The 57,671-nt window shown below is 68.9% G+C and carries 41 protein-coding genes, 1 tRNA gene and 1 pseudogene (1 of these 43 running past the window's edge); 25 read left to right on the forward strand and 18 right to left on the reverse strand.

Going from position 1 to position 57,671, the window contains the following annotated elements; all coding sequences use genetic code 11:
- Positions 1–248 precede the first annotated feature (248 nt).
- The gene (locus tag TN53_RS00005; RefSeq protein WP_046256158.1) at positions 249–785 is read left to right on the forward strand and encodes a beta-class carbonic anhydrase; all 537 of its coding nucleotides are present in this window, start codon (positions 249–251) and stop codon (positions 783–785) included.
- A 31-nt stretch (positions 786–816) separates the two neighbouring features.
- A complete protein-coding gene (locus TN53_RS00010) occupies positions 817–1,050 on the forward strand; it encodes a hypothetical protein (RefSeq protein ID WP_046256159.1) in 234 nt (77 codons plus the stop codon).
- 101 nt (positions 1,051–1,151) lie between these two features.
- Here TN53_RS00010 and TN53_RS00015 read toward each other — a convergent pair whose 3' ends face one another.
- Positions 1,152–1,844 (reverse strand): GntR family transcriptional regulator, encoded by a 693-nt coding sequence (locus TN53_RS00015; protein WP_095046208.1) that lies wholly within the window; start codon positions 1,842–1,844, stop codon positions 1,152–1,154.
- 218 nt (positions 1,845–2,062) lie between these two features.
- On the opposite strand from TN53_RS00015, the gene TN53_RS00020 reads away from it, so the two are divergent.
- Positions 2,063–2,851 carry an acyl-CoA dehydrogenase family protein gene (locus TN53_RS00020; protein ID WP_046256160.1) on the forward strand — a complete coding sequence of 263 codons (789 nt, stop codon included), beginning with the start codon at positions 2,063–2,065 and terminating at the stop codon, positions 2,849–2,851.
- A 42-nt stretch (positions 2,852–2,893) separates the two neighbouring features.
- Here the strand turns inward: TN53_RS00020 and TN53_RS00025 are convergent, their stop codons facing one another.
- The gene (locus tag TN53_RS00025; protein WP_095046209.1) at positions 2,894–3,583 is read right to left on the reverse strand and encodes a GntR family transcriptional regulator; all 690 of its coding nucleotides are present in this window, start codon (positions 3,581–3,583) and stop codon (positions 2,894–2,896) included.
- Positions 3,584–3,860: 277 nt separating this feature from the next.
- Here TN53_RS00025 and TN53_RS00030 point away from each other — a divergent pair, with 277 nt between their 5' ends.
- The 5 genes from TN53_RS00030 to TN53_RS00050 all read left to right on the forward strand — a co-directional run bounded on the left by TN53_RS00030 (position 3,861) and on the right by TN53_RS00050 (position 10,110).
- Positions 3,861–4,334, forward strand: a complete 474-nt coding sequence (locus TN53_RS00030; RefSeq protein WP_046256376.1) for an NAD(P)H-dependent oxidoreductase subunit E — start codon at positions 3,861–3,863, stop codon at positions 4,332–4,334.
- A gap of 2 nt (positions 4,335–4,336) precedes the next feature.
- Positions 4,337–5,980, forward strand: a complete 1,644-nt coding sequence (locus tag TN53_RS00035; RefSeq protein WP_046256162.1) for a formate dehydrogenase beta subunit — start codon at positions 4,337–4,339, stop codon at positions 5,978–5,980.
- A complete protein-coding gene (gene fdhF / locus TN53_RS00040; protein ID WP_046256163.1) occupies positions 5,977–8,793 on the forward strand; it encodes a formate dehydrogenase subunit alpha in 2,817 nt (938 codons plus the stop codon). The genes TN53_RS00035 and fdhF overlap by 4 nt, the downstream gene beginning before the upstream one ends.
- A 1-nt stretch (position 8,794) precedes the next feature.
- Complete coding sequence (locus tag TN53_RS00045) at positions 8,795–9,007, forward strand: formate dehydrogenase subunit delta (protein ID WP_046256164.1); 213 nt, start codon at positions 8,795–8,797, stop codon at positions 9,005–9,007.
- A gap of 170 nt (positions 9,008–9,177) precedes the next feature.
- On the forward strand, positions 9,178–10,110 hold the full coding sequence (locus TN53_RS00050) for a LysR family transcriptional regulator (protein ID WP_046256165.1): 933 nt from the start codon (positions 9,178–9,180) through the stop codon (positions 10,108–10,110).
- 21 nt (positions 10,111–10,131) lie between these two features.
- Here TN53_RS00050 and TN53_RS00055 read toward each other — a convergent pair whose 3' ends face one another.
- Positions 10,132–11,712 carry a FadD7 family fatty acid--CoA ligase gene (locus TN53_RS00055; protein WP_046256166.1) on the reverse strand — a complete coding sequence of 527 codons (1,581 nt, stop codon included), beginning with the start codon at positions 11,710–11,712 and terminating at the stop codon, positions 10,132–10,134.
- 257 nt (positions 11,713–11,969) lie between these two features.
- Here TN53_RS00055 and oxc point away from each other — a divergent pair, with 257 nt between their 5' ends.
- Both oxc and frc read left to right on the forward strand, forming a co-directional pair.
- The gene (gene oxc / locus TN53_RS00060) at positions 11,970–13,718 is read left to right on the forward strand and encodes an oxalyl-CoA decarboxylase (protein ID WP_046256167.1); all 1,749 of its coding nucleotides are present in this window, start codon (positions 11,970–11,972) and stop codon (positions 13,716–13,718) included.
- A 29-nt stretch (positions 13,719–13,747) separates the two neighbouring features.
- The gene (gene frc, locus TN53_RS00065) at positions 13,748–15,004 is read left to right on the forward strand and encodes a formyl-CoA transferase (RefSeq protein WP_046256168.1); all 1,257 of its coding nucleotides are present in this window, start codon (positions 13,748–13,750) and stop codon (positions 15,002–15,004) included.
- A gap of 72 nt (positions 15,005–15,076) precedes the next feature.
- Here frc and TN53_RS00070 read toward each other — a convergent pair whose 3' ends face one another.
- A complete protein-coding gene (locus tag TN53_RS00070; RefSeq protein ID WP_046256169.1) occupies positions 15,077–15,502 on the reverse strand; it encodes a PAS domain S-box protein in 426 nt (141 codons plus the stop codon).
- Positions 15,503–15,761: 259 nt separating this feature from the next.
- The gene (locus TN53_RS00075) at positions 15,762–16,733 is read right to left on the reverse strand and encodes a 2-dehydropantoate 2-reductase (protein ID WP_046256170.1); all 972 of its coding nucleotides are present in this window, start codon (positions 16,731–16,733) and stop codon (positions 15,762–15,764) included.
- Positions 16,734–17,036: 303 nt separating this feature from the next.
- Between TN53_RS00075 and TN53_RS00080 the strand changes: the two genes are divergently transcribed.
- Both TN53_RS00080 and TN53_RS00085 read left to right on the forward strand, forming a co-directional pair.
- The gene (locus tag TN53_RS00080) at positions 17,037–17,711 is read left to right on the forward strand and encodes a GntR family transcriptional regulator (protein ID WP_420719069.1); all 675 of its coding nucleotides are present in this window, start codon (positions 17,037–17,039) and stop codon (positions 17,709–17,711) included.
- Between the two features lie 664 nt (positions 17,712–18,375).
- Positions 18,376–18,463 (forward strand) — tRNA-Leu (locus TN53_RS00085).
- Positions 18,464–18,626: 163 nt separating this feature from the next.
- On the opposite strand, the pseudogene TN53_RS49425 reads toward TN53_RS00085, so the two are convergent.
- From TN53_RS49425 to TN53_RS47180, 4 genes and pseudogenes are all read right to left on the reverse strand, one after another.
- Positions 18,627–19,394, reverse strand: a pseudogene (locus tag TN53_RS49425) (EamA family transporter); the annotation flags it as partial.
- A complete protein-coding gene (locus TN53_RS48095; RefSeq protein WP_046256172.1) occupies positions 19,391–20,716 on the reverse strand; it encodes a hypothetical protein in 1,326 nt (441 codons plus the stop codon). The pseudogene TN53_RS49425 and the gene TN53_RS48095, both read right to left, overlap by 4 nt.
- A 4-nt stretch (positions 20,717–20,720) precedes the next feature.
- Positions 20,721–21,686, reverse strand: a complete 966-nt coding sequence (locus TN53_RS00100; RefSeq protein WP_046256173.1) for a radical SAM protein — start codon at positions 21,684–21,686, stop codon at positions 20,721–20,723.
- A 47-nt stretch (positions 21,687–21,733) separates the two neighbouring features.
- A complete protein-coding gene (locus TN53_RS47180) occupies positions 21,734–22,786 on the reverse strand; it encodes a zinc-dependent alcohol dehydrogenase (protein WP_046256174.1) in 1,053 nt (350 codons plus the stop codon).
- A gap of 388 nt (positions 22,787–23,174) precedes the next feature.
- Between TN53_RS47180 and mftG the strand changes: the two genes are divergently transcribed.
- The 7 genes from mftG (at position 23,175) to TN53_RS00140 (ending at position 32,889) form a co-directional block, all read left to right on the forward strand.
- Positions 23,175–24,740 (forward strand): mycofactocin system GMC family oxidoreductase MftG, encoded by a 1,566-nt coding sequence (gene mftG / locus TN53_RS00110; protein WP_046256175.1) that lies wholly within the window; start codon positions 23,175–23,177, stop codon positions 24,738–24,740.
- Positions 24,741–25,098: 358 nt separating this feature from the next.
- Entirely contained in the window at positions 25,099–27,156 is a 2,058-nt protein-coding gene (gene fusA, locus TN53_RS00115; RefSeq protein WP_046256176.1) for an elongation factor G, read from the forward strand.
- 194 nt (positions 27,157–27,350) lie between these two features.
- On the forward strand, positions 27,351–28,667 hold the full coding sequence (locus tag TN53_RS00120) for an ABC transporter substrate-binding protein (RefSeq protein ID WP_046256177.1): 1,317 nt from the start codon (positions 27,351–27,353) through the stop codon (positions 28,665–28,667).
- Positions 28,667–29,644 (forward strand): carbohydrate ABC transporter permease, encoded by a 978-nt coding sequence (locus TN53_RS00125; protein WP_046256178.1) that lies wholly within the window; start codon positions 28,667–28,669, stop codon positions 29,642–29,644. The genes TN53_RS00120 and TN53_RS00125 overlap by 1 nt, the downstream gene beginning before the upstream one ends.
- Before the next feature lie 7 nt (positions 29,645–29,651).
- Positions 29,652–30,491 (forward strand): carbohydrate ABC transporter permease, encoded by an 840-nt coding sequence (locus TN53_RS00130; RefSeq protein WP_046256179.1) that lies wholly within the window; start codon positions 29,652–29,654, stop codon positions 30,489–30,491.
- Between the two features lie 20 nt (positions 30,492–30,511).
- A complete protein-coding gene (locus tag TN53_RS00135) occupies positions 30,512–31,876 on the forward strand; it encodes a GH1 family beta-glucosidase (protein WP_046256378.1) in 1,365 nt (454 codons plus the stop codon).
- 158 nt (positions 31,877–32,034) lie between these two features.
- On the forward strand, positions 32,035–32,889 hold the full coding sequence (locus TN53_RS00140) for an alpha/beta fold hydrolase (protein ID WP_046256180.1): 855 nt from the start codon (positions 32,035–32,037) through the stop codon (positions 32,887–32,889).
- A 167-nt stretch (positions 32,890–33,056) separates the two neighbouring features.
- On the opposite strand, the gene TN53_RS00145 is transcribed toward TN53_RS00140, so the two are convergent.
- The 4 genes from TN53_RS00145 to TN53_RS00160 form a co-directional block, all read right to left on the reverse strand.
- Positions 33,057–35,195 carry a UvrD-helicase domain-containing protein gene (locus tag TN53_RS00145; RefSeq protein WP_046256181.1) on the reverse strand — a complete coding sequence of 713 codons (2,139 nt, stop codon included), beginning with the start codon at positions 35,193–35,195 and terminating at the stop codon, positions 33,057–33,059.
- A 96-nt stretch (positions 35,196–35,291) separates the two neighbouring features.
- Entirely contained in the window at positions 35,292–37,469 is a 2,178-nt protein-coding gene (locus tag TN53_RS00150; RefSeq protein WP_052745116.1) for an AIPR family protein, read from the reverse strand.
- Between the two features lie 99 nt (positions 37,470–37,568).
- Positions 37,569–39,098 (reverse strand): protein kinase domain-containing protein, encoded by a 1,530-nt coding sequence (locus TN53_RS00155; RefSeq protein ID WP_420719070.1) that lies wholly within the window; start codon positions 39,096–39,098, stop codon positions 37,569–37,571.
- 170 nt (positions 39,099–39,268) lie between these two features.
- Positions 39,269–39,769, reverse strand: coding sequence for an ATP-binding protein (locus TN53_RS00160; protein ID WP_046256183.1), 501 nt, complete (start codon positions 39,767–39,769; stop codon positions 39,269–39,271).
- Between the two features lie 115 nt (positions 39,770–39,884).
- Here TN53_RS00160 and TN53_RS00165 point away from each other — a divergent pair, with 115 nt between their 5' ends.
- Complete coding sequence (locus tag TN53_RS00165) at positions 39,885–40,721, forward strand: helix-turn-helix domain-containing protein (protein WP_046256184.1); 837 nt, start codon at positions 39,885–39,887, stop codon at positions 40,719–40,721.
- Positions 40,718–40,924 carry a DUF397 domain-containing protein gene (locus TN53_RS44550; protein ID WP_095046210.1) on the forward strand — a complete coding sequence of 69 codons (207 nt, stop codon included), beginning with the start codon at positions 40,718–40,720 and terminating at the stop codon, positions 40,922–40,924. The genes TN53_RS00165 and TN53_RS44550 overlap by 4 nt, the downstream gene beginning before the upstream one ends.
- 58 nt (positions 40,925–40,982) lie before the next feature.
- On the opposite strand, the gene TN53_RS00170 is transcribed toward TN53_RS44550, so the two are convergent.
- The 4 genes from TN53_RS00170 to TN53_RS00180 all read right to left on the reverse strand — a co-directional run bounded on the left by TN53_RS00170 (position 40,983) and on the right by TN53_RS00180 (position 49,669).
- Positions 40,983–44,162, reverse strand: a complete 3,180-nt coding sequence (locus TN53_RS00170; protein ID WP_046256185.1) for a type I restriction endonuclease subunit R — start codon at positions 44,160–44,162, stop codon at positions 40,983–40,985.
- The gene (locus TN53_RS44555; RefSeq protein ID WP_095046211.1) at positions 44,159–45,397 is read right to left on the reverse strand and encodes a restriction endonuclease subunit S; all 1,239 of its coding nucleotides are present in this window, start codon (positions 45,395–45,397) and stop codon (positions 44,159–44,161) included. The genes TN53_RS00170 and TN53_RS44555 overlap by 4 nt, the downstream gene beginning before the upstream one ends.
- A complete protein-coding gene (locus TN53_RS00175) occupies positions 45,394–47,409 on the reverse strand; it encodes a type I restriction-modification system subunit M (protein WP_046256186.1) in 2,016 nt (671 codons plus the stop codon). The genes TN53_RS44555 and TN53_RS00175 overlap by 4 nt, the downstream gene beginning before the upstream one ends.
- 94 nt (positions 47,410–47,503) lie before the next feature.
- Positions 47,504–49,669, reverse strand: a complete 2,166-nt coding sequence (locus TN53_RS00180) for an N-6 DNA methylase (protein WP_199924477.1) — start codon at positions 49,667–49,669, stop codon at positions 47,504–47,506.
- A gap of 193 nt (positions 49,670–49,862) precedes the next feature.
- Between TN53_RS00180 and TN53_RS00185 the strand changes: the two genes are divergently transcribed.
- The 3 genes from TN53_RS00185 (at position 49,863) to TN53_RS00195 (ending at position 52,311) form a co-directional block, all read left to right on the forward strand.
- Positions 49,863–51,095 (forward strand): DNA sulfur modification protein DndB, encoded by a 1,233-nt coding sequence (locus TN53_RS00185; protein ID WP_095046212.1) that lies wholly within the window; start codon positions 49,863–49,865, stop codon positions 51,093–51,095.
- A gap of 137 nt (positions 51,096–51,232) precedes the next feature.
- On the forward strand, positions 51,233–51,805 hold the full coding sequence (locus tag TN53_RS00190; RefSeq protein WP_234441482.1) for a hypothetical protein: 573 nt from the start codon (positions 51,233–51,235) through the stop codon (positions 51,803–51,805).
- A gap of 110 nt (positions 51,806–51,915) precedes the next feature.
- Positions 51,916–52,311, forward strand: coding sequence for a hypothetical protein (locus tag TN53_RS00195; protein WP_052745117.1), 396 nt, complete (start codon positions 51,916–51,918; stop codon positions 52,309–52,311).
- Between the two features lie 6 nt (positions 52,312–52,317).
- On the opposite strand, the gene TN53_RS00200 is transcribed toward TN53_RS00195, so the two are convergent.
- Positions 52,318–55,359 carry a type ISP restriction/modification enzyme gene (locus TN53_RS00200; RefSeq protein WP_234441483.1) on the reverse strand — a complete coding sequence of 1,014 codons (3,042 nt, stop codon included), beginning with the start codon at positions 55,357–55,359 and terminating at the stop codon, positions 52,318–52,320.
- Positions 55,360–55,970: 611 nt separating this feature from the next.
- Here TN53_RS00200 and TN53_RS43955 point away from each other — a divergent pair.
- Positions 55,971–57,671, forward strand: the 5' portion of a protein-coding gene (locus TN53_RS43955; RefSeq protein ID WP_159038091.1) for a DUF4132 domain-containing protein. Its footprint extends 630 nt past the window's final position; 1,701 of the gene's 2,331 nt are visible here — the first part of the coding sequence; its start codon is at positions 55,971–55,973; its stop codon lies off the right edge, out of view.

Raw genomic sequence — 57,671 nt, forward strand, 5'->3', positions numbered from 1 at the left:
GTCGGCAACCCCCTCAAACTCTCCGACTCCCCCACCCACATCACCACCCCACCCCTCCTGGGCCAGCACACCGAAGAAATCCTCATCGGCGAACTCGGCGTTCAGGAAGCGGAGTTGCCGCTCCTCAAGGCACAGGGCGTGATCTGACCGACGGCGGCCCGCGCCGCTTCCACTCCGTCCCGGGCGAGCCGCGACCGCTCCCCGGGACGGTTTCCGTGAGTACCCGAACCGGAGTGAGGTAGCCCAGCATGTCGACACACGCATCCCGTATCGCCCCGCCCGTCGGCGACTCCGTCATCGACCGGCTCGTGGAGTCCAACCGCGCCTACGCCGCAGGGTTCGTGGACCCGGGCATGGGTGCCCGTCCGGTCCTGCGCGTGGCCGTCGTGGCGTGCATGGACGCCCGTATCGATCTGCACGCCGCGCTCGGCCTGCAACTCGGCGACTGCCACACCGTCCGCAACGCCGGCGGTGTGGTCACCGACGACACCATCCGCTCCCTGACGATCAGTCAGCGAGCACTGGGCACCCGCAGTGTCGTCCTCATCCACCACACCGGCTGCGGTCTGCAGACGCTGACCGAGGAGTTCCGGCACGAGCTGGAGATGGAGGTGGGGCAGCGACCGGCGTGGGCGGTGGAGGCCTTCCGGGACGTCGACCAGGACGTACGGCAGTCCATACGGCGCGTGCGTACCTCGCCGTTCCTGCCGCACACCGACGACGTGCGCGGTTTCGTCTTCGACGTGACGTCGGGGCTGCTGCGGGAGATGGACGCGGGGTCCTGAGCCGATCCAGGGGTCGTGGGAGTATCCCGGCATGCGCCTGACAGCTGACGGGGCCACGCCGATCCCGCGGTCGGTATGGGTGGAGGATCTCGAGACCGACGACGGCTACGCCTTCGAGCTTGTTCGTCCCCACTTCCTCACCGCGGGTGATCGCATCGGGTTCGAGGGCGACATCCTCGTCGTGGTGCGGCCCTGCGAAGCCCGGCTGACGGCGGACGGCAGCTGGTCCACTCGTTGCGGACCGGGAGTCGGAAGCCGCAGGTAGGCGATCGGCGGGCGCGCTGTCCCGGTCCGCCCACCCGGCCCTCGCCCACCCGGCTCGCCCCTGCTCTCGAAGCTGGGCCGGCCTTGCCCCGTGCCCCGTCGTCACACGCCCCGGCCGGCCATCGCGGCGATCTGCTTGCAGTAGAAGTCGGTCGTGTTCGCGGTGTGCCGGCGCATGAGTTCCTCGGCGCCGTCGGGGTCGCCGCCGGCGATGGCCTCGATGATCAGGGCGTGCTCGCTCCAGGCGTCCGTGCCGCGGGGCTTGGCGATGGGCATGTAGTACCAGCGCACGCGCCGGTCCACCTGGGGGATGAGCTCGGCGAGGACCGCGTTGCGCGAGAGGTGGGTGATGTGGGTATGGAGGGCGGCGTTCGCCTCCACGATGGCCCGGGCGTCGCCGGCCGCGAGCGCGGAGAGGCCGGTCTGCTGCAGTTCCCACAGCCGGGCGACGTCGGTGGGAGTGGCGTGCTGGGCGGCGCCGCGCGCGGAGTGGGTCTCCAGGACGGCCCGGACGCTGAGGAGTTGGGCGCACTCCTCGGCGGAGGGGGAGTGGACGAAGGCGCCCTGCGAGGGGCGCAGGTCGACCCAGCCGGCGGTGTGGAGTCGTTGGAGGGCTTCGCGGACGGGCTGACGGCTGACGCCGAGGTGCTCGGCGAGGTCGGCCTCGACGAGGTGCTGACCGGGGGTGAGCATGCCGTTGATGATCAGCTCGGTCAGGGCGTCGTATACCGCCTGGCGCAGCGGAGCGGGCCGGGCGATCGGGCCGCGGGCTGCCACGGTGGGTATCTCGGGCATGGACCCTCTCCCTCGTTCGACCGCGGACGGTGAACCGCGCCTACGGGATACTGAGTTTAGTATGCAATAGCCATTCCTGTGCGGCCTGTGTTGCGGACTCCCGGAAATTGCCTCGGCCCCACGTCTGGCGTCGACCAGTTGAGGGATGCAAAATACTGTATGCAATCATTGTCCCCGCCTGACAGCGGACCGGACACCGCTCCTGAGGGGGTCACTCCGTGTCGTACCGCACCGCTCTCGCAGAAGTCCTCACCCGTGCCGTCGCACCCTGCGCCGAACTGACCGCCGCGGAAGGCAGGTTCCCCCGTGGCGCCGTGACGGCCCTCGGGGCCACCGGACTGCTGGGACTCACCGTCGCCACCGAGTTCGGCGGCGCCGGCCTCGGGCTGCCGGAAGCCGCCGAGGTGGTGGCGCGGACCGCGTGCGTCTGCCCCGCCACGGCGGCCGTGCTCCAGGCCCACTACACGGCGGTCGCCGTCATCGAGTCGTACGGCAATCCCTGGCTGCGCGGAGAGATCGCCGCCGGACGCCACCTCAGCAGCCTCGCCCTCGCCGAGGACGGCACGGGTGGGTACGGGCAGGAGGCCCAACTCCTCACGCCACGCTGCACCGCGGTCCGTTCCGGTGGCGTGGTCGCGCTGCGTGCGCGCAAACGCCAGGTGGTCGCGGCGGGGGAGGCCGACAGTTACCTCTGGTCCTCCCGCCCGCTCGGTGCACGGGACGGCCTGAGTCTCTGGGGGGTTCCGGCGCACGCCCCGGACCTGTTCGTCCCGGCCCGGCCGGACGCCGTGGGGCCGTCCGGCAGCGCGACCTCCACCGTGCTCGCCGATCCGGTGCTGGTGCCCGCCGACGCGCTGCTCGGCCAGGACGGCGGAGGGCTCGACATCGTGCTGCGCACGGTCCTGCCCTGGCTGCTGGAGCTGCGGGCCGCCGCCGGCGCGGACGGGCTGCGCCTCACGGCCGCCGACCTGATGCGCCGGCCCGTCGACTCCCTCGCGCCGTCCTGAACTCCCGCCCGGGGGAGACCCGTTCGGCGGGGGCCCGTGCGGTCAGTCCTGGCTCGAGCCGGACGCGATCTGCTTGCGGTAGAAGTCGCTCGTGCGCTCGGTGTGCTTGCGCATCACCTCGCCCGCGCGGTCCGCGTCGCCCTTGGCGATGGCCTTGATGAGCTGGGTGTGCTCGTTCCAGGCCTCCTTGCCGCGGGGCTTGGCGATGGGGGTGTAGTACCAGCGCACCTTCTGGCCCACCTGCGCGAGCAGTTCGGCCAGGACGTCGTTGGCGGCCATGGAGGTGACGAAGGCGTGCAGGGCGGTGTTGGCCGCGACGAGGCGTTCGACGTCGCCCTCGGCGAGCGCGTCGACGCCTTCCTGCTGGAGCTCACCGAGGCGTTCGATGTCCTCGGGCTGTGCGTTCTGCGCGGCGAGCTGGGCCGAGTAGGTCTCCAGCACCGAGCGGACGCCGAGGAGTTGGGCGGCCTCCTCCTCGGTGGGGGAGTGCACGAACGCGCCCTGGGCGGGGCGCAGGTCGACCCAGCCGGCGGTCTGCAGTCGCTGCAGGGCCTCGCGGACCGGCTGGCGGCTGACGCCGAGGTGCTCGGCGAGCTCGGCCTCGACCAGGTGCTGGCCGGGCTTGAGGGAGCCGTTGACGATCAGCTCGGTCAGGGCGTCGTACACGGCCTGGCGCAGTGGTGCCGGGCGGGCGACGCGCCGGGACGCTGCGGCCGTGAGTGCCTCGCGCATGGTTGTCCCGTTCTGCCGCCGGGCCGACGGCTTTGCCAAGTGGTGGCCGCCGAGTGGGTTGCCGACGGCGGCTTCAGCATACAGGTTTTGGTATGCAACATGGTGTCGGCTGTTGGCTGTACGGCCGGGCTCGACCGAGGCTCCGGGCTCCCTTGCGGGCCGGAATCGGCACAGGCTTCTTTACGACTGTCGTCTGTATACAGAAGCCTGTATGAGGTATTGTCTCAGTCTCCTGCAACCCTCGCCGGGGACCCGTGTGACGGAAGGCGAAGCGATCATGACGACCAGCGGGAGCGATGTGACGGTCGAGAGCGTGGTCCGGAGGGTGGTGGCCGATCACCGGGGTCAGCGCGGCGCGCTGCTGCCCGTACTGCACGCCGTACAGGCCGAGTTGGGTCATGTGCCACAGGAAGCGGTCCCGGTGCTCGCCGACGAGCTCAACCTCTCCAGGGCGGACGTCCACGGAGTCGTGACCTTCTACCACGACTTCCGCCGTGAGCCCGCGGGCCGCACCACGGTCCGCATCTGCCGCGCCGAAGCCTGCCAGGCGCTGGGCGCCGACCGCCTGGTGCGCTACACACGCGAGGCCGGACTCACCCTGGGCGAGACGACACCCGACGGTTCCGTGACCGTCGAGCAGGTCTTCTGCCTGGGCAACTGCGCGCTGGGGCCGTCGGTGGAGGCGAACGGACGGCTGTACGGACGAGTGGGCCCGGCCCGGCTGGGCTCGATCCTCAACGGGACGGTCTGATCATGAACAACTCCTCCCCGGCCGGCATCCCGGTCGGCGCCCCGTCGCACTCCGCGACGACGGTCCACGTCCCCCGCGACTCGGCGGCCAGGTCCGTCGGCGCCGACGAGGTCGCCGGCGCCCTCCAACGCGCCGCCGCACGCGGGGACTTCGCCATCGACGTCGTACGCAATGGATCGCGCGGCATGCTCTGGCTGGAGCCGATGGTCGAGGTCGCCACGCCGCGGGGCCGTGTCGGCTACGGCCCGGTGACGCCCGAGGACGTCGACGGGCTCCTGGCCGCCGGCCTGCTCGACGGTGCGGACCACCCGCTGCGGCTCGGCCTCGTCGACGAACTGCCCTGGCTGGCCCGCCAGAACCGGGTCACCTTCGCCAGAGTCGGCGTCATCGACCCCCTCTCGCCCCAGGACTACGTCGAGCACGGCGGCCTCCTCGGACTGCGCGCCGCCCTCGAACTCGCCCCCGCGGACGTGGTCGCCGAGGTCACCGGGTCCGGACTGCGCGGACGCGGCGGCGCCGGATTCCCGGCCGGTATCAAGTGGAAGACCGTGCTGGACTGCGCCGACGAGCTGAAGTTCGTCTGCTGCAACGCCGACGAGGGCGACAGCGGGACCTTCGCCGACCGCATGGTCATGGAGGGCGACCCGTTCCTGCTCATCGAGGGCATGACCATCGCCGCGCACGCGGTCGGCGCGAGCGAGGGTTACCTCTACATCCGCTCCGAGTATCCCGACGCGATCGCCACGATGCGCGAGGCGATCGAACTCGCCCGTGGACAAGGCTGGTTGGGCAAGGGGATCCTCGGCTCCGCGCTCGACTTCGACCTGCACGTACGCGTCGGGGCGGGCGCGTACATCTGTGGCGAGGAGACCTCCATGCTGGAGAGCCTGGAGGGCAAGCGCGGCATGGTCCGCGCGAAGCCGCCGATCCCGGCGATCGAGGGCCTGTTCGGCAAACCGACCGTGGTGAACAACGTGCTGACCCTCACCACCGTCCCCACGGTCCTCGCGAACGGCGCCAAGGCGTACCAGGACCTCGGCGTCGGCCGCTCCCGCGGCACCCAGGTCTTCCAGCTCGGCGGCAACATCGCCCGCGGCGGCATTGTGGAGACGGCCTTCGGCATCACCCTGCGCGAGCTGATCGAGGAGTACGGAGGCGGCACCCACACGGGCCGCCCGGTCCGTACCGTGCAGGTCGGTGGGCCGCTCGGGGCGTATCTGCCGGATTCGCTGTTCGATCTGCCGATGGACTACGAGGCGTTCGCCGAGGCCGGTGCGATGCTCGGGCACGGCGGGATCGTGGTCTTCGACGACACCGTCGACATGGCGGCCCAGGCCCGCTTCGCGATGGAGTTCTGCGCCGAGGAGTCCTGCGGCAAGTGCACTCCGTGCAGGGTCGGTTCGGTCCGTGGCGTCGAGGTGATCGACAAGATCGTCGCCGGTACGCACCGGGACGAGAACCTGGCCCTGCTGGAAGACCTCTGCGACCTGATGACCGACGGCTCGCTGTGCGCGATGGGCGGACTGACCCCGATGCCCGTGCGCAGCGCCCTGACCCACTTCCCCGACGATTTCCACGGCGGCCGTCGGCTCCTGGAGATCCAACCCGTGAACGCCACTGGCGTGAGGACGGAGGGCACGGCATGAGCCTTCTCAAGGAACCCGACCACGGAACCCCGGAACAGCCCGGCCCGGCAACGGTGTCGGTGGAGATCGACGGTCTGGCGGTGAACGTCCCCGAGGGCACCTCGGTGATGCGCGCCGCGGCACAAGCAGGCGTCGACATACCCAAGCTGTGTGCCACCGACAGCCTGGAGGCGTTCGGCTCCTGCCGCCTGTGCGTGGTGGAGATCGACGGGCGGCGCGGCACTCCGGCGTCCTGCACCACCCCGTGCTCCGACGGGATGAAGGTGAGCACCCAGACACCGAAGGTGGAGAAGCTCCGCCAGGGCGTCATGGAGCTCTACATCTCCGACCACCCCCTGGACTGCCTCACCTGCCCCGCCAACGGCGACTGCGAACTCCAGGACATGGCAGGCGTGGTGGGCCTGCGGCAGGTCCGTTACGGCTACGAGGGCGAGAACCACCTCGACGCCGAGAAGGACACCTCCAACCCCTACTTCGACTTCGACCCCTCCAAGTGCATCGCCTGCTCCCGCTGCGTCCGCGCCTGCGGCGAGGTCCAGGGCACCTTCGCCCTCACCATCGAGGGCCGCGGCTTCGACTCCAAGGTCTCCCCAGGCGCCGGTGAGTCCTTCATGGACTCCGAGTGCGTCTCCTGCGGCGCCTGCGTCCAGGCCTGCCCGACGTCCACACTCCAGGAGCGCTCGGTCGTCGAACTCGGCATGCCGACAAGGTCGGTCGTGACGACCTGCGCCTACTGCGGTGTCGGCTGCTCCTTCAAGGCCGAGCTGCGCGGCGACGAACTCGTGCGCATGGTGCCGTACAAGGACGGTGGCGCCAACGAGGGGCACTCCTGTGTGAAGGGCCGCTTCGCCTTCGGCTACGCCACCCACCCCGACCGCCAACTCAAGCCCATGGTCCGCGAAAGGATCACCGACCCCTGGCGGGAGGTCGAGTGGGACGAGGCGATCGGCACCGTCGCCCGGCGGATGCGTGAGCTCCAGGACCGGTACGGCACGAGCTCCGTCGGCGCCATCACCTCCTCGCGCTGCACCAACGAAGAGGTCTACGTCGTACAGAAGATGGTCCGCGCGGCCTTCGGCAACAACAACGTCGACACCTGCGCCCGCGTCTGCCACTCCCCGACGGGATACGGCCTCAAGCAGACCTTCGGCGAGTCGGCGGGCACCCAGGACTTCCGCTCGGTCGCAGAGGCCGATGTCATCATGGTGATCGGCGCCAACCCCACCGACGGGCACCCGGTGTTCGCCTCCCGGATGAAGCGCCGGCTGCGCGAGGGTGCCGAGCTGATCGTCGTCGATCCGCGCCGCATCGACCTCGTACGCTCGCCGCATGTCGAGGCCCGACACCACCTCCAGCTCCGGCCCAGCACCAACGTGGCCGTGGTCAACGCGATGGCCCACGTGGTCGTCACCGAGGGCCTGGTCGACCGGTCCTTCGTGGACGCCAGGTGCGAAGGCTTCGACGACTGGGCGGAGTTCGTCGCCCGACCGGAGAACAGCCCGGAAGCGGTGGAACCCGTCACAGGCGTCCCGGCCGCCGAACTTCGCGCCGCCGCACGGCTGTACGCCGAAGCCCGCAACGGCGCCATCTACTACGGTCTCGGTGTCACCGAGCACAGCCAGGGCTCCACCATGGTCATGGGAATGGCCAACCTGGCGATGGCGTGCGGCAACATCGGCCGCGACGGCGTCGGCGTGAACCCGCTGCGAGGACAGAACAACGTCCAGGGCTCCTGCGACATGGGCTCGTTCCCGCACGAGCTGCCCGGCTACCGGCATGTCTCCGACGACGCGGTACGCACCGTCTTCGAGAACCTCTGGGGCGGAACCCTCCTCGCGGAGCCGGGTCTTCGCATCCCCAACATGTTCGACGCGGCCATCGACGGAACCTTCCGCGGACTCTTCGTCCACGGCGAGGACATCGCCCAGTCCGACCCCAACCTCCAGCACGTCACCGCCGCACTGGAGGCCATGGAACTCGTCGTCGTACAGGACCTGTTCCTCAACGAGACGGCCAAGTTCGCCCATGTCTTCCTGCCCGGGGCGTCGTTCCTGGAGAAGGACGGCACCTTCACCAACGCCGAACGCCGTATCAACCGGGTCCGCGCGGTCATGAAACCCAAGACGGGCAAACACGAGTGGCAGATCGTCAGCGAGATCGCCACCGCCATGGGCTATCCGATGGCCTACGACCATCCGAGCCGGATCATGGACGAGATCGCCTCGGTCACGCCGACGTTCACCGGCGTCTCCTTCGACCTCCTCGACAAGCTCGGCAGTGTCCAGTGGCCGTGCAACGAGGAGGCTCCGGAGGGGACGCCCATCATGCACGTGGACGAATTCGTGCGCGGCAAGGGCAAGTTCGTGGTCACGTCCTATGTGCCGACCAACGAGCGCAGCACCCGGCGTTTCCCGCTGGTCCTCACCACCGGACGGATCCTCAGCCAGTACAACGTCGGCGCGCAGACCCGGCGTACCGGCAATGTCGCCTGGCACCCCGAGGACATCCTGGAGCTGCACCCCCACGACGCCGAGGTCCGCGGGGTCAAGGGCGGCGACATGGTCACCCTGTCCAGCCGCGTCGGGCAGACGACCCTGCGCGCGGAGATCTCCGACCGGATGCCGACCGGCGTCGTCTACACCACCTTCCACCACCCCGTGACCGGGGCCAACGTGGTGACCACGGAGAACTCCGACTGGGCCACCAACTGCCCCGAGTACAAGGTGACCGCCGTCCAGGTGGGGCTCGCCCGCCCGGACCGGGCCGGCGACGGTGAAGCCGCACAGAACGACCTCGTGACGGTGGTGGACTGAGATGACAGCGATCGTGCCGTCCGAGCTCAGGATGGCGAACGACATCGCCCGCAACCTCGGCCATCTGCCGGGGGAGCGGGCCGCCGAGGAGATCGCGGGGCACATCGGCAGGTTCTGGGACCCGAGGATGCGCACCAGGCTGCAGGAGTTCGTCGACGCCGGCGCGGACGGCCTCGACCCCCTGGTGGTGGCCGCGGTGAAGCTCCTGCGCTGAACAGACCGCGCCTGCGCCCGCTGCGGGGACGTGCAGCGGGCGCAGGCGCTCTCATGCCGGTCGGCATACAGTTCGTGCACCGGGCACGACTTCCTCCCCCTGTACATATCCCAAATACTGCATACAGTATGGAGCTAGGTGGGGCGGCCTCGGGCAGAGAGGAGTCGTTCATGCTGTTCCGGCAGCTCGAGTACTTCGTGGCGGTGGCGCGGGAACGCCACTTCGCCCGGGCGGCGGAAGCCTGCTACGTCTCCCAGCCCGCGCTCTCGGCGGCGATAGCCAAGCTGGAGCGGGAGCTGAACGTCACGCTCATCAACCGGGGGCACAACTACCAGGGCCTGACCCCCGAGGGCGAGCGGCTCGTCGTGTGGGCCAAACGGATCCTCGCCGAACAGGACGCGTTCAAGGCGGAGGTGGCCGCCGTGCAGTCCGGCATCACGGGCACGCTGCGGCTCGGCACGGACCCCACGGCGTCGACGACCCTGGCACTCCCCGTGGCCGCGTTCTGCGCCGCCCACCCCCTCGCCAAGGTGCAGGTGCGGTCCCGGCTGTCGACGAAGGAACTCCACCGCCAGCTGCGCGACTACGAACTCGACGTGGCGATCGCCCACTTCGACCCCGGCGACCAGGAGGGCCTCCAGGTCGTACCCCTCTACCAGGAGCGCTACATGCTGCTGGTGTCGGACGACCATCTGGTGGCGCAGTCCTCGACCGTGACATGGGCGGACGCGGCCCAGTTGCCGCTCGCGCTGCTGACGCCCGACATGCGGATCCGGCAGATCGTGGACACGGTGTTCGCGGAGAAGGGGTTCGTGGTCACCCCGCAGGTCGAGACGGACTCCATCGCCTCCCTCTACGCGCACGTCGGCGGCGGCGAGTGGGCCAGCATCGTGCCGCACACCTGGCTGCGGGCGATGCCCGTCATCGGCCGGACCAGGGCGCTGCCCCTGGTCGACCCGGAGGCCGGCGCGCAGGTGTCCGTGGCGATCCACGCCGCGACCCCCGGCTCGGTCGCCGCCCGTGCCTTCGTCAACGCGGCAACCGGCCTGTCCCTGGACGACTTCTTCGCCCGCCCGCTGCCCAGCGAGCACCGCGTGCGCTGAGCCCACCGTCCGGAGCCCGTGTCAGGGGGCGAATCGTGCCTGCACCGCCTTTCGATCCAGCCCGCCCTTCGCGGTGTACGGCAGCGCGGTGACCAGCTCGAGCCGGTCCGGCACCTCGAACGCGGCCAGCCGGTCACGGCAGTAGCGCAGGATCTCCCCGCGCCCCACGCTCTCGCCCTCCCGCACCACCACGGCGGCGCCCACCCGCTGCCCGTACACCGTGTCGGGCACGGCGAACACGGCCGTCTCGGCCACCCCCGGACACCCGGCGAGGATGTCCTCGACATGCTCGGGCGAGATCTTCTCGCCGCCGCGGTTGATGAGGTTCTTGATACGCCCGGTCAGGGACAGGTACCCGTCCGCGTCCAGAGTGCCCAGATCGCCGGTGCGCAGCCAGCCGTCGACGAAGGTGTACGCCGTCCCCTCCCGGTCGCCGAGATAGCCGCGCGCGACGGTGGGACCGTGCACCCACAACTCGCCCTCGACACCCACCGGACAGGCCCGCCCGCCGCGGTCGAGCACCCGGATCTCGACACCGGTCGGCCGCCCGACCGAACCGTGCTTCAGCGCACCCCGCCCCGGCAGCGGCTCGCTGGTCGCCTGGTGCGAGGACTCCGTCATCCCGTACGCGGACAGCAACGGCGCCCCGAACGTACGCTCCAACGCCCGCTGGGTCGCCGGGTTGAGAGGAGCACTGCCACTGCGTACGAACTTCAGGGCCGGCGCCTGCGGGCCCGGGTACTCCCGCTCCGACCGGTCCAGCAGGATCTCGTGGATGGCCGGGGCCGCGGTGAACCAGGTGGCGCCCACGGCGCGCATGTCGTTCCAGAACGTGCCGGCCGTGAACCGGCCGCGCGCGGGCAGCAGCACACAGCCCCCGCTGGCGAGGGAGGCCAGCAGTGCCGCGAACAGCCCGTGACCGTGGAAGAAGGGCATCACCGCGACCGTGGCGTCGTCGGGCCCCAACTCGTAGGTGGTACACAGGGAGTGGACGGAGGCGGCCACGTTGGCGTGAGTGAGCGGGACCATTTTCGCCCGGTCGCTGGTACCGGCGGTGTAGAGAACGAGCGCGTCATGGGCGGACAACTCACCTGCTGAGCCGCTGACCTGGGGCGCGGCACACGCGCCGGGTTCGAACACGACGGCCGCCGTCCCCGCACGGGAGACGTCCACGCGCAGCGGCCAGGCCGGGACCGGCAGCGGGGCGCCCGCCGCGGCCGGGCCCAGCAGGACCGTCCGAGCCCCCAACGCATTGATACGCGCCGAGAGTTGGGACTCGGGCAGCGACGGATCCAGCGGAGCCACCACCAGACCGGCCCGCGCCGCTCCGAGGAGCGCGACGACGAACTCCGCGGTGTTGGCGCAGATCAGGCCGACCGCGTCACCGCGGCGCAACCCCGTGCCGCCGAGCCGCGCCGCCACCGCGTCCGCCAGGGCCGCGAGACCCCGGTAGGACAGCGGCACCCGCTCCCCGGTGACGACCAGGGCCCGGGCGTACGGGCGTTCACGCACCTGCGCGTCGAGGAGATCGACGAGGCCCGTGACCGTCGGAGGCCGGTACCGGTTCGCGTCGCGCACGGATGCCGCGGCCGCAGCGGCCATGACCCCACCCCCTCGCGCCCAGGTCCGATGCTTCAGTCCTCTGCGAGCCTGCGGTGACCTGCGGCGCACGTCCAATACCTACTGCCGAACGACCGATAGCAGCCGTCTATCAAGGGAGTTGCGAGGGCCCTCGGCAGCCGTCGATAGATGTTGTTTATCGGCTGGTCGCCGATGGGTCTTGGACGCGGACGGACGCGCTGCGGATGGTGAGAGCAGTAGCCGCTCCGGCAGGACCTGCCCAAGGAGGACCTCGGACCATGACCGCCCCCTCGCCACTGGAGACCGCGGCAGCAGCCGACGTTCCGACCGAGCTCACCGACGGGTACCACCTGGTCGTCGACGCGCTCAGGATGAACGATGTCGACACCATCTACGGCGTGGTCGGCATCCCGATCACCGACCTGGCCCGCCTCGCCCAGGCCCAGGGCATCCGTTACATCGGCTTCCGTCACGAGAGCAACGCCGGACACGCGGCGGCCATCGCCGGCTACCTCAACAAGAAGCCCGGCGTCGCCCTGACGGTGTCGGCCCCCGGCTTCCTCAACGGCCTGGTCGCGCTGGCGAACGCGACCACCAACTGCTTCCCCATGGTCCAGATCTCCGGCTCCAGCGAGCGCCACCTAGTCGACCTCAAACAGGGCGACTACGAGGAGATGGACCAACTCGCCGCCGCCCAGCCCTTCGTGAAGGCCGCCTACCGGGTCAGCCGCGTCGAGGACATCGGCCGCGGTATCGCTCGCGCCCTGCGCACCGCGATCTCCGGACGACCCGGCGGTGTCTACCTCGACATTCCCGCCGCGGTGCTCGGCGCCATCATGCCCAAAGCCGAGGGCGAGCGCACGCTGAGCCGCCTCGTGGACCCCGCCCCGCGCCAACTGCCCGCACCGGAGGCCGTGGACCGTGCGATCGAGTTGCTGGCCTCCGCCGAACGCCCGCTGGTGGTGCTCGGCAAGGGCGCGGCGTACGCCCAGGCGGACGCCAAGGTACGGGAGTTCATCGAGTCGACCGGCATCCCCTACGTACCGATGTCGATGGCGAAGGGCCTGCTGCCCGACGACCACCCGCAGTCGGCCGCAACCGCCCGGTCCCTGGCGCTGAAGAAGGCCGACGTCGTGATGCTGATCGGCGCCCGCCTCAACTGGCTCCTCGGCCATGGGCAGGCGGGGTGGAATCCCGACGCCAAGTTCATCCAGATCGACATCGACCCCAAGGAGATGGACAGCAACCAGCCCATCTCCGCCCCGCTCGTCGGGGACATCGAGTCGGTGCTCGACGTGCTCGCCGAACGCACCAAGCCCGGCCAGATCCAGGCCCCTTCGGCGTGGCGGGACGAACTGGGGCAGCGCTCGGCGCAGAACGTCGCCAAGATGGCCAGGCGCCTTGAGGCCGACCCGCACCCCATGCAGTTCATGGGCGCCCTGAAGGCCGTACGCGACGTCGTACATCAGCACCCGCAGACGTACATCGTCAACGAGGGCGCCAACGCCCTGGACATCGCGCGCAACGTCATCGACATGCACGTGCCGCGCCACCGCCTGGACAGCGGCACCTGGGGCGTCATGGGCATCGGCATGGGGTACGCCATCGCCGCCGCCGTCGAGAGCGGCGCACCGGTCGTCGCCATCGAGGGCGACAGCGCCTTCGGGTTCAGCGGCATCGAGATCGAGACCATCTGCCGCTACCAACTGCCCGTCGTCACCGTGATCATGAACAACGGCGGTGTCTACCGCGGCGACGACGTCAACCCGTACGACGACGCACCCTCGCCCACCACCCTGATGTCGGCGGCCCGCCACGACCTGCTCATCGAGTCGTTCGGTGGCAAGGGCTACCGCGCCACCACCCCCGCCGAGGTCACCGCCGCCCTGACCGAGGCCCTCGCCTCCGGCGGCCCGGCGCTCATCGACTGCGTGATCGACCCGTCGGCCGGCACCGAGAGCGGCCACATCTCACACCTCAACCCCAAGGGCATCACCGTCGGCAACATCACGCCGGCCAAGAAGTGACCACGCAACTTCACGAAAAGGAAGCACACATGAGTGACAAGCCGCTCGCCGGAATCAAGGTGATCGACTTCACCGGGGTCCAGGCCGGCCCCGCCTGCACACAGATGCTCGCCTGGTTCGGCGCCGACGTCCTGAAGGTGGAGCGTCCCAACGGCGGCGATGTGACTCGCCGTCAACTCCGGGACATCGAGGACCTCGACGCGCTCTACTTCACGATGCTCAACAGCAACAAGCGCTCCCTCGCCATCAACACCAAGACCACCGAGGGCAAGGAGGTCCTGGAGAAGCTCATCGAGGGCGCCGACGTCCTGGTGGAGAACTTCGCCCCGGGCGCCCTGGACCGGATGGGCTTCACCTGGGAGCGCATCCAGGAGCTCAACCCGCGCCTGATCTTCGGCTCGGTCAAGGGCTTCAACGACCAGTCGTCCTGGAACGACCTCAAGGTCTACGAGAACGTCGCCCAGTGCGCGGGCGGCGCCGCCTCCACCACCGGCTTCTGGGACGGCCCGCCGACCATCTCCGGTGCCGCCCTCGGCGACACCAACACCGGTATGCACCTGGCGATCGGCATCCTCACCGCGATCATCGACCGGGGCAGGACCGGCAAGGGCCAGAAGGTGTCCGTCTCCATGCAGGACGCCGTCCTCAACCTCTGCCGGGTCAAGCTGCGCGACCAGCAGCGCCTGGAGCGGGTCGGCTACCTGGAGGAGTACCCGCAGTACCCCAACGGCGAGTTCACCGACGTGGTGCCGCGCGGCGGCAACGCGGGCGGCGGCGGCCAGCCCGGCTGGGTGCTCAAGTGCAAGGGCTGGGAGACCGACCCGAACGCGTACATCTACTTCACCGTCCAGGAGCAGAACTGGAAGCGCACCGCCGAGGTCATCGGGCGCCCCGAGTGGGCCGAGGACCCGGAGTACGCCACCGCGCGCGCCCGTCAGTCGCACATCTTCGAGATCTTCGAGGAGATCGAGAAGTGGCTCGCGGACAAGACCAAGTACGAGGCCGTCGACATCCTGCGTGAGTGGGAGGTGCCCTGCGCCCCCGTGATGAGTATGAAGGAGATCGCCTACGACGAGGACCTGCGCCGCAGCGGCACCGTCGTCGAGGTCGAGCAGAAGGAGCGCGGCACCTATCTGACGGTCGGCAGCCCGGTGAAGTTCTCCTCCTTCAAGCCGGACGTCACCGGCGCCCCGCTGCTCGGCGAGCACAGCTCCGAGGTCCTGGTCGAGCTCGGCTACGACGAGGAGACCATCGGCCGGCTGAAGGAGAGCGGCGTCATCGTCTGACCCGAGTCCGACGACACGGAAGCGGCCGTGGCCTTCGGGCCACGGCCGCTTCCGTATGCGGTCCGCCGGGGCTCAGACCGAGGCCTCGGCCCGTCGCCGCATCAACTCCCGCTCCCGCTCACGGCGTGCGGTCACGTCCCGGATGACCGCACCGACGTACGTGCTGCCGTCGGGGCCCGGCAGCAGCACCACGCTGAACTCGATGGACAGTTTGCGGCCGTCCGCCGCCAGCGCGGGCACGTTCAGCAGGTCCGCGTCGCCGTACTTGGTGGAGCCGCGCTCCATGGCCTCCTCGAAGCCGTCCCAGTGCCGCTTGCGGTGCCGCTCGGGGATGATGACGTCCAGACTGCGCCCGTCCACATCGGCCGCCGAGAACCCGAAGATGCGCTCAGCCCCCCGGTTCCAGTAGCGGATCAGTCCTTCGCCGTCGATGATCACGATGCCGTCGGGCGCCTGGGCGGCCATACCCAGCACCACATCGGGATGCAGATCTTCCATGTCGCCTCCGAGCCGGGGCCGTTGGATGCTGAACGACTACAGGTCGGCAGTATACAGAGGATCGTATACAGGATCCAGGCCTCGAACGACTGAGGCGGGACCCCTCCGGCGCAGGGGGCGCTCCCCGCCGGTAGAGGTCCCGCCGTCGTGCAGCGGAGGGCCGGTCAGCCCTGGGTGGCCGCGCCCCGCAGGGTGATGCGGTCCGCCCCCGCGTGCACGTTCATGGAGGTGCCGTCCCGTGGCGGCGAGTTGGGCCGTCTCATGCGGCGGTCCGGTGGGCGAGGAGGTCGCTGATGGCGTGGACGGTACGGAGGGTGGGGACGTCCGTGTCGGTGATGTCGGCCAGCTCCACGACCGCGGCGAGGAGGACGTCGAGTTCGAGAGGCTTGCCCGCCTCCAGGTCCTGGAGGGTGGAGGTGCGGTGGTCGCCGACGCGTTCGGCGCCGGCCAGCCGTCGCTCGATGGAGATCCCGATGTCGCAGCCGAGTGCCTCGGCGACGGCCAGAGTCTCCTGCATCATCGTTTCGATGACTTGGCGGGTGCCACCGTGGTGGCACATCTGGCGCATGGTGGCGCGGGCCAACGCGCTGATCGGGTTGAAGCTGATGTTGCCGAGCAGCTTGAGCCAGATGTCGTTGCGCAGGTCGGGTTCGACGGGGCACTTGAGTCCGCCGGCCTTCATGGCCTCGCTGAAGGCCTGGCAGCGCTTGGAGGTCGACCGGTCCGGTTCGCCGATGGAGAAGCGGGTGCCTTCCAGGTGGCGGACCACGCCCGGGCCTTCGAGTTCGGTGGCGGCGTAGACCACGCAGCCGATGGCGCGTTCGGGGGCGAGCACCGCACTGACCGCCCCTTGCGGATCCACGCTGTCGATGCGGTGGCCGTCATACGGGCCGCCGTGTTGGTGGAAGTACCACCAGGGGATGCCGTTCTGGGCGGCGATGACGGCCGTGGTGTCGTTCAGGAGTGGCTCGATGAGCGGCCCGCACGCCGCGTACGAGTTGGCTTTGAGCCCGAGGAAGACGTAGTCGACGGGCCCGATCTCCTGGGGGTTGTCGGTGGCGTGGGTGTGGGCGGTGAAGTCCCCGCGGGGGCTGAGGACTTGTACGCCGTCGCGCCTCATGGCCGCGAGGTGCGGTCCACGGGCGATGAGGTGGACGTCGGCGCCTGCGCGGTGCAGGGCGGCGCCGACGTAGGCGCCGATGGCTCCGGCGCCGAGGACTGCGACTTTCACTGGGTGGCGCTCCGTTCGGTCGAGGGTGTACCGCGGAACTGTCGAAATCTGTCGACGAAATATTGTCTACAGGATGGAACGAGTACCAGCAAGAGTTTGGGACGGCACCCGGACGGCCGCCCGTGGCGCGTCAGAAGCGCGGGCCGTTTGCTCATCCGCGCTCGTGAGCTGCTGGTACGGCCCACCGGTGAGGGCCCAACTCCCGGGTGTCCAGCGGTTTGTGCGCCGTAGACTGTAGGCGAAAGCCAATCCATACTTGGCTCTCGCATACAGCGATGACGCTGCTGAGGAGGGCCCGTGATGTTGTCGACGACAGGACTGCCGCAGGGTGCGGTGCCCAAGCTCGAACGCCCCGGCCCGCTGCGCGACCGTGTCTACGAGGCACTGCTCGAACTCATTACGACCCGAGCGCTGCAACCAGGTCAGCACCTGGTCGAGAGCGAGCTCGCCGGCCACCTCGGAGTCTCCCGGCAGCCCGTACGCGAGGCACTGCAGCGCCTCAGCACCGAGGGATGGGTCGATCTGCGGCCCGCCCAGGGCGCGTTCGTGCACGAGCCCACCGAGGAGGAGGCCGACCAACTCCTCACCGTCCGCACGCTGTTGGAGGCCGAGGCCGCCCGGCTCGCCGCGGCCGACGCGGGGAAGGCCGCCATCGGCGTACTCGAGGAGATGTGCGCGGAAGGCGAGCGCGCGGTCGCCGCCGACGACGTGGACCGCGCGGTCACGATGAACGCCCGGCTCCACGCCAAGATCATGGAACTGGCCGGCAACGCCGTCCTCGCCGAGCTGGCGGCACAGGTCGACCGCCGGGTCCGCTGGTACTACACACCGGTCGCCCGGCAGCGCGGACGGCAGTCCTGGATCGAGCACCGTGAGCTGATCGCGGCGATCGCGGACCGCGACGAGCAGCGCGCCACGGCGGTCATGCGGGCCCACACGGAACACACCCGGAAGATGTACCACGAGCGCGACAAGTAGGGCTCCGATCGACCCTGGGTACAGTCCCCGCATGTCCGACGATCAGAGACCCTCGCCCCCCGGGGACCGGCTCGGCCACCTCCTGAAGCGGGTGCAGGTCAAGCCGGCCAGGGCCTTCGCCAGGGCCTCCGCCGGGGCGCTCGCGCCCCACGGGGTGGACGGTCACGAGCTGACAGTGCTCGCGGTGCTCTCGGGGGCGGCGTCGCTGTCGCAGGTGGAGGTGGCCGGGCGGCTCGGCGTCGACCGTACGACGATGGTGGCTCCTCGACGGCCTGGAGGATCAGGGGCCGGTCGAGCGGCGTCGGAGTCCGCGGGACCGGCGCAAGAACCTTCTCGAGCTGACGGCCGCGGGACAGGAGTGTCTGGGCCGGGCCGAGCAGGCGCGCCGGGCCGCCGAGGAACGTTTCCTCGCGCCGTTGGGGGAGGAGGCGGCGGCATCGTTCGTACGGGCCCTGCGGGTGCTGGCCGCGCAGGAGCAGGTCCGCGGATGCCCCTCTCTCTGCGTATTCGTTCCGTCGCTGGTGGTGAGCGCTCGGAGGCGCTCCGCACCGGGGCCCCTGAGCCCGTCCGAGGCACGGATATGCAGGTGAAAGGCGCCCCGAAAGCTTGGTATTGTTGTCCATGTCGCCGCCGGGAACATCTCCGGCCAGGCGACAGACACCTAGTCCGGGTGGCGGAATGGCAGACGCGCTAGCTTGAGGTGCTAGTGCCCTTTATCGGGCGTGGGGGTTCAAGTCCCCCCTCGGACACCAGCTGAGACCCCTGTTCATCAGGGGTCTTTTGCTTTGCCCGGGAGCTCGGCCGGCTGACGTCGCCCACGGCCTGCCGGGCCTCGCTGCGCACCGCCCCCATGCCGGCGACGGTCACCAGTACGATGCCCGCGCTCTGGGCCCACGAGGGCTGCTCGGCAAGGAGGACGAAGCCGACGACGGTCCCGATGGCGGGTTCCAGGCTCATCAGGGTGCCGAAGACAGTCGTGGGCAGATTGCGCAGGGCGACCATCTCGGCGGCGTACGGCAGGATCGGCAGCAGCAGCGCCGCCAATGCGGACAGGGCGAAGGCCTGCGGGTCCATGTGGCCGACGATGTGACCGGCGCCGGCGAACGGCAGCGTCACCGCGGAGGCCGCCGCCATCGAGACGGCCAGGCCGCCGAGGCCGGTGAACTGGGCGCCGACCCGTTTGGTCAGCAGGATGTAGCCGGCCCAGCCCGCCGCCGCCCCGAGCGCGAACCCGACTCCGGCCAGATCGACCTCACCGCTCCAGGGCCGCGTCAGGGCGAGCACGCCGGCCGCCGCGGTCAGCGGCCACAGGACGTCGATCCGGCGCCGCAGGCCCGCCACGGCCACCCCCAGCGGGCCGAGGAACTCCAGGGCCGTGGCAGTGCCCAGGGGGATGCGGACCACGGCCTCGAAGTAGAGCAGGGTGAGCAGTCCGCTGACCGCACCGAGCAGCAGGGCGGTGCCCACCTCGCGACGGTCGCGGCCGCGCAGGCGGGGCCGGGCGATGAGCCACAGGACGACTGCCGCCCAGGTCAGACGCAGCCAGGCGGTACCGGAAGGCGTGAACTTGTCGAAGAGGTGACTCGAGGTGCCGGCCCCGGTCTGCACACTGGCCATGGCCACCAGGGCGAGCGCCGTCCCCCGGTAGCGGGAACCTGTGTCCGGGTCGTGCGGGAGTTTCATGAGGCGCGGGCTCCATCGGCTGTGAGACCCGCCGGGTCGGCAGGGTCCGGAAGGTGGGCGACCAGGGCGGCGACCGGGTGCGCGCCGGCGCCTTTGACGCCCGCCAGGGCCACCTCGTGGCGGCCCTCGGCGAGAGCGAGCAGCCATGCGCCGACCTCGGGGTTCCAGGGCACGCCCAGTGCTTCGGCGTCGCGCTGCACCCGCTGCGGCCGGGTGGTCGCCTGCCGGGCGAGGTAGAGCTGTGCGCGATCGGGGTCGGCCGCGGGCAGTGTGGTGAGCCGGGCGGCGATGAAGTCGAGCCATCGGGCGTCCCCGTCCTCCAGGGCATCGCCGAGCAACACCCGCGCGTCCTCGGTGCGCAGCGGCAGTCCGCCCCGCTCGCAGGCCAGCCTGACCAGGACGCGGTCGCCGAACGAGACACCCAACGCATAGGCTTCCGGCGCCTGTTGGGCAAGCGCATCGGCATCGTCACAGCGCTCGAAGGCGAAGCGTACGGCGGGTGCGCTGCCCGAGGTCAGCAGCCGGCGCCACATGGGGGCATCGAGGGCCTGCCAGTCGGCGTCCGCGAACACCGTGAACAGGGCGGGCAGTTCGGCGAAGCGGGCCTCGGACACCAGGCGTCGGAACACCGCGGCGAAGCCCTCGATGCGAGGAGAGGGGCGCAGACAGGCGAGGGCCGCGGCCAGGTCGTGCAGAGTGCCGTCGGTGACGGCCTCGGCGACGGCCCCGTGGATCTCCCGGGCGTCGAGGCGGACCTCCACGTCGGCGAGGCGGGCCAGCTTGCGCAGCGGCCCGTGGCGGCCGCTCGCCAGGAGCGCGCGGATACCGGTGGCCGCGGCGTCCGCGTCGAAACGCACGGGAACGCCGGAGAGTTGACGCAGGTAGTCCACGGCGCCGAGGCGGCCGGCGGCCACCAGGACGTTGTACGACCGCAGGACCGTCTCCTCGTCGAGAGCGGGGTGCACCCCGGTCGCCGCGATGATCTGCTCGATGCCGCCGGCGTTGCCGCGTCGCGCCAGACGGGCGCAGGCCCGGTCGATGCGGGCGGGATCCGGACGGCCGGCCGGCGGCAGGTGCGCGTACAGGAAGCAGAAGTCGTCGACCACACCCCGCTCCAGTGCCCGGTCGGCCGCGCGGGCCACGGCCTGCGCGGACAGTGCGGTCATGACGGGAACGTATTTGTTCACCTGCTCAAGGACGTATATCTCATCCCTTTCGAGCAGCCATCGCGTCTGCGCGGCGAGGAATTCCGCGGGCAGTCGGGTGAGCTTCTCCGGGGCGTCCTCGGACAGTTGCTTGAGAAGATTTCGGTACGCGCGCACGGCCCTACCCCGCCAGCGCCAACTGCGCCGGCACGAAGGGCTGCAGGTGGCTGAAGTCGTGGTCGCGATTGAAGCGGACCATGGCCTTGCGCAGTTCGGGATCGTAGCCCTCGCGGCCGCGGAAGTCCGTGCTCTCGTCGGCGAGTTCCTCGCTCCACAGGCCCGTGTAGACGGGCAGCCCCAGGGAATGTCCGGCCACCACGACGTCGAAGATTCCCTGAATGGTGGGCGGGGTCCAGTCGCCCGGCTGTGTGGTCTGCTGCAGATGGGAACCCTCGGCCACATAGGTGGGCGTCAGATAGATCACCAATTCGGTGCCGTGACGGTCGCAGAGCTCCTTCAGATACTCCATCGTGGCGACGGCCTCGCGCACACCGTGTTCGTCCGTCATCCGCGGCGCCGGCTTGATCAGGACGTACGAGGTGAGCCGGATCCCCAACTCGCCGAGGAGCGCGACCCGGTCCTCCATCACCCGGCGGGAGATCTTCTTCTTCAGGACGGTCTGCCGGATGAAGTCGTCCTGCGTCTCGAAGCCGACCGTCACGTCGAGCCGGGGAGCGTGGGTGGTCCTGGCGATGTGCTCCAGGTAGTCACGCTTGACGTACTCCGGGCGCGTCTCGATGGACAGGACCTCGAGGTTCTCCATCTCCCGGGCGCGGTGCAGCAGATGGTCGACGGACTCGCGGTGGAAGCGCCTCGGATCGAGAGCGGATCCCTCGTTGCCGAAACACAGCTGGCGGAATCCGCCCAGTTCACCGGCCTTGGAGTCGAAGACATGGTCGATCTGGTTGTTGATCTGCTCGGCCGTCACCTCGAACGACGCCGAGCGGGTGGGCAGCGCACAATACGTGCACTGGAACTGGCATTTCGTCGTGTAGAACGACAGGACCAGGTCACGCTTTCCGAGGAACTTCCGGGTGCCGACATAGAGCGGTGTGTTCGGGTCGTGGTTCTCGTTGTTCTCGGACATCCTCAAACCTCCGTGGGTGTACGGCCGTTCGGCTCTGGGGCGGGCGTTCAGCGCCACGGATGCAGAATGATTTTTCCGCATTCCCTGGTGAGCTGGAGTTTCCAGGCCTGCTCGATCTCGTCGAGCGGAAAGGTGTGCGTGATGAACCGGTCGATGAGCGGGCCCGTACGGGAAATGGCGTCGAGCATTCCCGGGGCGTGCTGCAGATACAGGTCGAGACTGCCGTAGAGGGTGACGCCCTTCTGGATGAGGTCCTGGTCGACGTGGAGCGACAGTTCGCCGGACTCCCCGAGGAAGGTGACCCGCCCGCCGCGCCCCGCGGCATCCAGTCCGAACCGCTGGTGGCCGGCCTGCGCCGAGCAGTCGATGACATGGTCGACGCCCTTGCCCCCGGTGAAGTCCCGTACGGCGGCCAGGGCCGAGTCCGGTGTCCCCAGGTCGACGATCAGCTCCGCGCCCAACTGCCGTGCCAGCTCCCGGCGGTAGGGGCTGCGGCCGGCGCAGATCACCCGGGCAGCCCTGGCCTGCCCGTTGATCACGGCGCCGAGCCCTACCTGACCGAGCCCGGTGACCAGGACCGTGTGGCCGGCGGCGACCCCCATGTTCTCCATCGCCGTGTACGTCGCGCCCATCCCGCAACAGGCCATCGCGGCATGCTCGTACGGCATCCCGTCGGGGATCCGAAGCAGCAGACGCTCCCGCTTGATCATGTACTGAGCGAAGCCGCACTCACCCGAGTCGCCCGAGCACACCGCGAGGGGATCCTCGGTGTCGGCGCAGTGCGCGTACCGCCCGGAGACACACAGCGCACAGCGCCCGCACGGATAGCCGCTGAGCACGACCACCCGGTCACCCGGCCCGAACGGGCTGCCCGGCCGGGCCTCGACCACCTCGCCGGCCGCCTCGTGACCCAGGGAGTCCCAGCGGTTGCGGTCGCGGAAGTCCCCGTGCTCATACGCCAGATGCTCATTGCACATCGGGGCCGCGACCACTTTCACCAGGACGTAGTCCTCGGCGATCCGCGGCAACGGCTTCTCGATGATCCGGCTGACGCCGGGTCCGTCCAGTGCGGCGACTTTCATGCGTGCCTCTTCGGCCATGGTCGGTGCTCCAGGAGGTCGGGGAGGGCTTCGGTCCGGGCCCGGGGGCAGTGCGAACAGCCCTTGTGGCATGCCTGATCGGTGATCCGGGGACGGTGCGCGCGCACCGTGCGCTGCTCGTACGTGGCCGGCGCACCGCAGGGGTGGGGGTGCGGCCGGCGACCGCCGCCGCGCGGCTGCACGGCACGCGGATCCCGACGCCTTGTCCGGAGGCCGGCTGGTGCGGGGCTCCGTTGCCGCGTCGGATCCGCTGGAGCGATCGCTTAGAGTCTCTGCGGATCCGCTAGGGGACGACTCGACCGACGGCGGAGCCCTCGCCCTCCTGGGGGCGATGGGCAGCAGCGGGGCAGGCAAGGGGTTGCCGCAGGTCTGGGGCAGGATGGCACCCATGGGACAGACTCCGAACCCTGTCGATGCCCTCGTGGTCGGCGCCGGAGCCGCCGGAGCGGTGCTCGCGGCACGGCTCAGCGAGGACCCCGACCGGAGCGTGCTGCTGATCGACACGGGTGAAATGCCCCGCGGGGAGGCGGAGTTCGGCCCCGACCTGCTGGACGCACGACTCGTGCCGGGCGCGCGGCCCGGCCATCGCGCCACGACCTGGTATCCCGTGCACCTGACCCCACGGCGCCCGTGGCAGGTCCCGCGCGGGCGCGGTCTGGGCGGCTCCACCACCGTCAACGGCGGCTACTTCGTACGGGCCCGGCGCGCGGACTTCGACCGGTGGGCCGCCGCGGGCAGTCCCGCCTGGGCCTACGACCAGGTCCTGCCGTTCCTGCGGGACCTGGAGAACGACCTCGACTTCGGCCAGGACGCTTCGCACGGCGGCTCCGGCCCGGTCCCCGTACGTCGTGGCCCCCTGACGCACCCGGCGGCGCGGGCCTTCCGGGACGCCGCCCGCCATCTCGGTTTCCCGGCCGAACCCGACAAGAACGACCAGGCTCCGCCCGGGTTCGGCCCCGTGCCCTCGAACGCGGTCGACGGTATACGCCATAACGTCGGCCTCGGCTATCTGCCGCCGGAGGTCATGGACCGCCCGAACCTGCACGTCCTCGGTGGCTGCCGCGCCCTGCGGGTGGTCGTCGACAGCGGCCGTGCCACCGGCGTCCTCGTGGAGCAGGAGGGGGCGCGCCGCACGCTGGACGCGAGGACCGTCGTGCTCAGTGCCGGAGCGTTCGCCACCCCGCACCTGCTGCTGCTCTCCGGCATCGGCCCCGCCGCCGACCTCGTACGCCACGGCATCCCCGTCGTCCGTGACCTCCCCGCCGTCGGCGCCCGCCTCGGCGACCACCCCCAACTGGTCCTGGACTGGAAGCCGCGCGACGACCTCGGTGAGCCGGCCGACACCTGGCTGGGCGGCTGTCTGCACCGAGCCTCGGCGGGAGGGTCCGACGGACCGGGCGACATCGAGGTCCTCCAGTCCCTGGTGCCCATGGCCGGGTTGGTCGAGGGAGTCGTGCGGGTGCCGGGCGCCCCACTGTCGTTCCTCGTCTCCGTGCAGCCGTCCCGGCCGGGCGGCACGCTGCGGCTGACCTCCGCGGACCCCGACGGTATGCCGCACATCGCATACGGTTTTCTGACCACCGGCGACGACTTCCGGCGGCTGCGCGAGGCCGTCCGCCTGACCGCGGCGCTGCTCGACAGCCCGCAGCTGGCAGCGGTGTCCGAGGGGCTGCTGGATCCCGGCCTGGCGGTTCTCGACGACGACCGGGCGCTGGACCGGTGGATCTCCGAGCACCTGAGTACCAGTCAGCACACTTGCGGCACCGTGCCGATGGGACCAGCCGACGACCTCCGGCATGCCGCGGTGGACCAGTTCGGGCGCGTCCACGGCGTACGAGGGCTACGGGTGGCCGACACCTCGATCCTGCCGGACACCCCCCACCGGGGACCGGCGGCGACGGCCGTGCTCATCGGCGAGGTCGTCGCCGATGCGATCCGCCGGGAGCTGCCGTGAAGCCCCCCTCACCGGGGCGACGGAAAATCGGGTGACCCGCCCGTCCCCGTCTCCCTACACTCGCCACACGTCGCGCACCGCCCACGCCGGGCCGGTGCGCGTGTCATGACGAGGACCGACGAGTGAGGGGAGACCGGCCGTGTGTGACCGCGCCGCTGTCGTCGTTCCCCCGTCGTCGTACGACGTGATCCTCGTGTCCTGCTCCGTCCGGTGCCCGCTGCGCGGCCGGTACCGGATGCCCCGGACACACGCCTGACCCTCAACAGACCCCGCACGTCAATGCGTTGACGTGCCGTCAGGTCAGCCCTGTCCGGGAATCGCGCCGCCCTGTCACACATCATCCGAAAGGCCATGGGCCGTGCGCACCAACCTCGACACCCTCGCCGTCGTCCGCAACCTGGGCATCCTCGCCCACGTCGACGCCGGCAAGACCACCGTCACCGAGCGGATCCTCTACGCCACCGGAACCACCCACCGGCGTGGCGAGGTCCATGACGGCACGACCGTCACCGACTTCGACTCGCAGGAGCGCGACCGCGGCATCACGATCTTCGCGGCGGCGGTCAGTTGCGCCTGGGACGGCCACCGGATCAACCTGATCGACACCCCGGGACACGTCGACTTCGCCGACGAGGTGGAGCGTTCGCTGCGGGTGCTCGACGGGGCGGTCGCGGTGTTCGACGCCGTCGCCGGCGTCGAGCCGCAGAGCGAGTCGGTCTGGCGGCAGGCCGACCGGTACGGCGTACCGAGGATCGCCTTCGTCAACAAGCTGGACCGCGCGGGCGCCGACCTCGACACCGCCGTCGAGTCGATCCGGGAGCGACTGCACCCGGCCCCGCTGGTCCTGCAGCTGCCCATCGGTGCGCAGGACGCGTTCCGCGGGGTCGTGGACCTGGTGCACATGCGGGCGCTGACCTGGACCGACGGCGGCGACATGGTCGTAGCGGACATTCCCGAGGAGCTGCGGGAGGAGGCGCGGCGACGGCGTCGACTGCTGGAGGAGGCGGTGGCCGAACTGCATTCGGCCGCGCTGGAGGAATTCTGTATGCAGTCGACGCTCGACACGGGGACGCTCGTCGACGGCCTGCGTGACCTCACCCGCACCGGCGACGCCGTCGTCGTGCTGTGCGGCTCGGCCTACCGCAACCGTGGGATCGAGCCGTTGCTGGACGCGGTCGTGGCGTATCTGCCGTCGCCGCTCGACGTGCCGCCCGTGCACGGCACCCTGGGCGACACCCGGCAGGAACGGCCCGCCGACCCGGCGGCGCCCTTCGCGGCGCTGGTGTTCAAGGTGAACGCCACACCGACCGGGCGGCTCGCCTATCTCCGGGTGTACTCCGGAACGATCGAGAAGGGAGACATGGTGATGGACGCGGGCGCGCGGCGCGGCGTGCGCGTCGGACGGATCCTGCGCGTACAGGCCGACCGGCACGCCCAGTTGGACCGGGCGGTCGCGGGCGACATCGTCGCGGTCGTCGGGCTGAAGTCCGTCCGCGCCGGGTCGACCCTCTGCGCGCCGGACGCCCCGCTCGTCCTCGAACCGGCGAGCGTCGCCGAACCGGTCGTCTCCGTCGCGGTCGAGGCCGTCAGGTCCACCGACACCGACCGGCTGGCCTCGTCGCTCGCGAGGCTCGCCGAGGAGGACCCGTCGCTGGTCGTGCGGACCGACCCGGAGACGGGGCAGACCGTGCTGTCCGGCATGGGCGAACTGCATCTCGAGGTCGCGCTGGAGAAGGCGCGGCGGGACCACGGGCTGGACGTCAACGCCGGCCGGCCCCGGGTCGCACACCGCGAGACCGTCGGGCGCGGCGTGTCGGGGCATGTCTTCCGGCACGTCAAACAGGACGGTGGCGCGGGGCAGTTCGCCCATGTCGTCCTCGATGTGGAGCCGCTGGGAGTCGATGCCGGGTTCGAGTTCCGCTCGGCCGTCGTCGGTGGCCGGGTGCCGCAGGAGTACGTCCGGGCGGTCGAGGCCGGCTGCCGGGACGCCCTGACCGAGGGGCCGCTCGGCGGGCACCCGGTGACGGGGCTGCGGGTCACCCTGACGGACGGGGCGACGCATGTGAAGGACTCCTCCGACACGGCCTTCCGCACGGCGGGCCGGTTCGGACTCCGGGAGGCTCTGCGGGCCTGCGCGATGGTCCTCCTTGAGCCGGTGGCCGAGGTCACGGTCACGGTGCCCGACGCCGCCGTCGGGGGAGTTCTCGGCGACCTGGCGGCACGGCGCGGCCGGGTCTCCGGCTCGGTGACGCGGTCCGGCTCGGCGGTCGTCACCGCTACCGTGCCGCTGGCCGAACTCTTCGGCTATGCGACCCGGTTGCGCAGCCGAACCCAGGGCCGCGGCACCTTCACGGCCCGGCCCACCGGGTACGCCCCGGCGCCGACGCCGGCGACCCTGGCGGCGGACCGGCGCTAGCAGGGCCAGAGCGGCCCCTCCCCGACACGGGGAGGGGCCGCCTGCTCCTCGTTCAGGAAGTGAACGACCGGCACCAGAGCGCACCTTCTTGTCGAACTCCCGCCGCTCAACCCCTTGACGTCCCGAACCCGTGGCATTTAACTCACGTCCTAAATTAAGCCGTGAGTGCATTCCCTGAAGGGACACCAGGAGCCATGCGCAGCATCCGAGCCGCGGCCGTAGGCGCCGTCACCCTGTCTCTCGCCCTGGCCGCATCGGCCTGCGGAGGCGGTTCGTCGACGGGCGGCGGGTCCAACGACTCGCCGAAGACGCTCACTTACTGGGCCTCCAACCAGGGGGCGAGCATCGAGGTCGACAAGAAGGTCCTCCAGCCCGAGCTCGACAGGTTCGAGAAGCAGACCGGCATCAAGGTGAAACTGGAGGTCGTGCCCTGGTCGGACCTGCTCAACCGCATCCTCACCGCGACCACCTCGGGCCAGGGCCCCGACGTCCTCAACATCGGCAACACCTGGAGCGCCTCGCTGCAGGCCACCGGCGCACTCCTGCCGTGGGACGCCGAGAACTTCGCGAAGATCGGCGGCAGGGACCGCTTCGTCGACTCCGCGCTCGGCTCCACGGGCGCGGAGGGCAAGGACCCCTCCGCGGTGCCGCTGTACTCGATGGCGTACGCCCTCTACTACAACAAGAAGATGTTCGCCGACGCCGGCATCGCGCAACCCCCCGCGACCTGGGCGAATTTGGCCGCGGACGGCAAGAAGCTCTCCAAGGACGGCAAGTGGGGCCTGGGAGCGGAGGGTTCGAACCCGTCGGAGAACATCCACCACGTCTTCGTCTTCGCCCAGCAGCACGGCGCCGACTTCTTCACCGCCGAGGGCAAGCCCGACTTCACCAGCGACGGGGTCGTCACCGCGGTCAAGCAGTACGTCGACCTGATGGCCAAGGACAAGGTCATCGCGCCCGGCAACGCCGAGTACGCCCAGAACCAGTCCGTCAGCGACTTCGCCAAGGGCAAGACGGCGATGCTCCTGTGGCAGTCCGCCTCCGCCAACCTCAAGTCCCAGGGCATGAGCGAGGACGACTACGGCATCGCCCCCGTGCCCGTGCAGTCCGGCACCCCGGGCACCGGCGCTCAGGTCAACTCGATGGTCGCAGGCATCAACCTGGCCGTCTTCAAGAACACCGACAACCTCGACGGCGCCACGAAGTTCGTGAAGTTCATGACCAGCGACGCGGAGCAGAAGATCCTCAACACCGCGTACAGCTCGATACCGCCGGTCAAGGCGGCCCAGGCGGACAGCGCCTTCAACACGCCCGCCAACGCCGTCCTGAAGGACACCCTCGCCAAGAGCGCAGCCGCGTTGCCCCAGGTCGCCGACGAGTCGCAGTTCGAGACAGCGGTCGGTACGGCCGTCAAGGGTTTGTTCGCCGACGCGGCCGCCGGACGCGCCGTCACCACCGACTTGGTGAAGGCGGCGCTGGACAAGGCCCAGCAGCAGATGCCGGCCGCCTGATGACCACAACTCTGGAACGCGCCGAACCCAAGGCGCCGTCCGGCGAGAAGCGCACCCCACGCCCCGGCCGCATCCGCCGTATCGGACTGCCGTATCTTCTCCTGCTGCCCGCCCTGCTCCTCGAACTCCTGGTCCACCTGGTGCCGATGGGCGTCGGCATCGTGATGAGCTTCAAGGAGCTCACGCAGTTCTACATCCGCGACTGGGGCACCGCGCCCTGGTCCGGGCTCGACAACTTCAAGGTGTCGGTGGACTTCGACGCCCCCGTCGGCGAGGCCCTGCTGCACTCCTTCCTCGTCACCGTCGCCTTCACCCTGCTGTCGGTCGCCCTGTGCTGGCTGATCGGCACCGCGGCGGCGGTCTTCATGCAGGACACCTTCCGCGGCCGGGGCCTGCTGCGGGCGCTGTTCCTGGTGCCGTACGCCCTGCCGGTCTACGCGGCCGTCATCACCTGGGTGTTCATGTTCCAGCACGACAACGGCCTGGTGAACCACGTCCTGCACGACCAGCTGCACCTCACCGACAAGCCCTCCTTCTGGCTCATCGGCGACAACAGCTTCTACGCGCTGCTGATCGTGTCGGTGTGGAAGGGCTGGCCGTTCGCCTTCCTCATCGTCATGGCCGGACTCCAGAACATCCCGAAGGAGTTGTACGAGGCGGCCGCCCTCGACGGCGCCGGAGTGTGGCAGCAGATCCGCCGCATCACCCTGCCGTCGCTGGGCGCCGTCAACCAGGTGCTGATCCTGGTGCTGTTCCTGTGGACGTTCAACGACTTCAACACGCCGTACGTCCTGTTCGGCAGGTCCGCCCCCGAGGCCGCGGACCTCGTCTCGGTCCACATCTACCAGGCCTCGTTCGTCACCTGGAACTTCGGCACCGGTTCCGCCATGTCCGTACTCCTGCTGCTGTTCCTGCTGCTCGTGACGGGCGCCTACCTCACCGTCACCTCGCGCGGACGGAGGGCCACGCGTGCGTAACTCCCCGATGGCACCGCCGCGTTCGTTCCTCTGGTCCCGGCGGATCTTCCTCACCCTGCTCTGCGGCTTCGTGCTGGTGCCGGTGTACGTGATGGTCTCCAGCTCGCTGAAGCCCCTCGCCGACGTCACCGGCAAGTTCCGCTGGATACCGAGTGAGTTGACGATCCGCCCGTACATCGACATCTGGTCCACGGTCCCGCTCGCCCGGTACTTCGTGAACTCGCTGATCGTGGCGGGCGCGGCGACGGTCTGCTCGGTGGTGATCGCGGTGTTCTCCGCGTACGCGGTGAGCCGCTACGACTTCCGCGGCAAACGCGTCTTCACGGTCACCGTCCTGTCGACGCAGATGTTCCCGGGCATCCTCTTCCTCCTCCCGCTGTTCCTGATCTACGTCAACATCGGCAACGCCACCGGCATCGCCCTGTTCGGCTCGCGCGGCGGGCTGATCCTGACGTATCTGACCTTCTCCCTGCCGTTCTCGATCTGGATGCTGATCGGGTACTTCGACTCGGTGCCGCGCGACCTGGACGAGGCGGCGCTGGTCGACGGCTGCGGGCCGCTGCGGGCGCTGTTCCGGGTCGTGGTGCCGGCCGCGATCCCCGGCATCGTCGCGGTCGCCGTCTACGCCTTCATGACCGCCTGGGGCGAGGTGCTGTTCGCGTCGGTGATGACCAACGACACCACCCGCACCCTCGCCGTCGGACTCCAGGGCTACTCCACGCTCAACGACGTGTACTGGAACCAGATCATGGCCGCCTCGCTGGTGGTGAGCGTGCCGGTGGTGGCCGGCTTCCTGCTCCTGCAGCGCTATCTCGTCGCGGGGCTGACGGCGGGTGCCGTCAAGTGACCAACCTCGAAAGGGATTTCGTGACCATCGACCTCGCCGCACTCCCGCAGGACTTCCTGTGGGGCACGGCCACTTCGGCGTACCAGATCGAGGGAGCCGTGGCGGAGGACGGCCGTTCGCCGTCGATCTGGGACACCTTCGCGCACACCCCCGGGAAGATCGCCGGGAACGACCACGGCGACGTCGCCTGCGACCACTACCACCGCTGGCGCGAGGACATCGCGCTCATGCGTCAACTGGGCACCAACGCCTACCGGTTGTCGATCGCCTGGCCACGCGTGCTGCCGGGCGGCGACGGACCGGTCAACGCCAAGGGCCTGGACTTCTACGACGAGTTGATCGACGGCCTGCTGGACGCGGGCATCACCCCGTCCGTCACCCTCTACCACTGGGACCTGCCCCAGGCGCTCCAGGACCGGGGCGGCTGGCCCGAGCGGGAGACCGCCGAGCACTTCGCCGCGTACGCCTCCGTCGTGGCCGGGCGACTGGGTGACAGGGTCAGCCACTGGACCACGCTCAACGAACCCCTGTGCTCCGCCTGGATCGGCCACCTCGAAGGCAAGATGGCCCCCGGGTTCACCGATCTGACCGCCGCGGTGCGCGCCTCGTACCACCTCCTGCTGGGCCACGGACTGGCCACCCAGGCCATCCGGGCGGCCGTCCCCGCCGCCGAGGTCGGCATCGTCAACAACCTCTCCACCGTGCACCCCGCCACCGACCGTCCGGAGGATCTCGCCGCCGCCCGCCGGATGGACGGCCACACCAACCGCTGGTGGCTGGACCCGATCCACGGCCGCGGCTTCCCCGAGGACATGCGGAAGCTGTACGTCGTCGAACTCCCCGAGCGTGCGGGCGACTTGGAGACGATCGCCGCCCCGCTCGACTGGCTCGGCCTCAACTACTACTTCCCGGCCACCGTCGCCGACGACCCCAGCGGCCCGGCCCCGCACGCCCGTTCCGTACGCCGCCTCGGCGTGCCCCGCACCGCAATGGACTGGGAGATCGACGCGAGCGGCATCGAGGCCCTGCTGCTCCGCCTCACCGACGAGTACGGCGCCCGCAAGCTGTACGTCACCGAGAACGGCTCCGCCTACCCGGACGTCGTACGCCCCGACGGCACCGTCGACGACCCCGAGCGGCAGGACTACCTCGCCGGGCACCTCGCCGCCTGCGCCTCCGCCGCCCGCCGGGGCGCCCCGCTGGCCGGCTACTTCGCCTGGTCGCTGCTGGACAACTTCGAGTGGGCCTACGGCTACGGCAAGCGTTTCGGCCTGGTCCACGTCGACTACCCGACCCAGACCCGCACCATCAAGGGCTCCGGACACCGGTACGCGGAGATCATCCGCGACCATCGGGGACGGGGGCGGGGACGGCACGCGGCCTGAGCAAGGTGGTACTACGCCCGTAAGGGCGCGGAGTCGCCGAGCGGAGCGTCGTGGAGAGGGGAAGAGGGCCGGGCGGATCGCCCAGCCCTCTTCCCCCGCGCCGCGAGAGCCGCACTTAATACGTTGCCGCAGGCCAGGCCGGGTGAAAGCCTCACGCCATGCCCACCTTCACCACCCCCGACGGCACCACCCTCGCCTACCACGCGACCGGCGAAGGACCGCCCCTGGTCTGCCTCCCCGGCGGCCCGATGCAGGCCTCGGCCTACCTCGGCGACCTGGGCGGCCTCAGCGCGCACCGCACCCTGATCCGTCCGGACCTCAGGGGCACCGGCGACTCGGCGACCCCCGAGGACCCGGCGTCGTACCGCTGCGACCGTCAGGTCGACGACGTCGAGGCACTGCGCGAGGAACTGGCCCTGGACCACTTGGACGTGCTGGCCCACAGCGCGGGCGCCAACCTGGCCGCCCTCTACACGGCCCGCCACCCCGACCGAGTGGCACGCCTCGCCCTGATCACGCCGAGCGTCTACGCGGTCGGCATCGACATCACCGCCGAGGACCGCCTGAGCACGGCCCGACTGCGTCAGGGCGAGGAGTGGTACGACGAGGCGTACGCGGCCCTGGAAGCGATCACCGAGGGCCGCGCGACCCCCGACTCCTGGGAGGCCGTCGCTCCCTTCTGGCACGCCCGCTGGGACGACGAGGCGAAGGCCGTCCGGGCGGCCGAGGGCGAGCAGCGCAACGACGAGGCGGCGGCCGTGTACGGCTCCGACGGCGCCTTCGAGCCGGAGGCCACGCGGGCGGCGCTGGGCGGATTCGCGGGGCCGGTGCTGGTGCTGGCCGGGGAGGTGGATCTCGCGGGGCCGCCGCAGGCGATGAGGGAGTACGCCGAGCTGTTCCCGGACGCCGAGTCGGTGGTGCAGAGCGGTGCGGGGCACTTTCCGTGGCTGGACGGTGCGGAGAGGTTCGTGACGGCGGTGGTGTCGTTCCTGGGCTCGACGGATCCCGTCTGAGGTGCGCTGTGCCCATGGCGGGGCAGGCTTCTTGGACTCCCCCTTCCGCTCGCCGTCATCATCCATCCCCATGTGGAGTGAATGGAGTTCGGCGGAGCGATCGCGTACCGCAGCAGGACCCTCGGCACATCGACCGGCCATTCGGGAAGATCGCTGTACTCGGCAATTCAGGCCGTCGTTCCGGCCTCGCTCAGGAACGCGCTCGGGTGCCCGTGCCATGACACGTACAGGCTGTCCCGCCCCCGTGTGCAGGCCACGAACAGCAGGCACCGTTCGGCCATGAGGTCCGCCTCATGCTGGAGCCGGTCCACCTCAGGTGGTGTGAGGGCGCTCGGGTTGGGCAGCGCCGCGTCGTGCACGCCGATCACGGCCACGCAACGGAACTCAAGGCCCTTGAACGCGTGCATGGTGCCGATGCGCACCGCGTCAGTACCTTCCGGAGCGTCGGGGCGCAGTCGAACCGCGGGCAGCCCCGCAGCCCGCAAGCGCGTCACGGCCTTGTCGCAGACCTTGTTGAACCGGGCGCTGATCCCGATCTCTGCAGGGGCGATCCCGCTGTCGAGCCAACCCCGCACCCGATCGACGAGCGCGGTGAGTTCCGCGTCCTCCGTGGCCGCACCGCGCAGATCGGGGCCGTCGCCGTGCAGGGCCGAGCGATAGCCGAGAAGCGTCTCGTTGCGCGAGTCGTCGGCCAACTCCTCAAACGGGCGGCCGACGAGGAGGGCGGTGGACCAGCTGAGAATCTCGTGCGTGGAGCGGTAGTTCTTGCGCATCTTCGTGGCGCGGCCCGCGACATTGATTCCGACAGCCTTCAGCGACACCTTCGAATCGTAGATACGTTGATGGGGATCGCCCGCGATGAACAGGTCGTCCGGTCGCGGCGGGACTGCCGCACGCAGTAGCCGCCACTGGGCCGGGTGCAGGTCCTGGGCCTCGTCGACCACCACATGCCGGTAGCGGGGCCCCTCCTGCTCCAGAAGGTCGGCGGCCTCCGCGCATGTGCCGAGGTAGGTGCGCAGACCGTCGGCGCCCAGCCGTTCCGTGAACTCCTGGATGGTCCGCCATACCAACGGCCGTTTCGACGCGGCCAGTGCGCTGCCGCGCCCGCGCCGCTCGCACGCTTCGTACGCCTCCAAGGTGCGCAGGTCCTGGGCCAGGACCACATGCTTGTACTCCTGTGCGAGAAACTGCGCCGTCCCGCCGAAGGCCGTCACCTGAGCCGCCTGCTCCCAGCGAGACTCCTCCTCGCCACCCCGCAACGGCCGTCGCGAGGTCGACACGACCCGGCCGGCGAAGGCGTCGACGGTCATGATGTCCACACGGTCGCGCAGCGTCTCGTCCTCGACGAGAGCGGCAAGGCCCGTGCGCAGCGCCGCAACGAGAGCGTTCGTGTACGTGGTCAACAGGACACGTTCACCGTCGCGCAGATAACGCAGGAGATGACGTACGCGGTGCAGGGCGACGACAGTCTTGCCGGTTCCCGGGCCGCCGGTGACCTGGGAGGGGCCGGAGAACGAGGCACGGTAGGCGACCTTGTGCTGGGAGGGGTGAAGGAAGACCCGCCAGGCCGCGAACGGCTTGTCGAGGATGTCGCGCAACTCCTCGGAGTCCGCGACGACCGCGATACGTGTCCGGGTGCGGTGAATGGCCGTCGCATAGTCCGTCGGGTCCACCGGCTCCGCCGAGGCGGCGCCCGCGAGGCTGACGGCGACCACGTCCCGCCACACCTCCTCGACCGTGAACCCGGCCGCCAGATACTCCAGGACTTCCCGCTGGTCCTGCGGGAAGTACGGCGCGAACACCTCCAGTTGCTCCAGGTTCGTGAGCGCGCGGGCCTGGCGCAACGTGGTGTCATCGACCCCGAGCGCAGCCATGTCCCCGTCGGAGATCTTCGAGAAGAGGCGCCGGTCGGGCGCGGACGCGATCCGCTCGTAGGCGGGAGTCATCTCCTCAAGGGTGGCGATGTCACGGATCTCGACGGCCTGGGTGACGGTGTTGATGCTCGCTTTCTGTTTGACGGCCCAGGCGATGGCCTTGTCATGAGGCATCACCCGCAGGAGGACGAAAGTGTCGCCGCTGTCCGGTGCGAGAACGACCCCCCGCGTCCCCTGGTCGATCCGGATCGTGCGAATGTGCGGGTCCTTGGCCTGCTTCAGGGCCTCCAGCTTCAGACCCGGATCCTTGAACAGCTGGTCCAGCGTGAGCCGTTCGAACTTCTCCCAGGCCGCGAACACCCCCTCCCGCACCGAGCCCTGGAGCTTGCCGAGCTGGGCGCAGAAGCCGATGTCGAAGGCGAGGTGGGGCATGGGGGACAGTTCTCCTGACTCGGGTACGAGGGCTGCGCGGTAGAGGTGTGTCTACGTGGCCGTGGTCGGCGGGCCGGTCGGCCCGCCGAGAGTCCGTCAGACGCTGTCGATGCTCTCCACGTCTTCGTCCGGCTCTTCGAGTTCGTCGAGAACCCGCCACGCAAGGTCGGCGAGAGTCTCGCCCGAGGCGGTCGCCCACCGTGCGGTGCCCTGGTTGGCGACGGGCCGCTTCTCCCACTGTGCGAGCTCCCAAACGAGGGAGATCAGACCGGAAGGTGAGTATTGCCTGCCGTCGGCGGCCCAGAGGATCGGCTTGGTACGGTGCGGCACCCACGTGGCTCGCGACCGCTTCTCATCCTCGGCCAGCCAGTCCCGCAGGGCCTCGGCCTCCATTGGGTAACCCGTCGTGAGCGTGAGCGGGTCTCCCTCGTGGAGGACTGCCTTGTCGATGAGCACGGAGACGGCGTTGGGACGGCGGCGCTTGCGCTGTGCCGGCTTGCGACGGTACTTGTCCGCGGTAGCAGGGTCAGCCGGCGCCGCCGGGGCTCCCAGGACCCGGTCGCAGACCTCGCGGCAGCGTTCAATGTCCGCGCATACGGCGCGGATCTGCGAGCGAACGGTGTACAACTCGTCAATCGCCGCGGCCACGGCGGGCAACAACTCCTTGACCAGCTGTGGTGTCCGCTCAACGGCCTGGGCAGCCCATTCCCGCTTCGGGTCCGGCTCGTCGATGGCCTCGGTGTCGAGGCGGCGGAAAACCAGATGAGTGAGCAGATAGGTGCCGTGCTCGGTCAGGGCGACGCCCCGCCCCTCGTAGCGAGGGCGCAGTTCATGGAGGTTGCGGCGGACTTCTCGCAGGACCTGTACCGCGTTCCACAGAAGGTAGGCGCTCGGCTGGGGGCGGCGGAACAGAACGTCGTAGATTCCCTGCGACCCTCGTTCCCACAACACGTCCAGAGTGGTGGCGATGCGGGCCGCGTATTGGCTGTCGGGGTGGGCACAGGCCAGTGCGCAAGCGGCCTCGACGACTGTGCACCCGGTGTCCGGATGCGGTTCCAACTCGCTGCGGCGCACGCTGTATTCAAGGCCGAGCTCGGCACGCATCTCTTCGAGAATGGCGGCCTGCACGGTGTCCAAGGCGATGCGGTCGCGTGCTTCCACGCGGTTCTGGCGATTGGTGGCCTCGGTGGTCTGCCTGGCGAAGTCCGTGGCCTTGCCCGTCACGATGACGCGTACGCCGATCTGTGCCGACGCGGCGGTCTCGTCGTCGGCGACCGCCTCGGCGACGGACCTGACGGTCTGGGCCCCGTTGACGACGCTGGCGTTGTGCAGGACCAGATTGACCGGACGGGTGTACGGCGCCCGCATCGACTGGGGTGTCCTCACCACCGACTCGCAGAGGATCGTGACGCCGTTGTTGAAGTACAGGAAGTTCTCCGGTGCCGAAGTCAGCGTGCTGATCAGCTCGTTGTTGATGGCGGTCCGGCCGAGCGGATTACGGATGTTCAGGTTGAACAGGTTGCTGCCGTGCCCCACCCACTCGGCCACCTGCCCGGCCTCGACGACGCCTTGGTACGACTCGTACGGCGAACTGATCTCGAACCACGGGAACAGGTCGGCCGTGAGCTCGACCGGCTGGGGCGCCAGGTCGCTGCGGACCGATCCCCATACCTCGTTCGACAGGATGATCCGATGGTCCAGGACCTCGCCATGTCGGTTGAACTCCTTCTCGCCGTCGATCAGGGCGTGCCGGAAGCCCTCGCTCACCTCGTCGGCCCGCATCAGGACGACGACCTGGGTCACGGGGACGGGCCCCTTCGACATGACGGTCTTCGCCAGCTCGGCCAGTTGCCTGCCCCGCGGATTGAACGCGGCGAAGTCCTCGTCGTCGATGAGCCGCAGACCGGCCAGCAGCTCCAGGACCGCCAGCCGCTCACCCTTGGCCGTGCCGTCCTTGCTCCATTTCCCCTGCACGAGAAAGACGTGCGGATCGGGCCCGTCCACCACGGCGATGGCATCGATGCCCTTGTCCGCCACGCCGTCGATGACGGTGAGGGCCGCCTCCTGCGGGCTGAACCCGGTGACGATCCGCACGGCCTGTGCCGTAAGAGCCCGGGAAAGCAGACGCGGTTCCTGCTGGTTGGCCGGCATACCCTCCAGGTCACTGTCGTCGATCAGCCGCGGGTCCAGGTAGACGGTGCGCAGCGCCTGCTTGACCTGACGGACCTGAAGGATCACGTCCTCGTTGCCGCTGCCGACGTTCTTCCCGCTCATGCTTCCGCCCCTCCGCGGGGGCGCCGCCACGCACACTCCCGCACGCACGCCCTGACCAGCAAAATCCTCACAAGTCTGCCGGAACGAACCGGGTTTCACTCACGATCCGGTGCCATCCAGGCCGAGCCGGATGAGGGCAAGGGCTTCGGTGACCTCCACGGTCAGTTCGTCCGCGGCGCCGTACACGAGACACAGGTCGTCGTGGAGCGGTCCCAGGAGCTGCTGGGCCTCCTCCGTACTGCCCTGCGCGAGCAGCAGCATGCCGATGTCCCGGCGCAGCATGACGGCTTCCTCGCTGACGTCGCTGTCGACGGTCCGTACGACGTCGAGGACGTCCCGCAGCGTCGCCAACGCGTCCGTGACCTGGCCGAGCTCGGCACGGCAACGAGCCGCCTGCGCACGGCAGTCGAGGGCTGGCTTGCTGGTGGGCCCGCTGATCCGGGAGTGCGTGGCGGCGAGCGCCTCGAACTCGGGAAGCGCGGCTCGGAAGTCGCCGCCGAGCAGACGGCTGACCGCCCGGCGCATCCGCAGCGCGAGGACGACCTTGTTCTCCGCCCCCAGCGCACGGCCGGCGGGCTCGATCAGTTCGCCGACCACCTCGGCGGCCTGCGCGAACCGGTCCTCCTCCATGAGGGCGTCGTAGTGCTCGCGCATCTCTCTGATCTGCGCGCGAAGGGTCTCGGGCAGCGGCGCGGGTGCGGGTACGACGGCGGGAGCATCGGGCACCGCGACACCGGGCTGCGCGGCTGCTCCGGCCCGTCGGCGTGGCGCGTACGGGCGGCGGAACACACCGGTCGGGTCGGGTGCCCCGGCCGGTCCCGCCTCGTGCGGTGCGGGCTCTTCGCCGGCAGTCGGCAGGAAGGGCCGCAGCCGCTCATACACCTCCTGTACGTCCGCGGGGCGTGCCTCGGGCGCCTTGCACAGCAGGTGCAGGACGAGTTCCTCCAACTCGGCCGGCACATCGGCGCGCAGCTGCCGCAGCGGTGTCGGTGTGGCGTTGACGTGCTGGAACATCACCAGGTACTCACTGTCCGCGGTGAACACCAGCCGCCCGCTGAGCAGTTCGTGCAGCACGCATCCCAGCGCGTACAGGTCGGCCTGTGGAGTGACCTGCCCGCCGCGCACCTGCTCCGGCGACATGTACTGGTACGTGCCGATGGGGCTGCCGGTCGCGGTCAGTTTGGTGACGTCGGTCCGCAGGATCGCCGCGATCCCGAAGTCGAGCACCTTCACCGTGCCGTCCCGCGCGACGATGACGTTGCTCGGCTTGAGGTCGCGGTGGATGACCGGCACGTCGTGCGCGTACGACAGCACCGTGGCGACCTGGGCGGCGACGGCCACGGCCCAGCTGACGGGTAGCGGTCGGTCGGGATGGATGTAGTTCGTCAGCGGGACGCCGTCGACCAGTTCCATGACGAGGAACAGATGCTCGTACGTGTCGTCCAGCACCGCGTCGTACACCTGCGGCACGCCCGGGTGCTGGATGCGCGCGGTGATCCGGGCCTCGCGCTTGAAACGTTTGGCCAGCTCCTCGGCGAGCTGCCGGGAGGTGGCGGCCTGCCCCCGGATCACCTTCACGGCGACGGGCCGGTCCAGTACGGCGTCGTAACCGCGCCACACGTCGCCCATACCGCCGTGGCTGAGCTCGTCCAGCAGTTCGTAACGCCCCGCGACCGGCTTCTGCGGCACCCGTGCCCCCGTCGAGTGTTCTCGCCGGCGTGCGGTGGGTCGGCGCCGGTCCGACATATCGGGGACAAGTTTCGGGGGTGGGGCGATCTTCCGTCCAGTCGGCGGGCCGGTTACCGATCAGGAGTGGCCGGATCGTGCGTGTCGGCCGGGACCGCCAGCTGCGCCCAGATCGTCTTTCCCGGGCCGTCGGCGCGGGGGCGCCAGCCCCAGAGGTCCGCGAGCGCGTCGACGAGGAGCAGGCCGCGTCCGTCGGTTCGGCTGCCGGTGGGATCGGCGGGCACCGGGGTGGGGAGTCGCTCACCGCGGGTGTCGGCCACTTCGATGCGTACGGACCTGTCGTGGGCGGTGAGCTGAAGGTGGAAGTCACGGCCCGGAACGTGCCCGTGCTGGACGGCGTTGGCGCACAGTTCGGCGGCGATGAGGGTGAGGGCGTCGTGTGCGGCGGTGCCGTACGGGATGCCCCACGTGTCGAGGCGCACTGCGCACAGGCGGCGGGCGAGACGGGCGCCGCGCGGGGTGGAGCTGAAGCGCATCGCGAAGTGGTGGGTGGGGAGGAGGAGTTGGGCGGCGGGTTGGCTGGTGGGGGTGGTGCTCGCGGGATTGCTGGTCATGACTCCACGGTGGGCTCTGGTGGCGTAGCGTGACCATAGGTGACGCGCCGTCGCGGGTCGGTTGTACGCGGGGGTGCGGTGTGTGTACGTGCGGTGCGGGCGGGCGGAGGCGACCATGCGGGGCGACGAGGTGGGGCAGCGGCCGGAGGACGAGCCGGGCTCGGGCATCGTGGTCGCTTTCGGGCGGCAGTTGAAGCTGCTGCGGGAGCGAGCGGGGCTGGACCGGGCGGCGTTCGGGAAGCTGATGGGGTACGCGGCGGACTCGATCGCGTCGATCGAACAGGGGCGGCGGATTCCGCAGCCGAAGTTCATTGACCGTGCGGATGAGGTGTTGGGGGCCGGGGGTGTGTTGGTGGCCCTCAAGGAGGAGCTTGAGCGGGCTCAGTATCCGGCGTTCTTCCGGGACGTGGCCCGACTGGAAGCCGAGGCGGTGTGCCTGCACGTGTACGCGACCTTGGCCGTGCCCGGCTTGCTGCAGACCGAGGACTACGCGCGCGCTGTGTTCACGATGCGGCGCCCTCTCCTTGACGAAGAGACTGTCGAGCAGCGCATCACAGCCCGTTTGGCACGGCAGGACATCTTCATGCGCAGGCCGTTGCCGACACTCAGCTTCGTGATCGAGGAGTCGGTCCTTCGGCGGCCGGTTGGCGGGTGGCCGGTACTACAGGGCCAGCTTGAGCAGATCCTTTTGCATGGTCAGCGGAGGAACGTGGAGATCCAGGTCATGCCCAATGACCGCACGGAACACTGCGGGTTGGGCGGGCCGTTCACCTTGATCGAGAACCGCGAGGGGCGGAGGATGGCCTACGTTGAGGTCCAGCGGAACAGCCGTCTGTACACAGAACGTGCGATGGTGCGGGATGCCGAAGAGCAGTACGGCATCCTCCGAGCGCAGGCCCTGACACCGCGCGACTCGCTGGCCTTCGTCGAGGGACTTCTGGGAGAGAAATGATCCGCCAGGGTATTGAGCCGACTGTCCCCGAGTCGGCCTGGTTCAAGAGCAGCTACAGCAGTGGTGAGGGTGGCGAATGCGTTGAGGTTGCCCCGGCACCCGGAGCGGTCCTGATACGGGACTCCAAGCAACTCGCCGGACCTGTGCTGGCCGTTGGGGCGGACGCATGGGCTGGGTTCGTGGCGTTGACCGCGGGCCGCTGACCCGTCCCGGAGGCCGGAGGGTCCCGTCGTACGGCGGGGCCCTCCGACGCATCCCGAACTACACGTCGTCCAGGCCCTCTTCGTTGCGGATCATCCGCCATGCCGCGCGGCGCGCACTCCGGTCCAGGTTCGACTTGAAGCTGCGGTCGGCGCCGAAGTAGCGCTTGCCGAGGGTGTCGATGGTGGAGACGTGATCCATCATGTAGCCGTTGAACGCCTTGTCGAAGACGACACCGAAGTTGTCCTCGTCGTTGACGACGGCGGCGGCACGGACCTTGGGGTCGTTCTTGGCGGCGTTGAACGCAGGGAGCACATCCTCCTCGGCGAACTCGGTGCCGAACTTCGCGTTGAACTTGTCGATGAGTTCGGAGAGCAGTGACCTCTCCGCGTCCTTGGCGCCGCCCACGCCGTCGCCGAACCCCTTGAGTTCGGCAGGACCCTCGGGATTGAGAGAGACATCGTGCTCGCCGGTCTTCGCGACGCGCAGGTGGCTGAGGTCGACTTCGCCTATGTCGACGCCACCGTCCCCCTGCCGGGGAAGCCGGTTGAGGAGGTAGCGCCCGTAGAGGTGCAGCCGCTCCAGGTCGGGATCCTGGTACGGCACGATCTGCGCGAGGAAGCCGTACTTACGGACGTAGTCGTTGAGGTTGGCGCGGAAGTCCTCCGCGGTCTCGACGTCGTCGTCCTCCTCGCTCTCCATCAGCACGGTGAAGCGGATGACGGCGGGGGAGAGGAGCCGGTACAGCTCGGCGTGCAGCTTCTCCCACTTGGCCTGTGAACCGCCCGCCTTCGCCTTCGCCTCGAAATACGCGGTGGCGAACTCGTCCATGTCCTGCTCTGAGATGACCGGGGCCGACATGACGCGGCTCTGTGCGGTGTAGAGGAGGTTGGGGTCGGAGGGGAGAGTCTCCGCTTCCTCGAAGTACGGGGTGAAGGCCTCCTTTATGTCCTCGGCCTCGTTGACGAAGTCCAGGACGGCGAGGTCTGACTGGGACTTGCGCTCGGCGGTGCGGTTGAGGCGGGACAGGGTCTGGACGGCCGCGATGCCAGTCAGCGTCTTGTTGACGTACATCGTGGTGAGGAGCGGCTGGTCGAAGCCGGTCTGGTACTTCTCGGCGACGACGAGAATCTTGTACTCCTGCTGCCCCTTGCCGCCGGCCTTCACGGCCTTGTCGTCAGCCCGGGTGTAAGCGAAGGCCTTGGGCAGCGCGCTCTCGGACAGCCCGTCGTTCTCCTTGACCTCGGTGGTCTCCTCGCCGTCGATGGTGAGGGATCCGGAGATAGCGACGAGGACGCCTAGGTCGGGGTACTTGGTGTCGTAGTCGCGGTCCTTGATGTAGCTCTTGATGGCACGGGCCATCTGCACGGCGGAGTGCCGGGATGCCGTGACGACCATGGCCTTCGCTCGTCCGCCGAGGCGACCGCGGCTGTGGGTCACGAAGTGCTCGACGATCACCATGGCGTGCTGCGAGACGGTGTGCTCGTGGGTGAGCGCGAACCGGGCGAGGAGGGTGTTCGCCTTGGAGGGGTCGACCTCCTTCTCGTCCGGGTTCTGGTTCACCAGCTTCCAGTACGTGTCGTAAGTGACGTAGTGGCGCAGCGGGTCGAGGATGAACCCTTCCTCGATGGCCTGGCGCATGGAGTACGTGTGGAAGGGCCGGTAGACAGCCTTGCCGTTCTCGGAGTCCTCGGTGCCGAAGAGTTCGAGGGTCTTCGCCTTCGGTGTGGCGGTGAAGGCGAAGTAGGAGAGGTTGGCGGCCCGCGAACGCTCGACGGCCTTCGCCTTGAGCTTGTCGTCCAGGGTGACCGTGGTCGCGCCAGCGTCCTCGGAGTCGGAGTCCAGGCCGAGGTCGCGCAGGGCGGACTTGACGGCGACGGAGGCGTCCCCGGACTGCGACGAGTGCGCCTCATCGACGACGATCGCGAAACGGGTGCCCTTGAACTCGGTGGGATGCTCTTTGAGGTAGGTGAGCAGCGCGGGGAACGAGTGCAGCGTGACGGTGACGATCTTGCCGGTGTCCCGGGCGAGGGCGCGGGCGAGCTGCTCACTCTTCGCGCCGTGCTTCTCGTCGATCTTCACGACCAAGCCGTCGGTCTGCGAGAAACTGCCTACGGTTTCCCGGAGTTGGGCGTCAAGATTGCGACGGTCCGTAATGACGATGACCTTGTCGAAGACGGGTTCGCCGGGCGAGATCCGGTTGTTCTGGAGCGCCTCGGTGTCGAGGAGGCGTGGATCGGTGTCGGCGTGCAGGTCACTGAGCCGGTGGGCCAGCCAGCCGATGGTGTTCGACTTGCCGGAGCCGGCGGAGGCCATGACGAGGTAGTTGTGCCCGGCGCCGTGCGTCGCCGCGTGGGCGGTCAGCTTCTTGACCACGTCCCACTGGTGGTAGCGGGGGAAGAACGTGGACTTGGTTGTCCCGCCGCCGGGCGTCTTGTGCTTCTGCTGGTGCGCGAAACGCTGGAGGAGGTCGAGCCAGTTGTCACGTTGCCAGACCTGCTCCCAGAGGTAGGAGGTCGCGTACGTACCGTGGGCGGTCGGCTCCGGGTTCCCGGCTCCGCCGGGGCGACCCGGGCCCTTCGAGCCGGTGTTGAAGGGCAGGAACTGGGTGCTCTTGCCGCGCAGTTGAGTGGTTACGAAGACCAGGTCGGGGTCTATGGCGAAGTTCGCGATGACCCGGCGCGTGAAGATCAGCTCGGTCGGGTCGCGGTCGGTCCGGTACTGCTCCTTGGCGTGCTCGACTCCCTGACCGGTGAGGGGGTTCTTCAACTCCGCCGTGGCGACGGGGATTCCGTTGAGGAAGAGAGTCAGGTCGAGACGGTGACCCCAGTCGGCCTGCTTGGTGGCGTAGGGGAGTTCGCGAACGACGGTGAGGCGGTTGGCGCGGTAGCCGTCGAGGACGGAGTCGTCAGCGACGAGGTTCGGCTTGAAGTAGGCGACGCGGAGTAGGACGCCGCGGTCCTTGACGCCGTTCCGGAGGACGTGGAGCAGGCCGTCCTCGGCGATGGCTCGGTCCAGACGCTGAGCGAAACCTCGCTGGGCCTCGTTGGCGTCGCCGTAGACGCTACGGAGTTCGTGCCACTCGTCGGGCTGGGTTTCGCCGAGGAACGTGAACAACTCGTTGGTGTCCAGGCCGAGGTCGGGGCGGTAATCCTCGGGGTTCGCTTCGCGCCAGCCGCCCTCACGGAGGGCGGCGACTATGGCGGAGCCGAAGGCGGACTCGCTGTGTACGGGGCTCATGCCGGGACTCCGTCCGTTACGCTGCGGCCGCTGGCGGTGGAGACGTCGAATTGGCCGGTTACGGCGGCGGTGATCAGGGCTTGGCGGCGTTCAGCGGCAAGCCTCTCGAATTTGGAGATCGAATCCTGCGTCAGCTGGACCTTCATGAGGAGGCGGTCAAGCGCGCTGACTGCGGAATCTTGCTCGTTTCTAGGGGGAAGGTAGATCGGGAAGGACTTCAGTGAATCATTGTTGATGATCCGGATGCGCGAATATTGTGCCCACTCTCTGATCTCTGATTCGGCAGACCAGAGTTGCCAGGCAATGAACCTTGCATTGACTCCGTGTCTTGGTGTGAGAGCAGTTAGCTGTTGGTTTCCCGTCGCTGCATGGTTCAGAAACGCGACCTTCCCGAGAGACTCTCCGATCCCGGTGATCAATACGCTTCCCGCAGGAAACACGGGTACGCCCGCTTGAGTCTGTGTAGTCCGCTCCGCTGGCGAGATGGTCAACCACCCGTCAAGTGCGGCAGGCGTGTACCAGGGAAGCCAGCCTCGTGCGACCTCCGATCCTTCTGTATGTCTGAGATCGGCTGGTGTGCTTCCTGTCTGTACATATTCCAATGCGCGGCGCAGCTGGGTGAGTCCGCGAGGTGCACCCAGTTCCCTGGCCGTTGCTCGACCGGTCAATTGGGCCGCGTGCGCCGTCAAACCCTCGCTAATCAGTTGCCGCTGCCTATGACGAAGATGCGTCAACTCGTCGATGCGGCCGGTCTCAGCGTCGAGGAAGCTGGCGATACGACGCTGCTCCCCCAGCGGCGGCAGCGGGATTCGGAGGTTACCAATCTCGCTCGCGTTTATTGCCGGGTAACTCACCCCCGTGGACCTAGCGACGACTTCGTCGATGAAAGGCTGTGATTTGCAGTAGTACGAGAGGAAGCCGCCGTCAATGGTTGTCTCTGCCTCCAATACCGCAAATCCAGTCGAAAACACCAGTGGATCGCGTGTGGCCGGGACGGTTCCGATAGCCCGCAGGTATGTACGCACGGTTGAAACCACTACGGAGCCGACAGGAGCAAGGCGCCTGGCCCTGGAGGGGGCTGAGGCGAAAACGCTGTCCTGTTCCGGAACCGTGATCTTCCCTAGAGAATCCACGGAAGCAATGTCGATGTAGCGGAATCGGAAATCAGGGTCTGTATCTTCCGGCAGTGCCCGACGATTAATTCGCGCGACGTCCTTGATGCGATAGGAGGTCACTCCGTAACCTCCCCCAGCAGTCCTTGGATCTCGGTCTCCAGCGCCTTCAAATCCGCGTCGATCTCCGCCAATGGCCGCGGAGGCTTGTATACGTAAAAATGCCGCGTAAACGGGATCTCATACCCCACCCTCGTCTTGCTGTGGTCGATCCACGCGTTCGGCACATGCGGGTGCACCTCCCGCTTCAGGTAATCCTCAACGTCCTCACCCAACGGCACGTTCTCGTAGTCCCGCAGCTCAGAGTCCGGCTCGGACGCGCCCTTGACCAACTGCACCTCGCCGTCCGCATCCCGCACCCCGATGGCCTCCCGTACCGCCTTCGCGAACGGCGCCCCCGCCGGCCACAGCAACCCAGCCGCGACGACCGCATCCTTCAAGGCCACGAGCGCGTCAGACTTCGTCCCCCACGACGAGCCCAGCAGCGTGCGCACCGCCGCCACGAACTCCTCGCTCTGCTCCAGCTTCTGCACCGGCTTGGCTGCGGCCAACGCGGCCAGCGTCTCCTCCGTCACCTCAAATCGGAGCTTCAACGGCCGCTCAACAGTGATCCGCTGGTACCCGAAGTCCGTGTTGGCGAAGACCTTTACCTTGCCGTGCTGCGGGTGGTTCTCGTCCTTTGCCGCGTCCAGCGCTTCCCCGTACAGGCGTGTGATGTCCGCGATGTGGTTGGGCTTGCCGTTCTTGCCGTCGCCCAGTTCCTTGCGCTTGTCACCAAGTGACTTACGCATCTTGACCCACTGGTCCCGCGCGTCCAGCAGGATGACTTTGCCCTTGTGGTCGGCGCTCTTACGGTTCGTGAGGATCCAGAAGTACGTTGAGATGCCGGTGTTGTAGAAAAGCTGGTCCGGCAGCGCGACGATGGCCTCAAGCCAGTCGTTCTCCAGGATCCACCGGCGGATCTCCGACTCGCCCGATCCGGCCGCACCTGTGAACAACGGTGAGCCGTTGAAGACGATCGCGATACGGGATCCACCCTTGCCGTCCACGTCGACCGGCTTCATGTGGGAAATCATGTGCTGGAGGAAGAGGAACGAGCCGTCGTTGATGCGGGGCAGACCCGCAGCGAAGCGGCCGGCCTCGCCGAGGGAGTTGTGTTCGTACTCGACCTCGTCCTTGACCTTCTTCCACTCCACTCCGAACGGCGGGTTCGCGAGGAGGTAGTCGAACGTCTTCCGCTTGAACGCGGGGTTCGAGAAGGAGTTGCCGAACACCACGTTGCCTGGTTCTTGGCCCTTGATCATGAGGTCGGAGCGGCAGATGGCCCAGGACTCGGCGTTGAGCTCCTGTCCGTAAACCTCCACCTCTGCATGTTCGTTGAGGGCCATGATGTGCTCTTCGGCCGCGGAGAGCATGCCGCCGGTGCCGCAGGCCGGGTCCATCACCCTGCGGACCACTCCGGGGAGATGGAGCGCATCGCCGTCCGGAGCGATGAGAAGGTTCACCATCAGCTGGATGACCTCACGCGGCGTGAAGTGCTCACCAGCCGTCTCGTTCGACTGCTCGGACCAGCGCCGGATGAGCTCCTCGAAGATGTAGCCCATGTTGTGATTGGGCACGCTGTCCGGGTGCAGGTCCAAGTCGGTGAAGACACCGAGGACGTTGTACAACTGGTTGGCCGCCTCGAGCCGGCTGATGTGCCTGGTGAACTCGTAGGCCTCGAGAACTTCGCGCACGTTCTCGGAGAAGTTGCTCACGTAGAGCTTGAGGTTGGTCGCGGCGTGACCGGCATCTCCCGCGATCTTCTTCAACGTCAAGTCGGACTTGTTGTAGAAGGCGAGATCGCCGGCCGCGCGCCGCAGAAAGCCATCGGGGTCGACGTCCTCTTGGTCCTTGTACTTCTCAGCGACTGCTGCGACCTTCTCGCGCGTCGGTTCCAGGACGCACTCCAGACGACGAAGCAGGGTGAAGGGCAGGATCACCCTGCCGTACTCCGACTGCTTGTAGTCCCCGCGCAGGAGCTCGGCGACGGACCACGCCGCGTTCACCAACTCCGTGTGCTTGCTGCTGTTCAAGAGATTCCCCGAGTTCCTTCCGTACCGTCACGCCGCCCCGCGTACAGCCGCGTAGGTGCGCACAAGTGTGGTCGATATGTGAGGCCACGCATGGCTAATGAAGCGAGTCGCCACCCGTGGGCGATGCCCGCGACTCCGACAATGGGACCAACTGCCCCCCCGTCAACCCGCTCGCCAACAACCTCGCCGTCTCCTCCGCCAGAACCTGCGCACGCCGCGCCTGGACACGCAACTCGTGCACCCGCCGGAACGCCTCCCCGTACTGCCTCTGCATCACCAGCGGGAGCAGAGGCACCCGCAACCGCCCCGGATTCACCTGCAAAACCGTCGTCCCCGTCGACGCGACCGCGATGTTGTCCTCCGCGCCCAGGAAACCGGCCAGGCACCACGAATCGAGACGAGCCGGATCCGGTCGGAAGAGGTGGATCAGAGGGCCGAGCAGCGCACCGGCGTCATTTTCGTCGGCAACGCGCACCTTTGGACCGGTGCCGTCCGCAATCGCCCGTACGAGGACGTCGCCCTCTTCGATGACAGGCGCCACGTCGCCGCCGAACTCGGCAGCATCTCCGGTAGGGCCTGTACCGCGCGCGATGTCGGTGCTGGTCAGGACAGGGCGAGGTTCGGGGCCACCGCCACGCCCTACACCGGACTCAGCACCAGGCGCCGTCCTCAACAGAGCCAACGCCCCACCCCTCACGAGGTCCGACGCCGTAGCCGTACGCCACTCGGCGTTCGACGCGCCCGAGGTGAAGTAGTCACTGCGGTGCGCCGCTTCAGCGAGCGACTCGGCAACCCGAACCAGATCCGATCGCGCGGCGTCCAGGTCCGCCGCAAGTTCCACCGGATCGAGGTCCGACGGCGCGGCCCGCACCCGGCGGGCCGGCGTCAGGTCGGCAAGGTCGTCGAGGAGATCCACGACAGGGACCGCGCGCGCCACGTCCGGCACGTCGTTGAACCCGTCCGAATCTCCGACGAACTCCTCCCAGGCCGTCAACACCTGGGCCGAGAGGCCGGCCCAGTCCACGGCCGCGGGACGGCCTCCAGTCTTCGTCCGCGCGAGCGGCAACGTCCCCCGCGCAGGCCCGGCCCCCGTCGCCGTATCGACGAAGAGCACCGACTTGCGTTCCGGACCCCCCGGCTCAGGTCGCTGAAGAACCCAGATCTGCAATCCCACGTGCAGCGGCGGAGCCGCTCCCGCGGGCAGCGCCACGACAGCGCGCAGGGCGCCGCTACGTACAAGCTCCGCCCGTACGCGCCGCCCGGAGGCGCGGCTCGCGGTGGCGGGCGGCAGGATCAGAGCCGCGTAACCGCCAGGAGCGAGGTGCGCGAGCGCGTGCTGGACCCAGGCCAGCTCCGATTCCGCGCGGGCAGGCACGCCGTACGCCCAGCGAGGGTCGTACGCCAGCTCGTCGTGGCCCCAGTCGCGGTCGCCGTACGGGGGATTGCACAGTACGGCGTCGGCGACGACGTCGGGGAAGGAGTCCGCGCGGAGACTGTCACCGGTGCGCACGGTGACCGTGGACTCAGGCGCCGTCAAAAGCAGGCTCACCGCGGTGCGCTGCGCCTGCACAGGCACTGTGTCCTGCCCATACAGCTTGCTCGCCCCGCGTCCCGCGGCTGCCGCGAGCAGGGTGCCGCTGCCGCAGGCAGGGTCGAGCACGCTCGTCGCGGTGCCAGGGATGAGGCGTGCGGCCAGGTCTGCGAGCGGTTCGGGCGTCTGGTACGTCCCGCTGGTCGCGCTGTCCTCCAGCTCCCGCTCCGCGAGCACGCCCAGCGCGGCCCGTGCGCCGTCGTCACGTACGCACGCGAGTAGGGCGCGCAGTACGGCCGCCTCGGCAATCGTGTAGCTGACGGCCTCCGAATTCGGGACGACGCCGGCCAGATCTGCTGCTGCGTCGGAGGCCCGGGCAGTGAGCTCGGCGTCCGGCAGTTCCGCGAGCGCCTTGAGATCGTCCGACGAGCGACGGGCCGCCGCCAAGACAAGGAGCAACAGGTCTGCCGTAGCCCCGCTGCCCTGTCCCTGCATACGGAGGCGGAGCGTCGTGCGCAGCTCTTCCGCCGGGCTCGCGGCAGCGGCGTGGCCGCGCGCGGCCAGCCAGGCCCGCACTGTCTCAAGGTCGTACAGCGGGCTGCTGTCCGTGCCGCCCGAGGGGGCCGGGAAGTCGTCGTGTCGACGACGCCAGTTGCTGACGGTGGCGCGCGTGACTCCTGCGATGCGGGAGATCTCGGCGGCTGTCACATGGGCGGACGGCTGGGGCATGGAGGGCTCCTGGGCTCTCGGGAGCGAACAGTTAACAACCTACAGCACTCGTCAAATCCGTCAAGGCGATTGACAGTGCTTTCACGGATATGCTTCTCTGGTCACGCTTCCGACGGTGAGCGTGGTGCCGTCGTCGAAGTCGCTCGATCGCCATGCCTTGCCGCCCGTTTCACAAGACCCGGAGGGGATCCTCATGCGTCTCACCATGCCGACCGTCGCAGTCGAAGGAACCCAGCTCACCGTCATGCCGTTCCGCGACGACGCGGTCATCGGAACCATGTCTGTACCGGCCCTCGTCCAGCTCGTCCCCTCGCCGCGCGCCGAGGAGGACCCGAAGAAGCTCAAGGCCTCCTCCGGGCTCGTCCGGCGCCACGCCGAGCTGCGGTCAACCGTGCAGCGAACCCTGAAGTCGTCGCAGAAGGGGAAGAACGTCGCGTCGTACGCCGAGTACATCGCCGAAGGCCTCAAGGGCGAGCTCGGCGCCGCCTGGTCCACCCCGCCGATCACCCTGTGGCACGCCGGACCGCTGGCCGCGATCAGTGACGAGCTCGTGCCGGGCAGCGGCCTGCGCACCCTCACCATCGCGCCGGGCACCATGGTGATCGCCATCGACGGCGAGACCCAGACCACAGCCTGGCACGACCTCTACGACGACCCGGAGACGTACGGCCTGACGCACACCGAACTCGCCCAGGTACGCGTCCCGTTCGAGCTGTACGTCGACCTCGCCGCGGCCGACGCGCGGCAGATCTTCTACGACCGCAACGTCCAGGGCGTCGCCGTCGCCAAGAACCTCGCCATGTCGATGGACCAGCGGGACTTCGGCACCCGGCTCGCTCACCTCGTCGCGGATTCCGTCAAGGTCGAGGTTGACGGGAAGCGCGTGCCGTTCAGCCGGCTCGTCAACGCCAGCAAGCGGCAGGTCTCGCGCGGTGACCGTGAGGTCATCACTCTGTCGGCATTGCGCGCGCTGGTTGTGGCCACCATTTACGGGCGGAGCGGTCTGTCTCGCTCCGCCGAGACCGTCCATGAGGACGAACTGCCCGCGGGTACGCGGCCCGAGCAGGTGGAGGCCGCCGTCGTACCGCTGCTCGCACAGCTGATCTCCGAGCGTGCAGCGCACTTCGTGAACCGCAGCGCACTGACCGCGCCTGCCGTCCTCGCCGGTGTGGGCATCGCCGCTCACCAGGCTCTGCCGTGGAGCGATCCCGCCTCCTCCCTGGAGGCCGACGAACTCGACCGGCTGCTCGCCGACATCCACTGGGAGCGCGAGGCGGCGTACTGGGACGGCATCGCTGCCAAGGCCGGAGTGTCCGGCCGCCTCAACTTCAGCGGCGGCGTCAAGGACTCCGGCGGCCGCGTGGCCGACGCGATCCTCTACCCGGCCACCGAAGCCGGACGCAAGATCCGCGGCCGGCGTTCCTGAACCCGACCCGAGGCGACACGTGCTCACGAGAAAGCGCGTTTCTCACAGACCTCGTCAAACGCAGGATCCCGCATCCCTGAAGCGAAGCGGCCGCACACCAACGAACACCACCGTGTCCAGAGAAGACGGAGCCCGCCATGACCATCCCGAACCCCGACCCGCAGCACCCGCACGGCCCGCAGGGCGGCTGGGGTCCGACGCCTCCGGTGTCGCCGTCCCCTGCTGAGGCCGCCACCCGTCGCAGACAGAGGATCAAGTACGGAGCCACCGCTCTCGTCGCCCTTCTCATAGGCGTCGGCATCGGTTCGAGCGGTGGCACCGGATCGACGGACGGCGGCACAACCGACGCGAAGGCGGAGCCCCAGCCAACGGTGACCGTCACCGAGACAGCGCAGGCCGAGGCCGAGCCCGCACCCACCGTGACCGAAACGGTCACCGCCAAGCCGAAGAAGACGGAGCCGGCTGGACCGGCGACCAGCTTCTCGGGTGAGGGCGAGTACCTCGTGGGCGAGGACATCAAGCCCGGCACGTACAAGACAGCTGGCCCCGAGGGCCAGTTCGGCTGTTACTGGGAGCGGGCCAAGGACGCCAGCGGAGAATTCGGCTCGATCATTGCCAACAACAATCTGAAAGGTCCGGGCCGGGTGACGCTCAACAGTGGCGAGTACTTCAAGACCAACCGCTGCCAGGAATGGAAGAGGGTCAGCTGAGCCGCCGCGTGACGGGACGCAGGTGTCACGCCTGCGAGCGTTGATCACGCAGAGTCTCTGCCAGTTCCACGCGGTGAGTCTTGTCCGAGCTGTGTGCTAGGCATGACCTCATGCCGCTGCCGCACTTCGAGCTCAGCAGTTCCCAGTACCGGCTTCTGGCCGAGACGGTGCTCAGTTCTCTGCCTGATCCCGCGACGGAGGAAGATGCGCAACTGGAATGGAGTGCACGGGGATTGAATTGGGAAGACCCCGAGCTCGACGTGTCAGAGCTGATCTTCCTCGGACTTGTTTCTCGGGAGCAGGGTTTGTTCGCGATGACTCATCTGGGGGCGGCGGTTCACTATCGGGCCGTGTACGAGGCCGCCGAGGAGCGGCTGGCCGCTGTGGCGATGCTCGCTGAAGCGGCAGAGAACGTGGGCCCGCGGTTCAGCCGTGCGGTGCGTCGATTGGCCCAGGGCAGTTTCTCGTTTGGCGAGGCGCTTGCCGAGGTGGCCAGGAATGACTGAGACGGATCATCCACTGTCGATTTCGGTGCTGAACAAGGTGCCCGCCTCACGATGCCGGGCCTTCCGGGCTCCGGGAGCGACGGGAAGAACCCCGGCCGTGGTCAGGTCAGTGACGGTCACGATGCCGCCGCTCAGGATGTCGGTGAGCAACTCGCTCTGCTCGGGTGCCAGGTCGGTGAGGCGGCGTATGACGGAGAGCAGTTCGATCAGCTCGGTCGTCCACTCGTGCGGCCAGCTGTCGACGTGGATGTCGTCCAGTGGACTGGTCTTCTTACTGGTCGGGGATGCCTTGCGGTAGCCGAACCACTTGTTGAGGACGCCCATGCCGCCGACGTCGTATCGCCAGACGGCCTGAGGCACCGGAGCGAAGCGTGCCTCACCGATACGGAGGGTTTGGGTCTCTGCCTCATAACGCATGCGGTCGGGGAGCCCGTTGCCGATGTGGCTCAGGTACTTGACCTGACCGGGTTCGCCGGATGCGAATTCGACGTTCCCGGGAGGGCGTCCCGCCGACAGCTCAGCGCAGCGCTCGCCGTATGTGGAGGCCCACAGCACTTGACGGCCCAGGGAGACGCCCTTTTCCCAGAGGGCCCGTTCCCGGGTGAGGGGGATGCGTACGCCGGGAGTGAGGAGTTCCTCGGTGAAGTGCTCGGTGAAGCCGCTGTGGCCGGCTAGGGCGATCGTGTAGGCGGCAAGATCTTCCACGGTGACCCGCTCTACCCCCAGGACATGTGCGAGATAAGGCAGCAGGGCGGCGGGGGTGTTGGCGGAGCCGTCGGGATGGAGGATCGGTAGGACCCGACCGCCGCGGCCGTTGAAGTGGTGCGTATCGGGGAGCAGATGGGTCGCTACCACTGCGGCGCCTGAGTCGATGGCGTGGGACGACTGCTGGTTGAGGAAGATCTGCCCGGGTTGCAGGGAAGCCCAAAGGCCAGGCCTGGGGTAGTCAAGAACGCGGTTGTCGGCGATGAGGTGCTGACGATCGAAGCTGCGCAGTCCTATTCGTGTGAGTTCCGGCAGGGTCTCGGTCTCCTGACCGACGGGAAGCGGAGAGGCCGAGTGCCCTGGCAGCGGATCTCTTCTGTCTGTCAACGTCCGATCGCGAGTTTCCTTGAACAGCTTGCCCTTCTCGACGAGGTCAGTTTCCCGGATCAGCCGGGCCCATCTGCGCCGCAGTGTCTCGGCCGAAGGCGAACTCACCCAGGAACGGTTGGCCTTCGATCCCGGAGAGCCCCAGGGAAAAAGGTCGGAGAGTTCCGGGAACTCCTCCCAGCCCGAGCGAGTGGCCGGCGTGAAAGGACGAGGGCCTTCGGTGTGGGTGTCCCGCCAACCGTCGTCATCGAGGCAGATGCCCCTGAGCTGACGGAATTTGTCCTCCCGACGGCCGGTCACCTCCCGATAGTGGACACGGGCCCGATGCTGCGGCCCACGTACCGCGTCCGCCCGCCGGACGAAGATATGGATCGCCAGCGGTTGCGCGACTCCCGGGAAGACCCGACTCGGGACGGGCGCCCGCTGTCCCTCGGGCGAGAGATTGATGATCCATCCCTCGTCGCACGTACGGCGAAGGTAGTCGCGCATGCCGCGCCCACCGGGCCCGGTTGCCCATCCGGACGGGGTGATGAGGCAGACCACACCGTGCTGGTCCTCCGGATGAGCATCGAAGACCTTCCAGGTGGCCCAGCGCCAGAAGTACACGTACATGTTCTTGAGCATGTGCTCGTGACGACCGTTGTCCGGGTAACGGAACGCATCGAGTACCGGCGCTTCCTTGCCCGCAGGACGCTTCTCCACCCAGCCGCCGCGGCCTTCGGCCTTGTCGTCGTAGGGCGGGTTGGTGACGACGGCGGTGACCGGCGTGCGGGCCTTGATCTGGTTGGCGCGCCTGCGGGAGTCGGAGAGGGCTCCGTAGGTGGAGGCCAGGTGCTCCTCTTCCACGAAGGGGTTGTCCAGGGTGTCCGTGACGAAGAAGCTCAGCCCGTTCCGAGGCAGCGGCGCGCCGTACCGTTTGAGCATGTCGGAGGCACGGAGCTCGGCGACCGCGAACGGGCCCGTCTGAAGTTCGAAGCCGAACAGCCGCGAGGCCAGCCGGGAGATGGCGTCGCGGGCCATGGCCGGGCCGTGGCGGTCCGTCGCCTGCTCGGCCACCCGCTCGATGATGGTGTGGAGGAAGGTGCCCGTTCCCATGGCGGGGTCGACGATCTTCACCTCGTCCGCGCCGAATCCCTCCTCCTGGCCGAGCCGGGTCCGTACGACCTCCTCGGTGAGGCGGACCATCTCCTCCACGATCTCGAGCGGCGTGTAGTACGAGCCGCTCTGCTGCCGCAGCGCCGGATCGTAGACGGTGAGGAAATGCTCGTAGAGGTGGAGGTACGCGTCCCGGTTCCCGGCTCGGATGACGTCCCACCGCACTTGGGCGATGGTCCGGGTCAGCAGGTCCAGTGTGACGGTGAAGCGTTCGTTGATGTTGTCCGTGAGCAGTTGGAGGGCCTTGCCCATCAGCCCGTGGTCGGCGTCGAGCAGGCGCCCGATCTCGTGGAAGGAGTTCGCTTCGAGCGGGATGCCCTCGGTACGCGCCAGCAGGAGTGCGAAGGTGATTGTCTGCGCGTATCCGTCGGCGAACGTGGCGTCGTCGGCGGTGGGAAAGAGCAACCGCCTCCAGTCGTTCTTGAGGCCGGTGAACGGTCGGGCGCGTACGTCGTCGTCGGGAGCTGACGAGCGTGCCTCGAAGTCCAGTTGCTCCAGGACGGTGGAGCGCAGTAGTCGGCACAGCGGCGCGATGTGGTGGACGAGACGGGCGACTTGGGTGATCTTTGGCGGGGTCCAGCGCAGGAACTGTTTGAGCAGTGCGTCGAATGCGGCCGGGCTGCCGGGTGACAGCTTCTCGCCGGCGCTCTTGAGTGCTCCGTGGAAGAAGACAGTCTCGCCGAGCTGTTCGCCGTGGCGGAACAGACGCCATTCGGTACCGTTGGAATACAGGAGGTTGGGCAGGTCTCGCAGTTTCTCCCACTGCTCGCGATTGTGCTTCGAGAATGTTTCCGGATCCACCGACAGTCCGGGCTTCTTAAGCTCGATGTACCCGGTGATGTCGTGCCCGGACCGAACTGCGTAGTCAGGGCGAACACCCAGCTCAGGGATGCGATATTCGTCGTGCCACGAGACCTCTCGAAACTGATGACGTTCGCCCACAGCCCTGAGCAACACTTCGAGAGGGGAGCGTATGGATGATTCCGGGCCGCCCCCGCCGGCCAGTTTCCGACGGCACTGTCGGCCGAAATCCGACACGGCGTCGCGTAACCAGCCATACGAGTCCTCAGACATGAATCCCCCCGGGGTCTGATGCGCCCCGGTTGTCCCTCCTCGGGGCATGCCACATGCATGTCAGCCCGTCAAATGCAACGCGCGTAACTGATGGTGACGGAGCGGCAGCGCTCTGTCCATCCCTCTGTATGGCGCAGAGGTTCACGTCTGGCACCGATTCGGGCGGGCCCATCAGCGCAACGCCGGCGGCGCGGCGACCGGCGCATCGCCGGAGCAGACTTCACGGCGACAGGTTGAGGAAAGGAGGGAGGTGGTGCATGGCGGCCCTGGAGACCTTCCTCCGGGGGCGAGACCGAGAGCCGGTTGCATTGTCAGTGCCGCCTGCCATGATCCTCGACATGCTCTACGACGACTTGGTCCGGGCGTTGACCGACCCGGATTTCGAACTCGACGTCCAGGCCTCCGACCTGTCGGGACTCTCCGCCGAGGAGCTCGGCGAACTGCTCCCGGCGGTGCAGCGGGTCACGGTCGACGCGCCGACTCCGATGTGGCGTGTCAGCTCCGTGATCCGGCATGCGGCCGAGGGCCGGGAGCCGCGCTTCACACCGGACGCGTGCCGCCGGATGTTCGAGGCGCTCGTCGCGAAGAGCGGGGACCGTGAGGGGAGCGCGGTCAACGCCACCCCGGGCGTGGACGCGCTGCTGCGCTGCACGGGCCCGTGGCCCGAACTCTCCGGACCCGCCCGCGGCTTGACGGGGGTGCTGTTGGAGCAGAAGCAACTACCGCACCCGTACACACTGCTCACCGTGGCGGGACTCGCGGGCGACGAGCCACTGCGCGCGGTCGCGGAACGGCTGGGCGAGGACAGGGGAGCCATTGCCATGGACGCCATCGACGTCGTCGTCACCGCGTTCACCCCGGCCGAACGGGCCGTGCTGGCCCAGGTCGACACCCTCAACACCTACTTCTCGCCGGACGCCGTACCGGACGTCTGGCAGAACCTCGCCGACATCCCGGCCTACGTCACCTTCACCCGCCGCGCCCTGGAAGCTGCCGCCGATCGCATCGCCGCCATCCAGTCCGGCGAGATCCCGTACTGGGCCGACAAGGCGTTCACGGCACGGGAGGTCGACGTCCTCGGGCAGGCGGCGCGGGTGGCGCTGTTGCGGGACGAGCCGTGGCTGCCTGGCGTGTTCGACCGCCTGGTGCCCGGTACGGCGGTCGCGCCCACGGCGGCGAAGACCGTGCCCTCGCAGGCGCTGCTGTACGAACTGGTCCGTGCCGCACGCGACTTCCCGACACCCGAACTGGTCACCGCCATCCGCACCGCACGCTCGGTCACCCGGCACGGCGGTGTGCCCAAGCAGCTCGACAAGCTGCTCAAGAAGGTCGAGGCGGCTCTGGCCCAGCGCACCGACGTGGCGCTGCGCCAGCCGAGACGGGGCTTCGGCGACGACGGCGTCCTGCGCAGGGAGGTGGGCGGGGGCTACGCGGCCGTCGTCACGGTCGCCGAGACCGTCGAGCTGACCTGGGAGAAGGACGGCCGCCCGCTGCGCAGCGTCCCCGCACCGGTGCGCCGCGACCACGCCGACCTGGTCAAGGAGCTGCGGGATCTGGTGAAGCGGACGGACAACCAACTGGCCACGCTGGCGAGGGCGTTGGAGGGCGGCCTGGCCGTCGACGCCGTCCACCCCTACGGATGGTGGCGCACCGAGCTGGCCGGGCATCCGCTCGCCCGGTCCGTCGCACGCCGACTGATCTGGGAGGTCGAGACCGCTCCTGGCACCTGGCAGGCGGTTCTGCCGGTGACCGACGACCTCCCCGATGCGCCCGACGGCGCCTCCGTACGCCTGTGGCACCCGATCCGCGCCGACGCCGAGACCGTACGGGCCTGGCGGGACCGGCTGGTCGACGGGGAGATACAGCAGCCGTTCAAGCAGGCGTTCCGCGAGATCTACCGGCTCACGCCGGCCGAGGAGGAGACCCGCTTCCACTCCAACCGTTTCGCGGCGCATCTCGTCCACTACCGCCGGATGTTCGCGCTGTTCCGGGCCCGCGGCTGGACGAGCCGGCTGCTCGGGCCCTGGGACGGCGGCGAC

It is taken from the genome of Streptomyces sp. WM6386 (assembly GCF_000972385.1).
Taxonomy (GTDB): domain Bacteria; phylum Actinomycetota; class Actinomycetes; order Streptomycetales; family Streptomycetaceae; genus Streptomyces.

Bases quoted from the DNA above. Each gene is read 5' to 3' on its own strand.
- TN53_RS00035 (WP_046256162.1), top strand. From the start codon at position 4,337: ATGAACAACTCCTCCCCGGCCGGCATCCCGGTCGGCGCCCCGTCGCAC.
- TN53_RS00150 (WP_052745116.1), bottom strand. From the start codon at position 37,469: ATGAGCGGGAAGAACGTCGGCAGCGGCAACGAGGACGTGATCCTTCAG.
- TN53_RS00140 (WP_046256180.1), top strand. From the start codon at position 32,035: ATGCCCACCTTCACCACCCCCGACGGCACCACCCTCGCCTACCACGCG.
- TN53_RS00055 (WP_046256166.1), bottom strand. From the start codon at position 11,712: ATGGCCGCTGCGGCCGCGGCATCCGTGCGCGACGCGAACCGGTACCGG.
- TN53_RS00050 (WP_046256165.1), top strand. From the start codon at position 9,178: ATGCTGTTCCGGCAGCTCGAGTACTTCGTGGCGGTGGCGCGGGAACGC.
- TN53_RS00015 (WP_095046208.1), bottom strand. From the start codon at position 1,844: ATGCCCGAGATACCCACCGTGGCAGCCCGCGGCCCGATCGCCCGGCCC.
- frc (WP_046256168.1), top strand. From the start codon at position 13,748: ATGAGTGACAAGCCGCTCGCCGGAATCAAGGTGATCGACTTCACCGGG.
- TN53_RS00165 (WP_046256184.1), top strand. From the start codon at position 39,885: ATGCGGGGCGACGAGGTGGGGCAGCGGCCGGAGGACGAGCCGGGCTCG.
- TN53_RS00005 (WP_046256158.1), top strand. From the start codon at position 249: ATGTCGACACACGCATCCCGTATCGCCCCGCCCGTCGGCGACTCCGTC.
- TN53_RS00030 (WP_046256376.1), top strand. From the start codon at position 3,861: ATGACGACCAGCGGGAGCGATGTGACGGTCGAGAGCGTGGTCCGGAGG.
- TN53_RS47180 (WP_046256174.1), bottom strand. From the start codon at position 22,786: ATGGCCGAAGAGGCACGCATGAAAGTCGCCGCACTGGACGGACCCGGC.
- TN53_RS00025 (WP_095046209.1), bottom strand. From the start codon at position 3,583: ATGCGCGAGGCACTCACGGCCGCAGCGTCCCGGCGCGTCGCCCGCCCG.
- TN53_RS00125 (WP_046256178.1), top strand. From the start codon at position 28,667: ATGACCACAACTCTGGAACGCGCCGAACCCAAGGCGCCGTCCGGCGAG.
- TN53_RS00070 (WP_046256169.1), bottom strand. From the start codon at position 15,502: ATGGAAGATCTGCATCCCGATGTGGTGCTGGGTATGGCCGCCCAGGCG.
- TN53_RS00145 (WP_046256181.1), bottom strand. From the start codon at position 35,195: ATGCCCCACCTCGCCTTCGACATCGGCTTCTGCGCCCAGCTCGGCAAG.
- TN53_RS00185 (WP_095046212.1), top strand. From the start codon at position 49,863: ATGCGTCTCACCATGCCGACCGTCGCAGTCGAAGGAACCCAGCTCACC.
- TN53_RS44550 (WP_095046210.1), top strand. From the start codon at position 40,718: ATGATCCGCCAGGGTATTGAGCCGACTGTCCCCGAGTCGGCCTGGTTC.
- oxc (WP_046256167.1), top strand. From the start codon at position 11,970: ATGACCGCCCCCTCGCCACTGGAGACCGCGGCAGCAGCCGACGTTCCG.
- TN53_RS00195 (WP_052745117.1), top strand. From the start codon at position 51,916: ATGCCGCTGCCGCACTTCGAGCTCAGCAGTTCCCAGTACCGGCTTCTG.
- TN53_RS00045 (WP_046256164.1), top strand. From the start codon at position 8,795: ATGACAGCGATCGTGCCGTCCGAGCTCAGGATGGCGAACGACATCGCC.
- TN53_RS00100 (WP_046256173.1), bottom strand. From the start codon at position 21,686: ATGTCCGAGAACAACGAGAACCACGACCCGAACACACCGCTCTATGTC.
- fdhF (WP_046256163.1), top strand. From the start codon at position 5,977: ATGAGCCTTCTCAAGGAACCCGACCACGGAACCCCGGAACAGCCCGGC.
- TN53_RS00180 (WP_199924477.1), bottom strand. From the start codon at position 49,669: ATGCCCCAGCCGTCCGCCCATGTGACAGCCGCCGAGATCTCCCGCATC.
- TN53_RS00010 (WP_046256159.1), top strand. From the start codon at position 817: ATGCGCCTGACAGCTGACGGGGCCACGCCGATCCCGCGGTCGGTATGG.
- TN53_RS00120 (WP_046256177.1), top strand. From the start codon at position 27,351: ATGCGCAGCATCCGAGCCGCGGCCGTAGGCGCCGTCACCCTGTCTCTC.
- TN53_RS00170 (WP_046256185.1), bottom strand. From the start codon at position 44,162: ATGAGCCCCGTACACAGCGAGTCCGCCTTCGGCTCCGCCATAGTCGCC.
- mftG (WP_046256175.1), top strand. From the start codon at position 23,175: ATGGGACAGACTCCGAACCCTGTCGATGCCCTCGTGGTCGGCGCCGGA.
- TN53_RS00155 (WP_420719070.1), bottom strand. From the start codon at position 39,098: ATGGGCGACGTGTGGCGCGGTTACGACGCCGTACTGGACCGGCCCGTC.
- TN53_RS00190 (WP_234441482.1), top strand. From the start codon at position 51,233: ATGACCATCCCGAACCCCGACCCGCAGCACCCGCACGGCCCGCAGGGC.
- TN53_RS00130 (WP_046256179.1), top strand. From the start codon at position 29,652: ATGGCACCGCCGCGTTCGTTCCTCTGGTCCCGGCGGATCTTCCTCACC.
- TN53_RS00160 (WP_046256183.1), bottom strand. From the start codon at position 39,769: ATGACCAGCAATCCCGCGAGCACCACCCCCACCAGCCAACCCGCCGCC.